Source organism: Ruminococcus sp. MCC718, assembly GCF_018783905.1.
GTDB classification, from domain to species: domain Bacteria; phylum Bacillota; class Clostridia; order Lachnospirales; family Lachnospiraceae; genus Hominisplanchenecus; species Hominisplanchenecus faecis.
In genome coordinates, this window is record NZ_WQNP01000047.1 from 5,411 (window position 1) to 63,081 (window position 57,671).

The window sequence follows — 57,671 nt, forward strand, 5'->3', positions numbered from 1 at the left end:
GAAGCACGGAACAATCCGTAGGCATCATATTGACGAAATCCACCAGAACTCGGATTTGAGACTGGTGGATTTTTTTGTTGCTTTTTTCAAAAAAAATACTCTTGACAGATACCGTATGTGGGTGTACTATCAACATATGAACAATCGTTCAAATGTTTGCAGAAAGAGGGTGGAAACTTGGCAACGGAAGAACTGGAATGCTGTGAGGACTGCCAGATTCATCCGGATCGGCTGGATATTGTGAACAGCGGTATGCCGGAGGAAGAGGAATTATACGATCTTGCGGAATTATTTAAGGTATTTGGAGATTCGACGAGAATCCGTATTCTGTTTGTGCTGTTTGAAGCAGAAGTTTGTGTCTGTGATCTCGCAGAGACGCTTCATATGACACAGTCGGCGATCTCACATCAGCTTCGGATTTTAAAGCAATCCAAGCTGGTCAAAAGCAGAAGGGAAGGAAAGTCGGTTTTTTATTCTCTGGCAGACGGGCATGTGCGTACGATCATCGCACAGGGCCGCGAACATATTGAAGAAAAATAAAGAAGAAATATTATAAAAGGAGTGTTTTATCATGAAGAAAAAATTTAAATTACAGGATCTGGATTGTGCAAACTGTGCAGCAAAAATGGAAGATGCGATCAAAAAAATCCCGGGAGTCAACGATGCAAATGTCAGCTTTATGATGCAGAAAATGACCATTGATGCAGAGGATGACAAATTCGATGCGATCATGGAAGAAGTCGTACGTGTATGTGCAAAAGTAGAGCCGGACTGCAAGATCCTGATGAAATAGCATTGTGAGAGTTACTTTGTAACGGAGCAATTCGCAGGCATCAATTTTGATCCCAATATGAAAATAAGGTGAAAGAAAAGGGGGCAGCAGGGTGGATAGCGATATCCGACTGCTGCTTTCAAAAACGGAGGATTTTGGTATGACGGAAAAACAGAAAAAAATGCTGGGCCGCATTATTGCTGCATTTGTCCTGTTTGTTGCCCTGCTGATCGCAGAGCACACAGGAATGTTGGAGAACGTGAATGTGTGGATTCAGTTTGTGGTTTATCTGGTACCGTATCTGATCATCGGGTATGATATCGTGTACAAAGCAGTTCGAAATATCAGCCACGGACAGGTTTTCGATGAAAACTTTCTGATGATGGTTGCAACCGTCGGAGCCTTTGGCGTACAGGAGTTTTCAGAAGCAGTAGCCGTTATGTTGTTCTATCAGGTCGGTGAACTGTTCCAGAGCTATGCGGTCGGCAAATCCAGACAGTCCATCTCCGCGATGATGGATATCTGTCCGGAATATGCCAACATTGAGCAGAACGGCGTGCTGACACAGGTCGATCCGGATGACGTGGAGGTTGGCGATATCATCGTAATCAAACCGGGCGAGCGTATCCCTCTGGACGGCGTGGTGATCGAAGGAGAATCGCTTGTTGATACCGCAGCATTGACCGGCGAGTCGGTTCCGAGAAGTGCAAAGGCCGGTGATGAGATCATCAGCGGATGTGTGAACGGAAGCGGTACACTGAAAGTAAAAGTTACGAAAGAATTTGATGATTCTACGGTTGCGAAGATCCTGGAGCTGGTAGAGAATGCAAGCAGCAAGAAAGCAAAAGTAGAGAACTTTATCACAAAATTTGCAAAATATTATACTCCGGTTGTCACGATCGGAGCTGTGGTTCTGGCACTGGTTCCTCCACTGGTTCTTGGGGGCGGATTTGCAGAATGGATCCAGAGAGCATGTATTTTTCTGGTTATCTCCTGCCCATGTGCACTGGTCATCTCGGTTCCGATGGGATTCTTCGGCGGAATCGGAGCAGCATCCAAAGTCGGTGTGCTGGTAAAAGGAAGCAACTATCTGGAAGCCGTTGCTGAGATGACAACGATCGTATTTGATAAGACCGGAACACTTACAAAAGGCGAATTTAAGGTTGCACAGATCCAGCCGCAGGGCATGACAGAGACAGAACTTCTGGAGATTGCGGCTTTGGGAGAAGGTTACTCTACACATCCGATCGCAAATTCGATCCGGGAAGCTTACGGCAAAACTCCGGATATGAAGCGTACAGAAAATGCAAATGAGATCGCCGGACATGGTATTTCCATCACGGTTGACAATAAAGCAATGCTGATCGGAAACGAAAAACTGATGAAAAAGGAAGGCATCGCTTACACCCCTTGCCAGAGCGGCGGAACCGTTGTCTATGTGGCATGTGACGGAAAATTTGCCGGAACTCTGGTGATTTCTGATACAGTAAAAGACGGTGCAAAAGAAGCCATAAGTGCTATGAAACAGGTTGGTGTCAAAAAATGCGTCATGCTGACCGGTGACCGCAAAGAGGCGGCTATGGAAGTGGCAAAAGAGCTTGGTATTGATGAAGTACATGCAGAACTGCTGCCGGCAGATAAGGTGGCACAGGTAGAACGCCTCCTGAGGGAAAAACCGAAGAAAGAAAAACTGGCATTTGTCGGAGACGGCATCAATGATGCTCCGGTACTGACAAGAGCGGATATCGGCATTGCCATGGGAAGCATGGGATCGGATGCAGCAATCGAGGCAGCCGATGTTGTGCTGATGGATGATGATGTCCGCAAGATCGCATCGATCGTAAGGATTTCCAGAAAAACACTGTTGATCGTAAAACAGAACATCGTTTTTGCACTCGGCGTAAAAGCAATCGTATTGCTGCTCGGAGCTTTTGGTGCAGCCAATATGTGGGAAGCTGTTTTCGCAGATGTCGGAGTTTCTGTCATTGCGATCCTGAACTCCATGCGTGCACTGAAAGAGAAGTAAGAAAAGGCAGACAGAAGAGAACGGTATAAAAAGAAAGAGACAAATCCAAAATCGGGTTTGTCTCATTTCTTCACTGTTCTTTTTGCATTTTTTTTATGTGGTTTTTCAAAGCGTCAAAGCTCTCTTTGCTGATTACGTGCTCGATGCGGCAGGCATCTTCCACGGCAGTTTTTTCGGAAACTCCCAGTTTCATCAGACAAGAGGAGATGAGCTGATGGCGTTCGTAGATCATTTCGGCGATTGCTCTGCCGGAATCGGTCAGATAAATAAATCCGGCCTTTGTCACTGTGATATGATTTTTCTCACGGAGATTTTTCATAGCGACGCTGACACTTGATTTTTTAAATCCAAGCTCATTGGCAACATCCACGGAACGGACCACCGGAAGCTGCTTGCTGAGCACTAATATGGTTTCCAGGTAATTTTCTGCTGATTCATTTACTATCATAAGTTGCTCCACCTCACGTTCTTTCCTATCGCAATAAGAAAAGTAAGTTTAGTATAGCATAGAAACAGAGTCTGGTCAAAGATATTTTTGTGAGAAATTGACAAAACTGTAACAAAGTTTATACTTTTTTCTTGACAGCTGCAAACATTTTTTATATGATATGCAATGTAGCGGAAGGCAAGGGGGCTTTGGGATACAGGCAATCGGCTTTTCGCTTCTTGCTATTCTAAAAACATTTTGATCATATGGAGGAATTAGAAATGAAAAAAGCAATGGCATTCTTACTTTGTACTGTAATGACAGCAGGTATGCTGGCAGGATGTGGCTCAAAAACAGCAGAGACAACTGCTTCTACAGAGACAGCAGCTTCTACAGAGACAGCAGCTTCCACAGAAGGCAGCGGTTCAGAAGCAGCAGAAAAGACTTCTGACAAAAAATGGGTTGTTGCAACCGACACGGTTTTCAAACCATTTGAGTATACCAATGATCAGAACGAATTCGTGGGAATCGACGTAGACCTTCTGGCAGCGATCGCAGAAGATCAGGGATTTGAGTATGAACTGCAGAGCCTTGGATGGGATGCAGGTGTTGCAGCTGTTCAGGCAGGACAGGCAGATGCTCTGATCGCAGGAGCAACGATCAAACAGGAACGTATCGATTCCGGATGGATCTTTTCTGATGGATATTATAACGCAACACAGACTTTCGTAGTATCTGAAGACAGCGACATCGCAAGCTACGAAGATCTGAAAGGCAAAAATGTGGCAGTAAAGAACGGTACTGCAGGTGCTGACTTTGCAAACAGCCTGAAAGATGAGTATGGATTTACCGTTACGGTATTTGAAGATTCACCGACGATGTATCAGGATGTTATCCTTGGCAACAGTGCAGCATGCGTAGAAGACACGCCGATCATGGCAGCTTCTATCAAAGAAGGTAATCTGGCACTGAAGATTCCGGAAGGTATGGAGAGCGACGGTGCACCTTACGGACTGGCAATCATGGACGAGAAAAACCAGGAACTGCTGGATATGTTCAACAAAGGACTGGAAGACATCAAAGCAAACGGTACTTACGATGAGATCATCGCAAAATATCTGGGCGAATAATCAGAAGAATAAAAAGGGCAACTCTTAGAGGATACCCTATGCATGGAAGCACGGGACCGGTTTTGGATTCCGTGCTTCTTACGCTATCACAAAATACCTTTTGACCAGGCAATAGATGTTATGATACAATAAATAACAGCAGAATCAAAAGCCGGAAAATGCACAGCAGTGTTTTAAGGTATTTTGAATCTCAATCTTATAAAAATACAAAGGAAGGAGAAAGAACATGATTGCAATTTTACAGTCTTACAGCTCCATGCTTCTTGGAGCACTCGGAAAGACTTTGCTTCTTACACTGCTGTCATTGCTTTTTGCCATGATCATCGGTATGATCTTTGCATTGATGAATGTAGGAAGAAACCGTGTACTGAACTGTATCGGTACCATTTATGTTGATGCGGTGCGAGGCGTTCCGCTGATCGTTCTGGCATATTTTATTTACTTCGGTGTGCCGTCCGGAATGAAAATGATGGGGGCGACCGATTTCAGGCTCAGTGCACTTCAGGCAGGTACGATCGCTCTTGCGATGAACTGCGGTGCCTATATGGCGGAGATCATCCGTGCAGGTATTCAGAGTGTGGACAAAGGACAGATGGAGGCGAGTCGAAGCCTCGGACTTTCCTATGCAAAAAGTATGCGGCTGGTTATCCTGCCACAGGCAATCCGTACGATGGTTCCGTCCATCATCAACCAGTTCATCATCACACTGAAAGATACCTCGATCCTGTCCGTTATCGGATTCCCGGAACTTACCAACATGGGTAAGACGATCGCCGGAAATACGTTCAAGAGTCTTCAGACCTGGGCGATTGTCGGTATCATGTACATGATCGTTATCGTAGCTTTGAGTAAGCTTGCGAAGAGAATCGAGAGGAGGATCGACCGTGGCAGATAAGACAGTAAAAGTACATGTTTCCAATTTAAAGAAAAGCTTTGGAAAACTGGAAGTATTGAAAGATATCAGCATGGATATCCATGAAGGTGAAGTGGTCGTACTGCTCGGACCTTCCGGAAGCGGTAAATCTACCTTTCTTCGATGCCTGAATCAGCTGGAAATTGCGACCGAAGGCGAGATCATTGTGGATGGAAACAATATCACAGACAAGCACACCGACATCAACAAAGTGCGTGAGAACATCGGGATGGTATTCCAGCATTTTAACCTGTTCCCGCACAAGACCGTTCTGGAAAATATCATGCTGGCTCCGGTAGAACTGAAAAAAATGACAAAAGAGCAGGCAAAGGAAAAAGGACTTCAGCTGTTAAAGCGTGTTGGCATGTTTGACAAGGCAGATGTTTATCCGAATATGCTCTCCGGCGGACAGAAACAGCGTGTTGCGATCGCAAGAGCACTGGCGATGAGCCCGGATATCATGCTGTTTGACGAGCCGACCTCTGCACTGGACCCGGAGATGGTAGGAGAAGTTCTGAATGTTATGAAAGAACTGGCATCCGATGGCATGACTATGGTCATCGTCACACACGAGATCGGTTTTGCAAGAGAAGTGGCAGACCGTGTTGTGTTCATGGACGGAGGCTACATCGTAGAGCAGGGCACGCCGGAGGAAGTAATCCGCAATCCAAAAGAAGCACGTACCATTGACTTCCTGAATAAAGTTCTGTAAGTAGCATTCTTGAATGTTTATGCATAAAAATGCAGATAATATAATGATCTGGAAGGAGGAACAATATGAAAAAAATTATTACGATCAGCCGCGAATTTGGTGCCGGCGGCGGCGAAATCGGTCGAAAAGTGGCAGAGCGTCTTGGATATCATTATTATGATAAAGAGCTGATCCTGAGAAGTGCCGACACATCCAAGGTAGATGTGGAGAGTATGCGTCGCTGGGACGAGAAAGTTCCGGCCAATTTCGGATTTGCCCAGAGCCTGTTTAACTTTTACAACAAGCCGCTTAACGAGACCCTGTTTGAAGCACAGACAAAGGTGATCCGCGAAATCGGCGAGAAAGGCAACTGTGTGATTGTCGGCAGAAATGCCAATACAATCCTTAAAGAATTTGACGGCGGTCTGCATATTTTTGTCCATGCATCACCATACTGGCGTATGATGCGTATGAAAGACAAAATGCCGGATGCAACGGAGGCAAAGATCAGCGATGAGATCCGTTCCATTGACAAGACGCGTAAGAAGTATTGTTCTTACTATACCAATACCGAATTTGGTGTGGCAGATTATTATGATCTCTGCCTGAGCACTTCAACACTTGGCATTGATACTTGCGTCGATTTGATCTGCGACCTTGCACAAAAGTAAAGAATATCATCACAAGAAAGAGTATCTTCTGAAAAGGCAGCAAACAGCAGATAAACAGCAGAATGGTACATAAAAAGAGCATTTTCATCGAATCCACAAAGGGTGGTTTTCGTTGGAAATGCTCTTTTTTATGATCCTGAAAAATCAAGAATTTGATATCAGATCAAGTTTACAGATCATATTCTCCGATCACGCTGATACCGACACCGTAACCACCAGGTCCGATGTGGCAGGAAATGCTGAAAGAAAGCGAATCATAGTAGACATCCATTTCAGGGAAGGACGCAGAAAGCATATCTGTCCATTCTTTTTCCTGCTCTGCACTAAGACCGGCACCTGCAGCACCGAGACGCAGACGTTCTTTCGGGATACCCTGGAAACGGGTTTCAAAATCATTTTTCAGAGCTTCGATCATGCGAAGTTTGGCCTTTTTCATGCCACGCACTTTTGCAAATGCATCCAGACGTTCGCCCTGGATCGTCAGAACCGGTTTGATGTTGAGGACAGAACCAAGGGCAGCACCGGCAGCAGTCACCCGGCCGCCTCTTTTGAGAAATTCCAGTGTATCGACGGCAATGTAAATGCTGGAGTTGAAAGCATTTGTTTCCAGAAGTTCCTTGATCTTTGCAGCCGAAGCTCCAAGATCTGCGTAATGTTTGGCTTCCATTACGGAAATCCGCATGGTAACAGAGATGCGGTGGTTATTGGCTACCTGAACTTTGCCGTCATAATCCAGGGCAAGTCCCATAGCAGCTTCACAGGAAGCACTCAGCCCACTGGACATGGGAATATAGATAATTTCATCGTAACCGGAGTTTAAGATCTCATCCCACATATCCATGACATCGCCGGGGGATGGCTGTGAAGTAGATACGTTCTGATTGCCGGTCAGTGCGGCAAAAAAAGAATCGTGGGTAAGGTCAAGCCCTTCATAGTGTGTTTCTCCGTCGATGATCACCGGCATCTGCATCAGAAAAATGCCAAGGGCATCGGCCTCCTGTTTTGTGATACCACTGTTGGTGTCCGTCATAACGGCTGTTTTCATAGGTATGATCCTCCTTGTTTTTATCTATTAGGGTGCCGGAACGATTCCGGCTTATATCGGCTGCTCAATGTGTCCGCGTGCTGCCCCAGAAAAACAGAGCTACTGTTCCAGGACCGGTGTGACTTCCAATCGCAGTGCCGATAGAATGAATTTCTACTTTTCCATTTAAATTTGGAAAACGTGCCTCTACGAGATCTGCAACAGCTCTGGCATTGTCCATGCAGGCAGACTGCGAAATATAACATTTTCCATTGTATTCCAAACCATTATCCGCAAATTCTTCCATTTTGTCAACAATCGCACGGATAACTTTCTTTTTTGTGCGGATCTTCTGGCGTGGAATCAGCTTCCCTTCGTCATTCATGTTCAAAAGTGGGCAGATGCCGAGCAGACCACCGATGGTACCGGCTGTCTTGGAAATACGTCCACCTTTGATGTAAAAGGTAAGATCCGTAGAAAAAAACCAGTGATGCAGATTCAGGCGATGCTGCATTGCCCAGTCGTACAACTGTTCAAGTGTGTACCCGTTATCGCGAAGATCTGCGAGACGATTCATAAACAGACCATATCCGGAAGAAGCTCCGAGAGAATCTACAATATAAATCTTACGCTCCGGGTAGCGTTCTTCCAATGTCTCCTTTGCAATCATGGCGGAATTGATAACGCCGGAAATGCCGGATGAGAGCGTTACATGCAAAATATCTTTGCCCTCTTTCAGAAAAGACTCAAAATAATGTTCAAATTCATCGGCATTTACCTGCGAAGTCTTTGCGGAAGCACCGTTTTGCAGGGCAAGATAGAACTGATCAAACGGTACGGATTTTCCAAGATCATCTTCATATTCTTTGCCGTTCAGTTCATAATGAAAACATATATAAGAAATATTACGGCTGTTAAAATGTTCTTCTGTAAGATCTGCTGTAGAGCAGCAACTGAGAATAAAATCATTCATATGCATGAACCTCTCTGTTTTGTGGAATTTTATTTGCTGTTTATTGTAACACTTTTCAGTTAGGGATTCAATCTCAGAAATATTGAAAATATGGAACCTGAAAAACAGATGACTTGAAAATAGTTTTAAGACAGCTTGACAAATGTCGGTAAGGTTGGTAAGATACCGATAGAATATCAGAACACGTCGAAGAGACGAGTAGGATGCGGAAAGCTTCAGAGAGAAGTGCGTATGGTGTGAACACTTCAGCGGGAAACATCTGAAAACTACCTCTGAGTGGCCCCAATCCGGTCCGGTGACTCCGTTATCGTCAAATAAGTGGTTTTACAGTCTGCCTGAAATATTTTTAAATCAAGAGACAGACGGGACAAACAGGGTGGAACCGCGGGTAAGAAAACTCGCCCCTTGCATTGCGGATGTGCATTGCAGGGGGCTTTCGTTTTAAATAAAAGAAAGGAAGATAAAACGATGATTATTACATTAAAAGACGGATCAACAAAAGAATATGATCAGGCAATGAGTGTACTGGATATCGCAAAAGATATCAGCGAAGGTCTGGCAAGAGTGGCATGTGCCGGTGAAGTAGACGGCGAATTAGTCGATCTGCGTACCGTTGTAGACAAGGACTGCAATTTAAACATTCTGACTTTTGAAAGCGAAGGCGGTGCATGGGCATTCCATCACACCACTTCTCACATCATGGCACAGGCGATCAAGAGACTGTACCCGGGTGTAAAGCTTGCAATCGGACCTTCCGTGGCAGACGGATTCTACTATGATGTGGACAGTGAAACACCGCTGACAGCAGAAGATCTGGTGAAGATCGAAGCAGAAATGAAAAAGATTGTAAAAGAAGCTCTGCCGATCACACGTTTCACAAAGTCCAGAGAAGAAGCAATCGCATATTTCAAAGAAAAAGAAGAACCATATAAAGTAGAACTGATCGAAGACCTTCCGAAAGATGCCGAAATCAGCTTCTATCAGCAGGGTGAGTTCGTAGACCTCTGTGCAGGACCTCATCTGATGAGCACCAAACCGGTAAAAGCATTTAAGCTGACCAGCCTTGCAGGTGCATACTGGAGAGGCAGTGAGAAAAACAAGATGCTGACCAGAATTTACGGTACTTCTTTCACAAAGAAAGCAGATCTGGAAGAATATCTGAACCGTATGGAAGAAGCAAAGAAACGTGACCACAGAAAACTGGGCAAAGAGCTTGGACTGTTTATGATGCGTGAAGAAGGTCCTGGATTCCCATTCTTCCTGCCAAAAGGAATGGTTCTGAAAAATACACTGCTGGATTACTGGAGAGAGATCCACAGAAAGAACGGTTATGTGGAAATTTCCACTCCGATCATGCTTAGCCGCCATCTGTGGGAGACATCCGGTCACTGGGATCATTATAAGGAAAATATGTACACAACCGTCATCGATGACACGGATTTCGCAATCAAACCGATGAACTGCCCTGGCGGAATCCTGGTATACCAGTCAGAACCGCGTTCTTACCGTGATCTGCCGCTGCGTATGGGAGAGCTTGGACTGGTTCATCGTCATGAGAAATCCGGTCAGCTGCACGGACTGATGCGTGTACGCTGCTTCACACAGGACGATGCTCATATCTTTATGATGCCGGAGCAGATCCGTGACGAGATCAAAGGTGTAGCAAGACTGATCGATGAAGTATATCAGCTGTTTGGATTTAAATATCATGTAGAACTGTCCACCCGTCCGGAAGATTCCATGGGAAGTGACGAAGACTGGGAGATGGCTACGGAAGCACTGAGAGGTGCACTGGATGATCTGGGACTGCCGTATGTAGTAAATGAAGGAGACGGAGCATTCTACGGACCGAAGATCGACTTCCATCTGGAAGACTCCATCGGAAGAACCTGGCAGTGCGGTACGATCCAGCTTGACTTCCAGCTGCCGCTGCGATTCAACTGCGAATACATTGGTGCAGACGGCGAGAAACATCGTCCGATCATGATCCATCGTGTAGCATTCGGTTCCATCGAACGTTTCATCGGAATCCTGATCGAGCATTTTGCAGGTGCATTCCCGACCTGGTTATCCCCGGTACAGGTAAAAGTACTGCCGATCTCCGATAAATACATGGAATACGGTGAGAAAGTAAAAGCAGCACTGGAAGCAGCAAATATCCGTACTGAGATCGACACCAGAGCAGAAAAGATCGGATACAAGATCCGTGAAGCAAGACTTCAGAAGATTCCTTATATGCTGGTAGTAGGGGCAAAAGAGGAAGAAGAAAATACCGTTTCTGTCAGAAGCCGTTTCGCAGGAGATGAAGGTGCAAAGAGTCTGGATGACTTTATCGCAGCGATCACAGAAGAGATCAAAAACCGCGAAAACCGTAAAGTAGAGGTTGAAGAGCAGAAATAAAGAAATTGATTATACGTAAACAGGAAGCCTTGCTACCGTCAGATCGATCAGTTTTGCAGTGATACGGCTCTTCTGTTTAGCGTTCAGTTTCTTTCGTTGCCATCAGATTTTCGCTTCGGAGACATCTGGCAAGCCAAGAACTTTTGATAATGTGCAAAATGAACAATTCCCAAGAAGGCACTTTTACGTGCCCTTCGGGGAATTCGTTCATTTGCACATTCAAAAATTCTTCGCTTTCTCAGCGTAAATAATTCCGCATCGCCTTCAACGCCCCTTTCTCCAGGCGGCTGACCTGTGCCTGGGAGATGCCGACTTCATTTGCCACTTCCATCTGGGTTTTGCCTTCATAGAAGCGAAGCTTAATGATATGGCGTTCCCGCTCACCAAGCCGTTCTACGGCTTCCCTAAGAGAGATTGATTCAACCCAGTTTTCTTCTTTATTCTTTTTATCACTGATTTGATCCATCACGTAGAGAGAATCTCCGCCTTCGGTATAGACCGGGTCAAATAAGCTGACCGGCGTCTGGATGGCATCCATGGCGTAGACGATTTCTTCTTTTGCAATTCCGATTTCTGAGGCGATCTCGTTGATCGTCGGTTCTCGCAGATTCTTTTTCATATACCCCTCCCGGGCATAGATCGCTTTGTAGGCGGTATCCCGAAGCGAACGGCTGACACGCATGGCACTGTTGTCCCGCAGGTATCTTCGGATCTCCCCAACGATCATCGGTACTGCATAGGTGGAGAATTTTACCATGAGAGAAGGATCAAAATTATCTATGGATTTGATCAGACCGATACAGCCGATCTGAAATAAATCATCTGCATTTTCATTGCTTGCACCGAAACGTTTGATCACGCTGAGCACAAGACGCAGGTTTCCTTTGATAAAGGTTTCTCTTGCTGCCTGATCACCCGCTTTGATTTTAATAAAAAGAGCATCTTTTTCTTCTTGCGTAAGCATAGGAAGCTTCGCTGTGTTCACACCACATATCTCAACTTTATTAAGTGCCATATTCGAAATCCTCCTGATTTATATTCCTGATAAAAGAATTCTCCGTTTCGAATAGAAATATGCGATTTTGCAGAAAATATAAAAAATATCAGACCTTGACATGATAATCGCTGAAGGAAGAATGTCGCTGCAATCCACCGGAGATAGCAGCAGATGGAAAGCAGAATCTCGCTGCAGCACCCAGATTTGCAATTTGCAGGTAAAAGTGCTATAATGAAAAAACTATGGGGAGAAAAGGAGTACCGATGTTAAATAACAGAAAGAGCATGCTTGCATTGCTTCTCGGGATGTCCCTTGCAGTGACATTTCCGGTCGGCGTAGATGCCTCGGATAAGGGAGCGGACACCGCACAGGAGACGATGCAGGATTCTGAAAATACAACAGATTCTGTACAGGATACAGAGAACACGGAGAGCACGGAGAGTGAACCGCCGCAGCCGGAGACCAGAGCTACGGAAGCCGAGAGTGAGACGACGGCAGATACAAAGGCGGAAGAGACACAGGAGTCCGAAGAGATACAGACCGAAACGCAGCAGTCTGAGCCAGATGAGACAGATCCGGAGGATACAAAAGAGAAAGATCAGGACCTGGATGAAAAGGCAGCACAGCGTGAAAAGGAGAAAGAAAAGGCGAAAGACAAAAAGGATTCTTCCAAGAGTGAGAAGGATGCCATGTCGGAGCAGAAGTTCGATGAACGTTTTGAAAAGCTGGTGATCGATCCGGAAGAACTGGAAAAGTCGTTCCGTTTTGAGACGGTAGCAAAGGAATACGCTCTCGCAAAAGCGGATCTTAAGATCTATACAGCGAAAAACAGCCATGCAGACGTTGCCGGAACCCTTGCAAAGGACGGACTCTGTTATATACTCTGGAAAGGAAAAAACTGGTCTTATGTTGAGTCCGGGAATGTTCGTGGTTATGTAAAAAATAAAAACGTTCTGACCGGTGAGGTCGTAAGAGTCAAAGTGGCACTCAAAAAAGAAGGTTTTATGACACTTGCGAAAGCAAAAATCGATCCGAAGGAGAATCCGGCTTATGCCAGCGTGAAAAAGACCATTCAGGAGACGGTTGTAAAACGTGTCAATGCGGTCGCAAAGGAGAATGAGCTGAATGTGCGGGAAGAGAAGTCAACCGACGCACGCGTGGTTGGTGTGATCCCGCAGGGCGGACTTTGTTATATTCTTGCAGATCAGGGTCAGGAATGGTGCTATGTGGAGTCTGGTGATGTGCGTGGATTTGTAAAAAGCGAGCTGCTTCTGACCGGTAAAGAGGCAGATGCCATCGTAAAGGCGACAAAACGCAAAAATATGACTCTGGCAACGGAAGAGATCAGACCGGAGGAGAACAGAGCCCTTTATTATACGTTCACTTCCACACAGAAAGCACATTCGGAAAAGGTAAAGTATCTGGGCAAATTTAAGCTGACAGCATACTGTGCATGCCAGATCTGCTGCGGTGAGTTTGCGAATGGCATCACAGCAAGCGGTACCGTTCCGATTCAGGGACAGACGGTTGCCATGTACGGTGTTCCGTTTGGGACAAAGTTGATCGTAGATGATGTGGTTTATACGGTAGAAGACCGCGGCACACCGTATGGGCATATTGATATTTATATGGTAGATCACGAGGCAGCAGCGGCTTTTGGTACAAGAGAAGCAGATGTCTACCTTGGCAAATGATCAGGTTGCAGGTTGCTGTATCTTAAAGCAAAGCGGAAGAGGACAGATGTGCAGGAGGAAATCATTCGCATTTCTTCCTGCATTTTTCTTCTTCAATCTCGACCAGGATGATATCGGCACCGATCTGGCAGATACATTCCCAGGGAATGATGTATTCGGTATCGCGGCCGAGAAAACAGCAGATCTTTGCCGGACCGGGAACAATGATTGCTTTCACAAATCCGGTACAGATATCGATATCCACATCGCATACACAGCCAAGAGAACGGCAGGTACAGGTGTTGATCACTTCTTTCTGCCGCAGTTCACAGATTCGCATAAAATCCCCACACCTTCCTTTGAAATAGAACGAACCGATCGATGTACACAAGATAGCAGATGCTTTCGAAAAGTGTTTTTTCTATAGTTTATGCGATCCGGGCAGAAGAGGTTCCGCTTTTTGCGGGTATGCACAGTTTGGAAAGATGTATTGACAGTAAAAACAGGATTCGTTATACTTCACATTAGATGATTTATCTTAGTCGGAGAAGACTCCCACTTCTATAAGTGGCGAGCAACAAATTTGTCTTAGTGGGAGTGCAATCTCCGACTAAGATAAACGCTCCGCGAGAATGCACAGCGATTCTGTTGGGTAAATGTCAGCAAAGCTGACCAGAATCGCGTGCCAAGTCTCACGTGCGTTCGACTTGAAACGAAAAGTACACCAGGCACAGTCAGGAGGAAAAAGATGAAATGTCCGTTTTGTAATCAGGATAATACCAGGGTAGTAGATTCAAGGCCTGCAGATGATAACTGTTCCATCCGCAGAAGGAGACTTTGCGATGCCTGCGGAAAGCGTTTTACCACTTACGAAAAGGTGGAAACGATCCCGCTCACCGTGATCAAGAAAGATCTGACAAGGGAACAGTATGACAGGTCCAAGATTGAAGCAGGAGTCGTAAGGGCATGTTATAAACGTCCGATCTCTGTACAGAGGATCAACGGGATGATCGATGAGATTGAAACGGAGATTTTCAATCGCGAAGAAAAAGAGATTGACAGCAAGACCATAGGGGAGATCGTTATGGATAAGCTCAAAAGCCTGGATGCGGTGGCGTATGTGAGATTCGCGTCAGTCTATCGCGAATTTAAAGATGTCAATACTTTTATGGATGAATTAAAGAAAATATTAGAGTAAACAGATGTCAGACCTGAAAGTACGGAATGTGAAACGATCTGTATGGCATTTGGCAGAAATAAACGATCATGTGTGAGATTCACACAGAGAAATGGAGAAAGCATGAAGCGAAGAATAGAAGAGCTGATGAATGGAATATATGAATATAAGACTCCAGATCTTCTTTTTTCCTGTGATGAGATTCGTGCGGTGGTGAAACCAGGAGAAAAGTTTTTCGGCAGTTTTACAATAAAAAATAAAGAGCAGAAAAGGATCCGGGGATTTTTGTATTCTTCGGATGCACGCGTGGCATGTGAGCCGAGAGAATTTTCCGGGATTGAACCGAAGCTGTCTTTTGATGTGGATTTTACGGGAATGAAAGCCGGAGATGTGCTGGAAGGAAGTCTTACCGTCTGCACGAACATGGGAGAAAAAGCACTTCCTTTTTCTTTTGCGATCATGCAGAAAAAGGTGCAGCTTCCGGCAGGAGAGGCATTTACGCTGGATTCTTTTGCACAGCTGGCAAAGGAGCATTACGAGAAAGCGTATGCGATGTTCTGCTCCAGGAGTTTTACAAGGACGATCGAAAAGCAGTATCCGCAGTTTGAGGCTCTCAACCGCGGACTGAGGAGCAAGACCATGAGCATGGAACTTATGGAGGAGTTTCTGATCAGCACCGGGAAAAAGAGTGCCATAAAATATGAACTGAAAAAAGAAAGGCAGGAGTTTTCACAGATCGCTTCGGTCATTCAGGAACAGATTGAGATCGTAAAGAACGGATGGGGCTATTCGCAGATCGAAGTCTTTTCGGATGCGGCATTTCTGCAGCCGGAGCAGAGCCTGATCCGCCCGGATGATTTTCTTGGAAGCAGTTTTACTCTGGATTATCTGATCGATCCGGCACGGATGCATGCCGGGCACAATTTTGGCCGGATCATCTTAAAAAGCGGAAACTGGAAGAAAACCTTTGAAGTGACTGCACGCAAATTTACCGCAAAAGAGAACGATCACAGAGCGCATATCCAGAAAAAGGAGATCGAGCGTCTCTACCGGGATTATCTGGATTTTCGCTTAAAGAAGATCAGCTTAAATACCTGGATCGCCAGAGCGGAAGATTCTTTTGCACGCTATGAACAGGCAGGCGGAGAGGATATCATGATGAAGCTGTATCAGGTACAGATCTATTTTGCGGCAGATCAGCCGGAGATCGCCTGTACTTTGCTTGAAAAGCTGGAGCAGAAACGGAGGATCTCAGACCGTCCGGCCGTGCAGGGCTATTATCAGTATCTGACGACTCTTTATGATAAAGATGAGAAATATATTGATTATATCGAAAGCAAGATCCAGGATCTGTACCTGAAAAATCAGGAAGAATGGCTGCTTCAGTGGGTGCTGTTATATCTGAAGGAGAATCTTCTGCAGCATCCGTCACAGAAACTGGAAGCAATCCGAAGACAGTATAAAATGGGCTGCCGCAGCAGACTGATGTATCTGGAGGCGTTCACGCTGTTTCGGAAGTCACCGCTTCTGTTAAAGAAGCTGGATGATTTTGAGATTCAGGTGCTGCGTTTTATCTGCCGCAACGATCTTCTGGATAAAGAACTCGTGATGCAGGTGGCAGATATTGCCGGACGGCAGAGACGTTATGATGTGACCATGTATCAGATCCTGTGCCAGTGCTATACCAAGTATCCGTCAAAGAGTGTGGTCAGTGCGATCTGCAGTCTGCTGATCAAAGGACATAAAGTGGGTGCTGCTTATTTTAACTGGTATGAAAAGGGTGTTGCCGAAGGACTGCGTCTGACCGGATTGTATGAATATTATGTGGAGTCCATGGGAAAAGAACGGACAGGACTCCTGCCGCAGATGGTGCGGATGTATTTTTCCTATGAGAACAGCAGCCTTGATTATGTAAAAAAGGCAGTTTTATATAAAAATATTATAGACAATAAAGGACAGGATCCAAAGACCTACGACAGCTATCGTGCGGCGATCGAGAAATATATGGTGGATCAGCTGATGGCAGGACGCATGAACCGCGAGCTGGCGTGTATTTATCAGGAGTTTCTCACAAAATCCATGTTAAATACAAGGATGACGGAGAATCTTTCCCATGCACTTTTCACCTGTGAGATCTGCTGTAAAGATCCAAATGCATCCGCAGTTGCCGTTGTCCACAGACAGCTCGAAGAGATCCAGACGGTGATCTTCTCCAAACATACGGCAAACGTGCAGATCTATACGGAAGATGCCTGTATTTTTATCATCGACCGCGAAGGAAGATGGCATACAAAAGGATTTGATTATACCATTACCAGACTGCTTAAGGGCAGTGATATGTTTTCTATGTGCCGCAGGATCGCACCGGACAGTCCGGGATTTCTGCTGTATTCCTGTACAGAAGCACAGAGATCAAGGGATATCACACAGGAGAAGATCCGAGACTTTTTCGGCATGCTGGAGTTCGTGGATGTAAAAGAAGACTACAAGCAGCAGCTAAGAAAAGAAATCCTGGAGTATTATTATGATAATCTGCAGGATGATACGCTCTATGAGCACCTGCACGATATGGATCTTGAGGTTTTTGCGGCGGTGGATAAGGCAAAGACGGTGGAACTCCTGGTCAGAGAAGGCATGTGCAAAGAAGCATTCCTTCTGGTATCCAGGTTCGGACCGGAAGAGATCCCGCTTGGCGTTCTGGTGCGTCTGTGCAGCCGCAGGATCTTGGAGCAGGGACCGGAAGAGGACGAAATGCTGCTCTATCTGTGCCATTACTGTTTCTGCCACGGAAAATACGATGAGGCCATTCTTTCTTATCTGCTCTCAGGTTACGACGGACCGATGGAGACGATGAAGACCCTGTGGAAAGCCGGCAAGAATTTTGACCTGGATACCATGGCACTGGAAGAAAAGATCCTGATCATGCTGGCATTTGAGCGGACGGGCATGGAAGAAACGGAACCGATCTTTGAATCCTACCGCCGGAAGTATGGCAAGAAGATGTTGCTTGCGGCTTATCTGAATCTGATGTCTTACCAGTATTTTGTGAAAGAGATGGACGTGCAGAAGCCGGTTTTTGATGAGATTGAGCGAAGGATGAATGCATCCGAATCCGTTGATCCGGCATGCAGACTGGCTTATCTCAGGTACCGTACCGAATGTGGGGAAGCTTCCGAAAAGCAGCTGACCCTGATGTCACAGATTCTTCAGGAGTGCGGCGATAAGCATATGTGCTTTGGATTCTTTGAAAAGCTGCCGATATCTCTGATGCGTACCCTTCAGCTTATGGACCGCAGCATCATCGAGTACCGCACCGATCCAAAGGCGATCGTGATGCTGACGTACACGCTGGAAAATCAGGAAGAAGGCACTTCCGTGGAGCATACGGAAATGCTGCATAATGTATACGAAGGTATTTTTGAGAAAGATTTTACCCTGTTTTACGGTGAAAAAATGGTCTGCATGATTCATGAGGAAAAGGACGGGAAGAAAACGCAGTCCGGTCCGTTTACACTGCTGCCAAGGACAGAAGTGCCGGAAGATAACGACATGCAGAGCCGTTACGGTATGTTAAATGAGATGTGCAGAGCATTTGTACAGAAAAAGGGAACGGAGTTTAAGGCACAGGCAGAAGAATATCTGAAAAAAGAAAGTCTGGCAGAGCATTTTCTGCCGGTCAGATAAAAGCGGACAGAGAAAGGAACGACAAGTATGTTGGCAGAACATGGCAATATTTCAGTGGGAATTGATCTCGGACGGGATTATTCTCAGATTGCATTTTGCAGTAAATCTGACCGTGCACCGCTGATGGTCATGCAGTCAGAGGAGGAAAAAGAAGAAAACGATTACCTGATCAGGACACCGGTCGATCTGTTCTCTTTGGTCGAACGGAAAGATGCCAGAGGCGTGGAAGTACTGTATCAGTTTTTGAAAGAATGTTTTGCATTGTTAAAAGGTGCAGGGTCTGTGGAACATATGACGGTTATGGTGACGATGCACGAGATGAAAGGGATCTGGGCAGATGTGATCCGCACGGCACTTTTAAAGCTTGGCATACCGTCCTCAGCCATTTTTTTGCAGGGACATCTGGAGAGCTTTTATGCCTATTTAATGAACCAGAAAAAAGAGCTTCTGACGTATCATGTCGCATTACTGGAATACGAAAGAGACTGCATCACGGCATGGCATTTCTGGCTGGAACGAAAGACAAAACCGGTGCTTGCAAAGACGGAAAAATGTTTCCGGCTGTATCTGGACAACAAAGCAAGAAAAGGACGCGGGGACGAAGAGTGGGGGATCCTCAGGGATTCGCTTCTGCATAAAAATCTGGAGAAAATGTTTGAAAACACGCCGTTTTCTGCCGTTTATCTGGTCGGCAGAGAGTTCGAAGGGGAATGGATGGACAAGTCTTTTCGTTTCCTGTGCAGAAAACGGAGAAGTTTTCGCGGAGACAATCTCTACACCATGGGAGCCTGCTATGCGGCAATGGAAGAAAACGGGGCGACGGCCTGCAAAGATACGCTCTATCTGAGCGATGACATGATACAGCACAATCTCGGAATATGGATGGAGATCCGCGGTCAGGAAGGCTATTATCCGCTGGTGAATGCCGGGATCAACTGGTATATGGCGAGACATACCTGTGAATTTTTGCTTGGCGATGAAAAGGAAGTCGTGATCTACTCCAGAACGGTCCGGGGAGAAGAAATGGAACACACCCTGGCTCTTAGCCAGCTTCCGGATCGACCGAGACGGGCAACCAGACTGCGGCTCGACATTTCCTTTACCGCACCGGACAGATGCAGGGTGCGGGCGGAGGATCTTGGACTTGGTGAACTGTATCCGTCTTCCGGTAAAATCTGGGAAGCAAATATCAGCCTTTCCTGAAAAGGGGAGGAAAGGGAGGAATGATGGCAATGTATCAGTTGTGTCGTGCGAAAGCGGCGAAACATCCGTTTTATATCGAGAGTATTGATATCAATATTTATACAATAGAAGAATTGTGTTTTTATCTCTGGAAGAATGTAAGTCTTTTGGATGAGAGCATTCTGAATGAAAAACTGTGTGACTGGCTGGAAGGAGAGCTGGGCATGCAAAGGCTGGCGTTCCATCTTCGTGAGAAACTGAAAGACGCAGAGAGTATTGCGGAGCTGGTACTGCCGGTTTTCCGGGAAGTACGTTATCTGAATGCGGCTGAGATGTATGCGGTAAAGGAGCAAATTGGCAAGCTGGAGGTACAGACGGAGGATATCCGCAGGAAGATCCGTGCGGATCTGCTGGTCAATTACGGCATGTATTCCGGGGCGGTCAGCCTTTACCGTCAGATCCTGCAAAACCGCAATCAGGGGAAAACAGGGCTTCAGTTTTATGCAGGCGTACTGAGCAATATGGCGGGGGCGTACGGAAGGATGTTCCTGTTCCGCGAGGCCGCAGACTGTCTGTGGCAGTCTTATGAGATGGTACGCTCCAATGCGGTGTACCGCAGTTATCTGGCAATTTTGCCGCTGTATCTGTCGGAAGAAGACTATAAAAAGCGTCTCGAAGAGCTGAAAGTGCCAAAAGAACAGCTCGACAAGATCGAAGAAGAGAAGCAGGAAGTACTGGCAAAGGCAGAAAAAATGCAGAAGATCGAAAACGCCGGTCAGGAAACACTGGCAAGGTTTTTACAGGAAGAAAAAAGAAAATATCATAAAAGCAGAAGATAAGTTGACATCGCCCTGATAATGTGATAGTATTTGATTACTTTACCACGGTAGAGTGGTCACATACAGCAGTAAAACAGGGGAAGACCCCTTGAAATACAAAAAGAGAGAGGATGGCAATATTATGAAAAAAAGAGCAGTCAGCGTTATGTTAACAGCAGCAATGGTATCGGCAATGTTGGCAGGATGTGGTTCCAAGAATGCAGAGACGCAGTCCGCAGCAGATACAACAGCAGAAAGTGCTGTTTCCGGAGACGAAACATCAGCCGATACACAGGCAGCAGATGCAGAAACTACCGATGCCAGCAAGACAGATGGCACGTTCACCGTTGGATTTGACCAGGATTTCCCACCGATGGGATTTGTCGGAGATGACGGAGAGTTTACCGGGTTTGACTTGGAGATGGCAGCAGAAGTTGCAAAACGTCTGAACCTTACGATTGCATATCAGCCGATTGCCTGGGATGCAAAAGACATGGAGCTGGATGCCGGAACGATTGACTGTATATGGAATGGCTTCACCATGAATGGCCGTGAAGACGACTATGAGTGGAGCAAGCCTTATATGAAAAACAATCAGGTCTTCGTTGTACGTGGAGATTCGGACATCAATTCTGAGGCAGATCTGGCCGGAAAGAACGTAGAAGTCCAGACGGATTCCAGTGCGGAAGCAGCACTGAACGACAACAGTGAGCTGACTTCCACGTTTGGAAGCCTGACACCGGTTGCAGATTACAACACGGCATTTATGGATTTGGAATCCGGGGCAGTGGATGCGATCGCAATGGATGACGTTGTGGCAAGTTATCAGATCACAAGCCGTAAGGCAGATTTCAAAGTCCTGGATGATGTGATCGCAGCAGAAGAATATGGCATTGGCTTCAAAAAAGGTAATACCGGGCTGCGTGATAAAGTTCAGGCAACACTGGAAGAGATGGCGGCAGACGGAACGGCTGCAAAGATTTCCGAGAAGTGGTTCGGAAAAGACATCACAACGATCCAGTAAATCAGACAGAGAACAAAAGGCGGGCTGTTGCATCTGCGGCAGCCCTTTTTATGCGGACAACGAACCAAAGTGTATTTCTCATGGTTTTACGCAAAGAAAGGAGAAGTTATTATGGGTATCAGCCAGATGCTTATGAAGCTGGCAGAGGGTATGGCGACGTCCTGCTGGATTTTCGGGATCACACTGCTTTTTTCCCTGCCACTTGGTATGGTCATAGCGTTTGGACGAATGTCAAAAAAACGTATTGTTCAGGGGATTACAAAAATTTATATTTCAATCATGCGAGGCACACCGCTGATGCTGCAGCTGATGGTTGTCTATTTCGGACCGTATTATCTGTTCGGGATCAAAATTTCACCGTTTTACCGAAACATTGCGGTGGTGATCGGTTTTGTGCTTAATTATGCAGCTTATTTTGCGGAAATCTATCGAAGCGGAATCGAATCCATGCCGGTTGGACAGTATGAGGCGGCAGAGATTTTAGGATACAGCAAAAGTCAGACATTTTTACATATCATTCTTCCGCAGGTGATCAAACGCATCCTTCCGTCGGTGACAAACGAAGTCATCACACTGGTCAAGGATACTTCTCTTGCCTTTGTGATTGCCGTATCGGAGATGTTTACGATCGCAAAGGCACTGGCATCTTCACAGACCAGTATGGTTCCGTATGTGGCAGCCGGTATTTTCTACTATGTATTTAATTTTCTGGTTGCATGGATCATGGAGAAGATCGAGAAGCATCTGAGCTATTATCGTTAGGAGGGAATCTATGAATTATCTGGAAATGAAGCATATAAAAAAGCATTTCGATGAACTGGAAGTGCTCAAAGATATTTCCCTGAATGTCAAAGAGGGACAGGTCGTAGCAATCATCGGTCCGTCCGGATCGGGCAAATCAACGCTGCTTCGCTGTGCGACCATGCTTGAAAAGATCGATGATGGAGAGCTTTCTTATCTTGGGGAGCGTGCCGCTTACAGTCAGAACGGTGAGGCGGTCTATGAAGCACCGGGCAAACTGAAACAGCTGAAAAGTTACTACGGGCTGGTTTTTCAGAACTTTAACCTTTTCCCACATTACAGCGTGATGAAGAATATCTGTGATGCACCGATTCGTGTGCAGAAAAGAGAGAAAAAAGAAGTGCAGGAGCAGGCGAAAGTGCTGCTGAAAAAAATGGGACTGGAAGATAAGGCAGATGCCTATCCGTATCAGTTATCCGGCGGACAGCAGCAGAGAGTTTCGATCGCAAGGGCACTGTGCATGAATCCGAAGATCCTGTTCTTTGATGAGCCGACTTCAGCTCTCGATCCACAGCTGACCGGGGAGATTTTAAAGGTCATCAAAGATCTGGCGGCAGAACATATGACGATGGTCATCGTAACCCACGAGATGAATTTCGCAAGAAATGTGGCAGATCATATCGTATTTATGGAAAATGGCGTGATCGTGAAAGAAGGAGCACCGGAAGAACTGTTTACATCGGACAATCAGCGAATCAAAGAATTTCTTGGAAAGTTCCAGGATTAAAGAGGATATTGACGCAAAAACAGGCAGAGAGAAAAAGAAATTTCTCTGTCTGTTTTTTGCAGTAGATTTTTGTGCGGTTGTCATGTATAATAAAACGAGGCATGGGACAAGTGGACACAAAACGGATGTCTGCATGCGAATTTGTGTCTGCAAGGACCACGTAGGTCTCCGGCCGTACAGCAGTCGGAGACGGAAACAGGATGTACGTAAGAAAACAAAACGACAGGAGAAGCATATGAGTAAAAGAAATGATATTCACAAGGTACTGATTATTGGTTCCGGCCCGATCATCATCGGACAGGCATGCGAATTTGATTACTCCGGTACACAGGCTTGTAAAGCACTGCGTCAGCTTGGATACCAGATCATTCTGGTAAACTCCAATCCGGCAACGATCATGACGGATCCGGAGATTGCGGATGTCACTTACATCGAGCCGCTGAATGTGGAACGACTGGAGCAGATCATTGCAAAAGAGCGTCCGGATGCCCTTTTGCCGAACCTTGGCGGACAGTCCGGACTGAACCTCTGTTCTGAGCTGGCAGCAGCCGGTGTTCTGGACCGTTACAATGTGAAAGTAATCGGTGTACAGGTAGATGCCATTGAACGTGGAGAAGACCGCATTGAGTTTAAAAAGACCATGAACAAGCTCGGTATTGAGATGGCACGCAGTGAAGTTGCCTATAGCGTGGAAGATGCTCTGGCGATCGCAGACAAACTGGGTTATCCGGTGGTACTGCGTCCGGCTTATACCATGGGCGGAGCCGGCGGCGGTCTGGTATACAACGTAGAAGAGTTAAAGACGGTCTGCGAACGCGGTCTGCAGGCGAGCCTTGTGGGACAGGTTCTGGTCGAAGAGTCCATTCTCGGATGGGAAGAGCTGGAGCTGGAAGTCGTCCGTGATGCAAAGAATAACATGATTACCGTATGCTTCATTGAAAATATTGACCCGCTTGGCGTGCATACCGGAGATTCTTTCTGTTCTGCACCGATGCTGACGATCTCAGAAGATGTTCAGAAAGAGCTGCAGAGACAGGCTTATAAAATCGTAGAAGAAGTAGAAGTGATCGGCGGTACGAACGTACAGTTTGCACACGATCCGAAGAGCGGACGTATCATCGTCATCGAGATCAATCCGAGAACTTCCCGTTCTTCCGCACTTGCAAGTAAAGCAACCGGATTCCCGATCGCCTTGGTTTCCGCAATGCTGGCTTCCGGTCTGACACTGGATGAGATCCCGTGCGGCAAATACGGCACACTGGACAAATACGTGCCGGACGGCGACTATGTGGTAATCAAATTTGCAAGATGGGCATTTGAGAAATTCAAAGGCGTTCAGGACAAACTCGGCACACAGATGCGTGCAGTGGGCGAAGTCATGAGTATCGGCAAGACTTACAAAGAAGCATTCCAGAAAGCAATCCGCAGCCTGGAGATCGGACGTTACGGCCTTGGATTTGCCAAAGATTTCCATGAAAAGTCAAAGGAAGAACTGCTGAAAATGCTGTCTGTTCCGACCAGCGAACGTCAGTTCATCATGTATGAGGCACTGCGTAAACATGCAACCGTGGATGAGCTGTTTGAGCTGACCAAGATCAAACATTATTTTATCGAGCAGATGAAAGAGCTGGTGGAGGAAGAAGAAGCTCTGCTTGCAGACAAAGGCAGTGTTCCTTCAGAAGAAGCTCTGCGTCAGGCAAAACTGGATGGATTCTCTGATAAATATTTAAGCCAGATCCTGGAAGTGACCGAAGAAGAAATCCGCAATGCACGTATCGGCTACGGCATCGAAGAGGCATGGGAAGGTGTTCACGTAAGCGGAACCAAAGGCAGTGCTTATTACTATTCTTCTTATCATATCAAGGATGAGAGCAAAGCAAGTGACAATAAGAACAAGATCATGATCCTCGGCGGCGGTCCGAACCGAATCGGACAGGGTATCGAATTTGACTACTGCTGTGTACATGCAGCAATGGCTCTGAAAAAGGCCGGATTTGAGACGATCATCGTAAACTGCAATCCGGAAACGGTATCAACAGACTACGATACATCTGATAAACTGTATTTTGAACCGCTGACATTGGAAGATGTTCTGAGCATTTACAAGAAAGAGAAGCCGCTTGGTGTGATCGCACAGTTTGGCGGACAGACACCGCTGAACCTTTCCGCAGAGCTGGAAAAATACGGCGTGAAGATCCTTGGTACTTCACCGGCTGTCATTGATATGGCAGAAGACCGTGACCTGTTCCGTGCAATGATGGACAAACTTCAGATCCCGATGCCGGAAGCAGGCATGGCAGTAGATGTAGATGAGGCACTGGCGATCGCAGAACGCATCGGCTATCCGGTTATGGTACGTCCTTCCTATGTACTTGGCGGACGCGGCATGGAAGTTGTATATGATCCGGAAAATCTGAAAATTTACATGGAAGCAGCAGAAGGTGTGACACCGGACCGTCCGATCCTGATCGACCGTTTCCTGCGTCATGCAATGGAGTGCGAGGCAGATGCGATCAGTGACGGCGAACATGCTTACGTACCGGCTGTTATGGAGCATATCGAGCTTGCCGGTGTACATTCCGGAGACTCCGCATGCATCATTCCGTCCAGACACATTTCCGAAGAAAACTTAAAGACGATCAAAGAGTACACGAAGAAAATTGCAGAAGAGATGCATGTCAAAGGTCTGATGAATATGCAGTATGCGATCGAGGACGGCGTTGTCTATGTGCTTGAGGCAAATCCGCGTGCATCCAGAACGGTGCCGCTGGTTTCCAAAGTATGTGCAATCTCTATGGTACCGCTGGCAACCGAGATCATCACTTCTGAGTTTACCGGGAAAGAGTCACCGATCAAAGATCAGAAAGACCGCGAGATTCCGTATTACGGTGTCAAAGAAGCAGTCTTTCCATTCAATATGTTCCAGGAAGTAGATCCGCTGTTAGGACCGGAAATGCGTTCGACAGGTGAAGTGCTCGGACTGGCACAGAGCGTCGGCGAAGCTTACTTCAAAGCACAGGAAGCAACCAAGAGTCCGCTTCCGCTCTCAGGAACCGTTCTGATCAGTGTCGGCGACCGTGAGAAAGCAGAAGTTGCAGAAGTGGCAAAACGTTTCCACGAAGCAGGTTTTGCGATCATTGCAACCAGGCATACAAAAGAGATCATTGAAGAAGCAGGCATTCCGGCAGAGTTTGTATACAAGATGTCAGAGGGTCGCCCGAATATCTATGATATCATCACTAACGGCAAAGTCGATCTTGTTGTAAATACACCGAAGGGTGAAGAAGAGGGACCGGATGACAGCTATGTGAGAAGAGCCTGCATCAAGAGCCGTGTTCCGTATATTACGACCATGGCAGCAGCTCTTGCAAGTGCAGAAGGTATCCTGACGGTCCAGAAACAGAGCAGCAGAGAAGTTGTTTCCCTGCAGGATCTGCATGCAAGGATCAAATAAGAGCCTGTGTTATAAAAATAACAGGAGAAAGAAAAAATGGAGAAAAAAATCATTCAGGTGGACGAGAAAGTACCTGTAAAGATGCTGATCCCGCTGAGTCTTCAGCATATGTTTGCTATGTTCGGAGCATCGGTGCTGGTACCGTTTCTGTTTGGAATCAGTCCGGCGATCGTGCTTCTGATGAACGGTGTCGGCACACTGGTCTTTATCGTTGTAACAAAAGGAAAAGCACCGGCGTACCTGGGTTCCAGTTTTGCATTTCTGGTTCCGGCGGGGCTGGTCATTGAGAAATTCGGTTACCAGTATGCACTGGGAAGCTTTGTTGCCATCGGATTTGGCGGTATCATTGTTGCACTGATTATTCGAAAATTCGGCACAAAATGGATTCATATCGTGCTGCCGACAGCAGCCATGGGACCGGTTGTAGCCCTCATCGGGCTGGAGCTTGCGGGAAATGCCGCAAGCAATGCCGGCCTGCTGGATGAAGTGATTGATCCGAAAAACGTGATCGTTTTTCTGGTGACACTTGGCGTTGCCGTGTTTGGACAGATCCTTTTTCGCGGGTTCCTCGGTGTGATCCCGATCCTGATTGCGATTATTTCCGGCTATGTGGCAGCTGCGGCGTGTGGTATCCTTGATTTCACGGAAGTTGTACAGGCATCCTTCTTCGCACTGCCGAATTTCCAGTATCCGAAGTTTAACCTGGAAGCGATCATGACGGTATTTCCGGCACTGCTTCTGGTCGTGTCGGAGCATATCGGACATCAGGTTGTGACAAGTGAGATCATCGGAAGAGATCTTTTAAAAGAACCGGGACTGCACAGGACTCTGTTCGGTGACTTCTTTTCCACCATGCTTTCCGGTCTGGTAGGATCGGTGCCGACCACGACATACGGTGAAAACATCGGTGTCATGGCGATGACCGGTGTCTACAGCGTGCAGGTGATCGGCGGGGCGGCCGTTTTATCCATCTGCTGTTCCTTCCTTGGTAAGCTCTCCGCACTGATCAGCACGATCCCGGGTCCGGTTATCGGAGGGGTATCCTTCCTGCTTTACGGTATGATCGGTACATCCGGTATCCGTCTGCTGGTAGACGGAAAAGTAGATTACAGCCGTTCCAGAAATCTGGTGCTCACATCGGTAGTATTTGTAACAGGGCTTTCCGGCATTGCACTGAAGATCGGCAATGTGGAAATGACAGGAATGGTACTGGCATGCGTTGTTGCTATGGCAATGAGCTTGGTATTTTATATTCTTGATAAATTCGGACTGACAAACGATCAGTCGCAGAAATAAAAATGAACACAGCGGCAGGCTTTTCTTGCGGGAGCCTGCCACAAACAGGAGGTAAGAAAGATGAATCAGGTAATTATTCCGGAAAACTATCATTCCGTGCTCTCTATGTATGAGACACAGGATGCGATCGGGATCATCAAAGAAATGATGCAGAAGAAACTCTGTATGGCACTGCGTTTGAAAAGAGTCACAGCTCCGCTGTTTGTAGATCCGGCATCCGGACTGAACGACGATCTGAACGGAGTGGAACGACCGGTTTCTTTTGAAATCCCGGCAGCTGGCGTGGAGGCACAGGTTGTACATTCTCTGGCAAAATGGAAACGTATGGCACTTTACCGCTACGATTTTCGTGTTGGAAAGGGGATTCTGACAGACATGAATGCCATCCGCAGAGACGAGGAGCTTGATAATCTTCACTCCTGTTACGTGGATCAGTGGGACTGGGAGAAAGTCATCGACCGCAGCGACCGCAACGAGGACTACCTGAAAGCCGTTGTCAAGAGAATTGTCGGCGTGATCTGCAATACCCTGGATGAGCTGAAATACTATTATCCGCAGCTGGAGCTGGAACTGAACCGTGATGTTGCATTTGTCACAACACAGGAGCTGGAGGATCGTTATCCGGATCTGACACCGAAGCAGCGTGAAAATGTGTTTGTAAAAGAACACGGAACTGCTTTTATCATGAAGATCGGTGACAAACTGAAGTCCGGTGAGCCACATGACGGCAGAGCACCGGACTACGATGACTGGGCACTGAACGGAGATATTCTGTTCTGGCATGAGACACTGGGCTGTGCCCTGGAGGTATCTTCCATGGGAATCCGTGTCGATGCAAAATCTCTGGCAGAGCAGCTGACAAAAGCAGGATGCGAAGATCGAAGAGAACTTTTGTTCCACAAAATGCTTCTGGAAGAGAAACTGCCTCTGACGATCGGTGGTGGTATCGGACAGTCCAGAGTCTGCATGCTTCTGCTCGGTAAGGCACATGTCGGCGAAGTACAGGCATCGATCTGGGATGAAGAGACACTGAACGCATGTGAAAAGGCAGGAATCTGCTTGTTATGATCGATCAGAAATGCCGTCTCTGTCCGCGGGAATGTAAGGCAGAGAGGGAAAATGGACAGATGGGTTTCTGCGGTATGACAGGAAAAGGCATCAGGGCGGCGAGAGCTGCCCTTCATTTTTGGGAAGAACCATGTATTTCCGGGAAGGGCGGTTCCGGTGCCGTCTTTTTTGCAGGCTGTACCCTGCGTTGTGTTTACTGTCAGAACCGCGAGATCGCAGCCGGGAGGATGGGAGAGGAGATCAGCCTTTCACGCCTGGTGGACATCTTTTTTGAACTCAAAGAACAGGGAGCGGAAAATATCAATCTTGTCACACCGAGCCATTATGCGGACAAGATCATGTCCGCAATCCGTATGGCAAAAGAGAGAGGATTTGACCTTCCGTTTGTTTATAACTGCAGCGGATATGAGAAAGTTGAAGTCTTAAAACAGTTGACTGGCCTGATTGATATTTATCTTACGGATTTTAAGTATATGTCGTCGGAAAGTGCCCTGCGATATTCGCATGCCAAAGATTATCCAAAGGCTGCAAAGGCGGCACTTGCCGAGATGATGCGTCAGCAGCCGCAGACGATATACGATGAACATGGCATGATGAAGCGTGGTGTGCTGGTCCGCCATCTGCTTTTGCCGTCGCACCGTAAGGAAGCAGAACAGGTGATAAAATATGTATACGATACTTATAAAGATCAGGCGGCGATCAGCCTGATGTGTCAGTATACACCGCTTGGCGGACTTGATAACTATCCGGAACTGAATCGGAGAGTGACAAAAAGAGAGTACGAAAAGCTGCTGGATTTTGCTGTCGAACTTGGCGTGGAGAACGGCTACATGCAGGAAATGGAAAGTGCGAAAGTTTGCTATATTCCACCGTTTGACGGAGAGGGCATAAAAGCATAAAATATGCAGTAATTTGACTTTCTATGCACCAATTCCGTTGACATTACTTTGAAACAGTGTTAAACTCAGACGCAGAGCAAGGAAGCAGTCCGGATGATGGAAAAAACAGAAATTTCGGACAAGCTTATTAAAATTCAGGAGGAATAGAAATTATGAAAAAACTGATTGCAGCAGCACTGGTTGGAACAATGGTACTTACTATGGCAGGATGCGGAAGCAAGACTGCAGAAACAACAGGAAGCGAAGCTTCTTCTGATGCAGCAGGCGGCACACTGGTTATGGCTACCAATGCAGAGTTCCCGCCATATGAATATTATGAAGGCGAAAATGTCGTAGGTATCGATGCAGATATCGCAGCAGCCGTAGCAGACAAGCTGGGTATGGAGCTGAAGATCGAAGATATGGCATTTGATTCTATCATCCCGGCTGTAACATCCGGTAAGGCAGATATTGGACTGGCCGGTATGACCGTTACCGAAGACCGCCTGGAAAATGTGGATTTCTCTGATACTTACGCACATGCAACACAGGTTGTTATCGTAAAAGAAGACAGCGATATTGCAAGTCCGGATGACCTGGAAGGCAAAAAGATCGGTGTACAGCTTGGTACCACCGGTGATATTTATGCAGGTGACATCAAAGATGCAACCGTAGAACGTTACAACAAAGGTTTCGAGGCCGTACAGGCACTTACTCAGGACAAAATCGATGCCGTTGTCATCGACGGAGAACCGGCAAAAGTATTCGTGAAAGAAAACGAAGGTCTGAAGATGCTTGATGAAGCATTTACCGAAGAAGATTATGCGATCGCAGTAGCAAAAGGAAATGATGAACTGCTGGATAAGATCAACACTGCACTCGGCGAACTGAAAGATTCCGGTGAGCTGGATAAGATCGTTGACAAGTATATCACAGCGGAATAAAAGAAAGTGACAGAGGAATGCCATGTCAAGACAATTATACTTGAATTTTATTAAAGATAACAGATGGAAATACATTGTGAACGGTCTGGGAACGACACTGCAGATTACCTTTTTTGCAGTCATTCTCGGTATTGCTCTCGGATTCCTGATCGCAGTCATCCGTTCAACCTATGACAAGACAGGAAAAGGGAAAATATTGAATTTTCTGGCAAAAGTATATCTTACCGTAATACGAGGAACACCGGTACTGGTACAGCTCCTTATCATTTACTTTGTCGTATTTGCAAGCGTGGATATCAATAAAATCATCGTTGCAGTCATGGCATTCGGTATCAACTCCGGTGCGTACGTGGCAGAGATCATAAGAAGCGGTATCATGTCGATTGATGACGGACAGTTTGAGGCAGGCCGAAGCCTGGGCTTTAACTATACACAGACCATGATCTACATTATCCTGCCGCAGGCACTGAAAAACGTGCTTCCGGCACTGGCAAACGAGTTTATCGTACTTTTGAAAGAAACTTCCGTATCCGGATACATAGCCATTCAGGATCTGACGAAAGGCGGAGATATCATTCGAAGCCAGACATACAATGCTCTGTTCCCGCTTCTTATGGTGGCAGCGATCTATCTGATCATGGTGCTTTTCTTTGAAAAGCTGGTATCCATTTTAGAGAGGAGGCTGCGTAACAGTGAGCGTTGAGAAAAAAGAGACCCTGATCCAGGTTCAGAACCTGACCAAGACTTTCGGCGGCAGCGTACATGCACTGAACGGTGTCAGCACCGACATCAAAAAAGGCGAGGTTGTCTGTGTGATCGGACCTTCCGGTTCCGGTAAAAGTACATTTCTTCGCTGTCTGAATCGTCTGGAAGATCCGACGGACGGACGTATCATTTTTGCGGGGGAAGATCTGATGGATCCGAAGACGGACATTGATATGCACCGTCAGAAAATGGGAATGGTATTTCAGCATTTCAACCTGTTTCCGCATATGTCGATCCTGAAAAATATGACGATCGCCCCGATGAAACTGCAGAAACGCGGCAAAGACGAAGCAGAAGGTCAGGCTATGAAACTTCTGGAGCGAGTAGGACTTGCTGACCGTGCAAATGCTTATCCAAGCCAGCTCTCCGGCGGACAGAAACAGCGAATCGCCATCGTGCGTGCCCTGTGTATGAATCCGGAAGTGATGCTTTTTGACGAGCCGACTTCCGCACTTGACCCGGAGATGGTCGGAGAAGTGTTAAATGTTATGCGAGATCTTGCCAAAGAGCACATGACCATGGTCGTGGTAACCCATGAAATGGGATTTGCAAGAGAAGTTTCCGACCGCGTGATCTTTATGGCGGAAGGAAAGATCGTAGAAGAAGGAACGCCGGAAGAGATCTTTACGGCACCAAAGACAGAGAGACTTCAGAGTTTCCTGAGTAAAGTTCTTTAAAGAGAATTTATCGAAATACAGAAAACGGCATGGGTGTCAGAAAAGCTCCGGTGCCGTTTTTTTATGCTGACAGATGAAAAATTATGCGAAAAGAAATGCTTGCATATTAAACAGGCATCGCTATAATAATAGAAGAAACGTAATGATACAGTGTGGCAGGAGCATTTGCTGTCCGGACTGTAAAAATCTAAAAGCAAAGTGGTGGATAAAATTGAACTATACAGAAGCAGTAGAATATATACTTAATGTACCAAAATTTACGACAAAAAACAAACCGGAACATACTGTAGAGCTGTTAAAAAGACTGGGACATCCGGAGTGCGGCATGAAGGTGATCCATGTTGCAGGAACCAATGGAAAAGGTTCTGTCTGTGCCTTTCTTTCAGAGATGCTGACACTGGCAGGCAAAAAGACCGCCCTTTTTACCTCTCCGCATCTGGTTCGGATCAACGAACGTTTCCAGATCAACAATGTACCGATCAGCGACGAGCTTTTTCTGGAATCTTATCAGAAAGTACAGGCAGCCATTGACGGCATGGTAAAAGACGGACTGCCGCATGCAACTTATTTTGAGCTGCTCTATGCGGTTGCCATGGTTGCTTTTCAGAAAGAAAAGGCAGAATACGTGGTTCTGGAGACCGGTCTTGGCGGAAGACTCGATGCGACCAACACGATCGAACATCCGATCGCGACGGTGATCACTTCGATCAGCTTGGATCACACGGAGATCCTCGGAGATACGATCGAAAAGATCGCAGGGGAAAAGGCCGGGATCATCAAAGAAGGTGTGCCGGTCATCTACGACGGCAGAAACGAAGAGGCAGAAAAGGTCATCAAAAAGAGGGCCAAAGAGCTTCACGCACCGGCGTTTGCACTGAAAGAAGAAATGTATGAAATTTTGGGAAACACGGACAAAAGTATTGATTTTTGCCTGAATTGTGGGTATTATGAACATGCAAAAGTGACCGCACCTTATCTTGCACCATATCAGGTGGTGAACAGTTCTCTGGCACTGCTTGCCATGGATGTGATCGATCCGAAACAGGAGATCTCGCAAGATCTTCGTATCCGGGCGATCAAAGAGACAAAATGGCAGGGACGTATGGAGACTGTTCTGCCGGGTGTGATCGTGGATGGGGCACACAATGAGGATGGTATCGCACAGTTTGTAAAGACCGTGCAGAGCGTACAGGAGCGTTATCGGATCGTACTGCTGTTCTCCGCTGTGGTAGAGAAAAATTACGAAGAGATGATCCACACGATCTGCAGCCAGACGACACCGTCTGCGGTGGTAGTCACGGAGATCAAAGGCGACCGCATCGTGCCGGCAGGGGAGCTTTCCGAAGTGTTTGCAAAATACACAGACGCACAGATCGTAACGGAACCGGATATCGAGAAAGCGTTTGAAAGGGCATGCACCCTTCGACAGGACGGACTTTTGTTCTGTGCGGGATCTTTATATCTGGTAGGGGAGATCAAAGAAATCCTGGAAAAATGCAAGGCATGACAAAGGAGCAGATTTTATGATTAATTACGAAGAAGAATTAAAAAAATTTCATTCCAGCCTCGATGTGAATGAAGCAGAAGATGCCATCTACAATCGGGATCTGACGGATATCACCGATATTCTCAAAGAGCTGATGAAAGATGAAAAAAAGAAGATAAGAAGATAAGGGGACAGCATGAATTGTATTTACTGCGGAACTCCATTATCCGATATTGATTACTGTACCGGATGCGGAGCGGACATTACGATACTGAAACGTGTGGCACGTATTTCCAATCTGCTTTACAACGAAGGATTGGACAAAGCACGCGTCAGGGACTTGTCGGGAGCGATTAAATCACTGAAGAGAAGTCTTGAGTTCAACAAAGAAAATAAAGATGCAAGAAATCTTCTGGGACTGGTCTATTTTGAGTCAGGTGAGGTTGTATCTGCACTGACCGAATGGGTGATCAGCAAAAATATGAACCCGGATGACAATCTGGCGGAATACTACATAGACAAGCTGCAGTCCAACAAAAACAAGCTGGATACGATCAATCAGACGATCCGCAAGTACAATCAGGCACTGGTCTACTGCCGTGAAGATCATGATGATATGGCAATGATCCAGCTGAAAAAAGTACTTTCCCAGAATCCAAAACTGATCAAGGCATACCACCTTTTAGCGTTGCTTTATCTGAAACATCAGGATTACGAAAAAGCAAGAAAACTGCTCAAAAAAGCAGCATTCATTGACACAAACAATACAACGACACTCCGCTATCTCCAGGAAGTGGAGCTGGCGACCGGTATCAGCACCAGTCTGGATGTCAAACGTAAGAAAAAATATGCAAAAGAAAAGGTTGATCGCTTAAGCGGCACGGTAACCTACATGAACGGCAATGAGATGATCATCCAGCCGACAACGTTCCGTGACAGCTCGGCGGTTGCCACGTTTATCAATATTTTCCTCGGCATTGTACTCGGGGCAGCTGTGGTGTGGTTCCTTGTTGTACCATCGACACGTCAGAGCATCTATGAAAAGGCAAATGCACAGGTAACGGATGCCAACTCCCAGATGGCGGCTCAGGTTTCCAGGGTGCAGGGACTGCAGGAAGAGATCGACGGCTATCAGAGCAAGGTCGATGCAGCGAACAAGGCAAAAGAAGAAGCGGATAAAAAGGCAGATTCTTATGATGAGATCCTGCAGGCAGCCAATTATTATCTGGCAAACGATATGACAAAAGCAGCGGATGCGTTCAATCAGATCGAGGAGAGCAGCATGACCGGAAAAGGTCAGGAGCTGTATGCGACACTGAAAACGGCTCTTGCGGACTATGTGTTTACGGAGGCCTATAATGCAGGGGCAACGGCGTTTGCATCCGGAGATTATAAAACAGCGATCACACAGCTGAAAAAGGCGACCGAAGCCAAGACAGATGATTTCAATGCCTGGTATTATCTGGCATTTTCTTACCGTAACAACAACGATACGAAAAAGGCGAACAAGATCTTCCGGCAGATCGTACAGCAGTTCCCGACACAGGCGGCAGCTTATAATATTTCCAGCTACATCACAAGCGATACTTCATCGGGCAGCAGTACGACAAATGCCACACAGGGTACGACGACCGGAGGAACGGACACCACAAATACAGCCGGAACAACCGATACCACAAATGCAGCCGGGACAACGGATAACACCACCGGGGCGGCTGATACGACCGGAAATGATACGACCGGCAACGATACCGCAGGCGATAACGGTACTGCGGATATCAACAACATGTTTGGCATCGAATAAGAAAATATGAAATACAAAAGAGAAGCTTACACAGATCGAAAAAGATCGGTGAGGGCTTCTTTTTTTATCTTAGTCGGAGAAGACTTCCTATAAGTGGCGAGCAACAAATTTGTCTTAGTGGAAGTGCAATCTCCGACTAAGATAAACGCTCCGCGAGGATGCACAGCGATTCTGTTGGGTAAATGTCAGCAAAGCTGACCAAAATCGCGTGCCAAGTCTCACGTGCGTTCGACTTGAAGCAACAGTATACGGAAAAGATTGGGGGATATCAGAAAGATGCAGGATTTTGTGAAAATGAGAGGGAGCGACATGATCATTTTTGTTCCGGAAGAGCTGGATCATCACGGTGCAGAGAAAATACGCCGGGAGGCAGATCAGCTGATGGGAAGCCGGAGAGTCAAACAGGTGATCTTTGATTTTAGGGAGACGGTGTTTATGGACAGTGCCGGGATCGGCATGATCATGGGTCGCTATAAATTGATGCAGTCGCTTGGAGGAAAGGTGACGGCAATTCATGTAAACCAGAGGGTACGCAGGATCCTGCTGCTTTCCGGAATCTATAAAATTGTCGGGATTTACGAGGATACCCCACAGACAACCGGGGCGATGTATGGAGGGAACAGACATGGGGTATGAAAACGAAATGAAGATAGAGTTTGACAGTCGCTCCTGCAACGAAGGGTTTATCCGCGTGGCAGTTTCCGCTTTTATGACACAGCTCAATCCGACGCTGGAAGAGGTGGCGGATGTAAAGACAGCAGTTTCAGAAGCAGTCACAAACTGTATCGTACATGCATATGACGGAAAGGTGGAGAAAATAACGGTATCCTGTCATATCGAAGGAAATGCCCTCTGCCTGTCGGTCAAAGATACCGGATGCGGCATCCCGGACATTGAAAAAGCCATGGAACCACTGTTTACGACCAGACCGGAGATGGAACGTTCCGGTATGGGATTTGCCTTTATGGAAGCTTTTATGGATGAAGTGCATGTCGAATCCACACCTGGACATGGAACCACGGTTTCCATGCGAAAGGAGATCGGATGGAACAAACCCTTGCATTGATCGAACGTTCTCACAAGGGGGACAAAGATGCAAGGAATATACTCGCACAGCAGAATATGGGACTTGTCTATACCGTCGCGAGGCGTTTTAACGGCAGAGGATGTGAGATGGAAGATCTGATACAGATTGGAAGCATTGGACTGTTAAAAGCAATCGATAAATTTGACCTTTCCTATGATGTCAGATTTTCGACGTATGCAGTTCCGATGATCGCAGGAGAGATCAAACGGTTTCTGCGGGACGACGGGATGATCAAGGTCAGCCGCTCTTTAAAAGAGATGGCGGTAAAAGTGTGCATGACAAGAGAAAAGCTGGAAAAGGATTACGGGAGGGAACCAACCCTGGAAGAAGTTTCAGAAGAGATCGGGGCGACAAGAGAAGAGATCGTGATGGCGATGGAGTCTGCAAGCGAGGTAGAATCGCTGCACAAGACCATTTACCAGGGGGACGGAAATGCCATTTCTCTGATGGACGGTATAAAAGAAGAAAAAGATGCCTCAGAAGAACTTCTGGATCATATGCTTTTAAACAGTCTTCTTGGTACGCTGGAAGAAAAAGAACGTGATCTTCTGCGGCTTCGCTATTTTGAAGACCTGACGCAGGTGCAGGTCGCAAAACAACTGGATATGACACAGGTGCAGGTTTCCAGGATGGAAAAGAAGATTCTGGGGAAACTGAGGGAACGGCTGTAAAGGCGGATTCTGGGAAAAAGAAAGGGATGATAACCGGGAATAAAAAACAAAACAAAGGAGATACTACAGAAGAAAGAAAAATACAGCTGGAGGCTACGATATGAAGCAGGCAGGCGGTGAGACACTTTATCTGAAAGTGGATCGAAATGTGCAGGTACATGACAAAAAAGTAACGATTGGTGATCTAGCACAGATTCTCTGTACAGATAAACAGACAGAAAATCTTGTGAAAACCATCAAAGTGCCGCAGGCGACAAACGGGAAACCGGGGCGGCATACGATGTCGGTCATGGAGCTGATTGAACGGATCCAGGAAGAAGTTTCCGGGCTTGAGATTAACAACATCGGAGAGTATGATTTCCTTGTGACGTATGAAGCGGAAAAACAGCCGGGGCGTGTGCTCAGTTACGCAAAAACCATATTTGTCGCGGCACTGTCGTTTTTTGGGGCGGCTTTTACGATCATGACGTTTAACAACGATGTGGACATTCCAAAGCTGTTTGCTCAGATCTATCAGCAGTTTACGGGCACACCGTCCAGTGGTTTTACGGTTATGGAGTTCTCGTACTCGATTGGGCTGGGGCTTGGGATACTGCTCTTTTTCAACCATTTTGGCGGCAGAAAGATCACGGCAGATCCGACACCTCTAGAAGTGGAGATGCGTACTTACGAAGATGAGATCGACACGACGCTGATCGAGCGAAGCACCCGTGACCCGAAAAAACAGAAAAACACAAATCAGCAGAAAAAGGCGGGTGGATGATATGGCGGAAAAACAGATCATTCCGGCAGTCGTGGGACTCTCCGGAGGTTTTGTCATAGCAGGCGGTGTGATCGCCCTGATGGTGGGACTTGGGATCATCACGCGGTTTGTCGGGATCACACATACGGCAAAGCATGTGAAAGGATATGAGACAGCGATACTTGCAGGAGCCATTTTCGGAAATCTTCTGACGGTGCATCAGATCCGGATTCCACTGGGAATTTTTGGTCTTGTGCTGATGGGTGTGCTGTTTGGGATTTTTGTTGGTGGATGGATCCTGGCACTGGCAGAAATTGTCAATATTTTTCCCATCTTTGCCAGAAGGATCGGCATTACAAAAGGTTACAGTCTGATTGTGATCGCGATCGCAGCCGGAAAAACGGCGGGCAGTCTGTACCATTTTTACAGGCGTTGGGGCATGTAGAAAGCAGACGGCAGGAAGGAATGTTAAGAACATGAAAGATGTGTTAAAAGAACAGAGAAATCAGAAATACAATGATTATGTCAAACAGGTGACACCGGTGCACAGTCTGCCGTTGAATATGCTCAAAGCGTTTGTGACAGGCGGCGTGATCTGCGTGATCGGACAGGCAATCTTAAATTATGGGGATATGCTCGGACTGGAAAAAGACATTGCAGCGAGCTGGTGTTCCCTGATCCTGATTTTTGTCAGTGTGATACTTACCGGTCTGAATATTTATCCGAAACTTGCAAAGTTCGGCGGAGCAGGAACGCTGGTGCCAATCACTGGATTTGCCAATTCGGTGGCAGCTTCTGCGATCGAATATCAGAAAGAAGGGCAGGTTTTCGGGATCGGATGCAAGATCTTTACGATTGCAGGACCTGTGATCCTGTATGGGATCTTCTCGAGCTGGGTGCTGGGACTGATCTACTGGATCTTTCAGGTGACTGTATATCAAATGTGAGATGAATCCCGTCTTAGCAGGCGGTGCACTACAGGCTTGTATCAGTGGCAGATCCGATTAAAAAAAGTCCTGAATGTTCTTCAGGACTTTTTTCATGCCGGTGGCCGGACTCGAACCGGCACGGCTGTTAAACCGCTTGATTTTGAGTCAAGTGCGTCTGCCAATTCCGCCACACCGGCAAAATCTCAAAACCGATATTTAGTTTACCATAAATATTCTGGTATTGCAAGCGTTTTTTGCGTGTTTTCTTTTACTTTACACCCGAACGGAGATAGGATATACTGAGGGGGAACGAAAAACAAAGGAAAAGACAGCGGGGGATCACGATGGATTGTAAAAAAGCCCAGTCATTGGTAACAGCTTATATTATGAGAAAACTCAATGACAAAGATCTGGAAGACTTTCTGGAACATGTGGATAGCTGTGAGGAATGTTATGAGGAGCTGGAAATATACTATACCGTACATTATACTATAGCCCGTCTGGATGAAGATGAGGCGGATCAGGTGTATAATGTCAAAAAGGCACTGCAGAACCGTCTGGAAGAAAGCCGTTTTTATATATGGAGGACAAAAGTTTCCAGGATCTACCGCATTGGGCTCATGGTACTGGCGGAGCTGCTTCTGGTTGTGATTCTAATGACACAGGCAGATCTGTGGCAGAACGGAACCATGGAACACAATCCGATCTGTCAGTTTTTATCCATACACAGAGAAGACAGAAGGCAGGCAGAGACAGAGTATAAGCCGGGTGAAACAGAAAGCGAAACAAAGAATCCTCTGATAAAAACAGACACTGCTTCGACAGAAAATGAAACAACAACGCAGAAACAGACAGAAAAGAAGCAGTCGAAAAACAGGAAAAAGAAGAAAAACAAGAAAAAATCAAAGAAATCAAAAAAGAAGAAAAAGAAGCAGACTGAAAAAACGACAGAAAAGTGAAAGAACAGAAAAGAGGACTGGAACATTGAGAGAGAAACTCGTTTTGATCGACGGACACAGTATTTTGAACCGGGCATTTTACGGAGTGCCGGAGCTGACCAACTCGGAAGGGCTGCATACAAATGCGGTCTATGGTTTTTTAAATATTTTATTTAAAATCCTTGCGGAAGAACAGCCGCAGTATCTGGCGGTTGCTTTTGACCTGAAAGCACCGACCTTTCGCCATAAAATGTATGATGCTTACAAAGGGACGAGAAAGCCGCAGCCGCCGCAGCTCCACGAGCAGGTGCCGGTCATGAAAGAAGTGCTGACGGCGATGGGTGTACCGCTTCTGATGAAAGAAGGCTATGAGGCGGATGACCTGCTTGGAACGGTGGCAAAGCGGATGGAAAAGAAAGGTCTGGATGTTTCTGTGGTCTCCGGTGACCGGGATCTTTTGCAGCTTGCAACAGAGCACATCATGATCCGCATACCAAAGACGAAGCGGACTGGCACGGAGATCGAGGATTACCATGCAAAAGAAGTGCTGGAGAAGTATCAGGTGACACCGCCGCAGATCATTGAGCTGAAGGCGATGATGGGTGATGCCTCGGACAATATTCCGGGACTTCCGGGAGTCGGTGAAAAGACGGCGACCAAACTGGTCGTGGCGTATGGCACGATCGAGAATGCCTGTGCCCATGTGGAGGAGATCAAGCCGACCAAGGCGAAAAATGCTTTTCTGGAGCACTATGATCTGGCAGTCCTCAGCAAAAAACTGGCGACAATTGATACCGACAGCCCGATTGATTTTGTGCTGGAGGATGCGAGACTTACCGATCTGTACACGCCGGAAGCCTTTGCCCTGTTCAAAAAGCTGGAGTTTAAGAATCTGCTGGGAAGATTTCAGTGTGATGCACCGGATCAGAAGATAGAACAGTATTTTTACGCAGTGGAAGATTTTGGTGAGGCGGAAGACGTGTTTGCACAGGCAGCAGGGGCAGCACTCGTGAGCTTTTCTGTCATTTCTCACAAAGGAGAAGTAAAAGGTATTTCTCTTGGCTGGGAGAAAGAAAAGATTTATTATATACCGGCACAGGGTTTTGTGACCGGTCAGTATCTCTGTGAAAAAATGACGGAAGTGCTGGAAAAAGCGGATGCGGCTGTCACGATGAACGTCAAAGAGCAGCTTTCGTATCTGCACGTGGAGAAGAAAAATCTCTTTGATGCAGCGATCGCCATGTATCTTTTAAATCCACTCAAAGATACCTATGCGTACGAGGACATTGCAAAAGAATGTCTGGATCTTCTGGTTCCGTCCGTGCAGGAGCTGCTTGGAAAAGAAGATTTTGGATCGGAAGATGAGAAAGGAGTGAAAAATGCAGCCTGCTACGGCACGTACACCTGCTTGGAAGGAAAAGCAAAACTGGAAGAAAAGTTAAAAGAGAACGGTATGTGGGATCTGTTTAAGGAGATTGAGATGCCGCTGGTCTATACGCTTTACGACATGGAAAAAGCCGGTATAAAGGCAGATGGAGAGGCGTTAAAGCAGTATGGGGAGCAGTTGTCCGGACGGATCAAAGAACTGGAAACGACGATCTACGATCTGGCTGGAGAGACCTTCAATATCAATTCTCCGAAGCAGCTAGGTGTGATTTTGTTTGAAAAACTGCAACTTCCATATGGAAAGAAAACGAAGACCGGCTACTCGACCGCGGCCGACGTGCTGGAGAAACTGGCACCGGAGGCACCGATCGTGTCCCATATTCTGGAGTACCGTCAGCTTGCAAAGCTCAAATCCACCTACGCGGACGGACTGGCAGGTTACATTGCGGCAGACGGAAGGATTCACAGCAAGTTCCATCAGACGATCACGGCAACGGGACGCATCAGCAGCACGGAGCCGAACCTTCAGAACATCCCGATCCGTATGGAACTTGGCAGAATGATCCGCAAAGTCTTTATTCCGGAAGATGGATTTGTCTTTGTGGATGCCGACTACTCCCAGATCGAGCTGCGTGTGCTGGCACACATTTCCGGGGATGAAAGGCTGATTGAAGCTTACCGGGAAGCTCAGGACATCCACCGGATCACGGCCTCACAGGTGTTCCATGTGCCGTTTGATGAAGTGACACCTTTGCAGAGAAGAAATGCCAAGGCAGTTAATTTCGGCATTGTCTACGGCATCAGCTCCTTTGGCTTAAGTCAGGACTTGAGCATCTCCAGAAAAGAAGCCGCAGAATATATTGAGAAATATTTTGAGACGTATCCGGGCATCAAACAGTTTCTGGATCAGAGTGTGGCGGATGCAAAAGAAAAAGGCTATGTCACGACACTGTTTGGCAGAAGAAGACCGGTTCCGGAGCTTTCTTCTTCAAATTTTATGCAGCGTTCTTTCGGGGAGCGTGTGGCGATGAATTCACCGATCCAGGGTACGGCGGCAGATATCATCAAGATTGCCATGATCCGTGTCAATGAGCGGCTGAAAGCAGAACATTTCAGATCCAGACTGATCCTTCAGGTGCACGATGAACTGCTTGTGGAGGCGGCAAAAGAGGAGCTGGATATGGTAAAACAGATCCTTGCAGAGGAGATGCACGGTGCGGCGAATTTAAAGGTTTGCCTGGAGATCGATATGCATACCGGAGAGAACTGGTACGAGGCAAAATAGACCGGAGATTGCAAAAAGTGCAGAAAGCAGGTTATAAATATATGAAAGTACTTGGGATTACCGGACAGGTAGGGGCAGGGAAAAGTACGATCCTTGCCTATCTGGAGGAGAAATACAGGGCAAAAGTCATCCAGGCTGATCAGGTCGGCCATCTGGTGATGGAGCCGGATACTTCCTGCTATAAGCAGATCTGTTCTTTGTTTGGAGAGCAGATCCTGGCGGCAGATCAGAAGATCGACCGGAAAAAACTGGGTGCGATCGTGTTTGCAGATCAGGAAAAGCTTGCCATGTTAAATGCGATCGTTCATCCGGCAGTGAAAGAATACATTCGAACTGCCGTTTATCTGGAAAAACAAAAGGCATGTGTGCCGTTTGTGGTCGTGGAGGCAGCTCTTTTGCTGGAAGAACATTACGACGAGATCTGTGATGAGATCTGGTATATTTATGTGGACGATGCGGCACGTCGCGTACGTCTGAAACAGAGCCGTGGTTACAGTGACCGCAAAATAGATGATATTTTGAAAAATCAGCAAAAAGACAGCGTATTTCGAAAGTCCTGTCAATTTGTGGTTGACAACAGCAGCGATTTTGTAGAAAATACATTTGAACAAATGGACAGGGGATTAAAAGAACATGGATTTTTGTAGTATAGCAAGCGGAAGCAGCGGAAACTGCATTTATGTGGGTTCTGATCAGACTTCTGTGCTGATCGATACCGGGATCAGCAGAAAAAGGATCGTGGACGGACTGCATGAGATCGACCGGAAGCCGGAAGAGCTGAAGGGGATCCTGATCACACACGAACATTCGGATCACATCAAAGGGCTGGGCGTGATGTCCAGAAAGTATCATATCCCAATCTATGCGACAGCAGGTACGATCGACGGGATCAGAAACAGTACCAGCCTTGGTCAGATTGATGAAGATTTGTTCCATACGATCCGGGCAGATGGGAAATTTCAGATCGAAGATCTGGAGGTGGAACCGTTTGCCATATCGCACGATGCCGCCGAGCCGGTTGCCTATCGTCTGGACAATGGGGAGAAATCGGTTGCCGTTGTGACGGATCTTGGTTATTACGATGAGAAGATTGTTTCTCATCTGAAAGATCTTGACGGCGTGCTGCTCGAATCCAACCACGATATACATATGCTGCAGGTTGGCAGCTATCCCTACTATCTGAAACAGAGGATCCTCGGGAACAGAGGGCACCTGTCAAATGAAAATGCAGGCCGTCTGCTCTGTGAGATTTTAAATGACAGGATCAAAACCATTCTGCTTGGACATTTAAGCAGGGAGAATAATTACGAGGCACTGGCTTACGAGACCGTATGTGCGGAAGTTACATTGGGTGATAATCCTTACAAGGCCGGCGATTTTCCAATCGCAGTGGCAGCGAGGGATCATATATCACCGCTCTATGCCCTTTAAAGGGCGGGCGGAGTCTGCATATCAGACAGAAAGGAAGATAAAATGAAACGTACCGTTATAACCGTAGTAGGAAAAGACACCGTAGGTATCATCGCAAAAGTCTGCACGTATCTGGCAGAGAATAACGTAAATATCCTGGATATTTCACAGACGATCGTGCAGGGATTTTTCAATATGATGATGATCACCGATGCAAACCAGTCAGAAAAACCATTTGCAGATCTGGCAAAAGGGCTGGAAGAGCTTGGAAATGAGATGGGACTGACCATCCGCTGCCAGCACGAAGATATTTTTAACAAGATGCATCGTATTTAAACCGTGACGGAAAGAGGACAGCGATTATGATTAATATGTTTGAAGTAAACGAGACAAATAAGATGATCACTCAGGAAAATCTGGATGTTCGTACCATTACGCTCGGTATCAGCCTGCTGGATTGTGTCGATGCAGACCTGGAAGTATTAAATGAAAATATTTACCGTAAGATCACAACCGTTGCGAAGGATCTGGTAGCAACCGGTCAGCAGATTGAAAGAGAATATGGGATCCCGATCGTCAACAAGCGAATCTCCATCACACCGATCGCTTTCGTTGGCGGTAAGGCATGCAAATGTCCCGAAGATTATGTGAGCATTGCAAAAACACTGGACCGTGCCGCAAAAGAGGTTGGCGTCAACTTTATCGGCGGCTACTCCGCACTGGTATCAAAGGGCATGACAAAGAGCGATGAGAATCTGATTCGCTCCATTCCGGAAGCACTCTCTGTTACAGAGCGTGTCTGCAGTTCCGTCAACGTCGGCTCCACAAAATGCGGTATCAACATGGATGCGGTACGCCTGATGGGCAAGATCGTAAAACAGGCAGCAGAATATACAAGAGAGCAGGATTCTCTTGGCTGTGCAAAGCTGGTTGTATTCTGCAATGCACCGGATGACAACCCGTTTATGGCAGGAGCATTCCACGGCGTGACCGAGGCAGATGCGATCATCAACGTCGGTGTCAGCGGTCCTGGCGTTGTAAAGACTGCCCTGGAGCAGGTACGCGGTGAGAGTTTTGAAGTATTGTGCGAGACGATCAAAAAAACGGCGTTCAAGGTTACGCGAGTAGGCCAGCTGGTTGCACAGGAAGCGTCCAGAAGACTTGGTATTCCGTTTGGCATCATCGATCTTTCTCTGGCACCGACTCCGGCGATCGGAGACAGCGTTGCAGATATTCTCTGCGAGATCGGTCTGGAACATGCAGGAGCACCTGGCACGACGGCAGCACTGGCACTTCTGAACGATCAGGTGAAAAAGGGTGGTGTCATGGCATCTTCTTATGTCGGCGGCTTAAGCGGAGCCTTTATTCCGGTCAGCGAAGACCAGGGTATGATCAATGCGGTAGAAGCCGGTGCACTGACACTGGAAAAACTGGAAGCAATGACTTGTGTATGCTCCGTTGGTCTTGACATGATCGCCATTCCGGGCAAGACAAGCGAAGCGACCATCTCCGGTATTATCGCTGATGAGATGGCGATCGGTATGGTCAACCAGAAAACAACGGCAGTGCGTGTGATTCCGGTCATCGGAAAAGATGTTGGAGATATGGTAGAATTTGGCGGACTGCTCGGATATGCTCCGGTTATGCCGGTCAATTCCTTCTCCTGTGAAGCATTTGTATCCCGCAAGGGACGTATCCCGGCACCGATCCACAGCTTCAAGAACTAAACCGGAAAGCACAAGGTGGAGTTATGGCAAAGGATATGACAAAAGGAAATCCGGGGAAGACACTGTTTTTCTTTGCAGTGCCGATGGTACTCGGAAATCTTTTTCAGCAGCTTTATAATATTATTGATTCTATCATTGTGGGAAATTATGTGGGAGCAGATGCACTGGCAGCCGTCGGTGCATCTTCTTCGATTACGTTTCTCTTTGTGGCGATCGCCACGGGACTGAGCATCGGCTCTTCGGTCGTGATCTCCCAGTATTTTGGGGCAAAACGGTATGGAGAAATGAAAACAGCGATCCAGACGGTGCTTTTGGCCTCTTTTGTGATCGCACTGTGCCTGATGCTGGTCGGGATTTTCGGGACGGACGCGATCCTGCGGTTTATGCAGACTCCGCAGAAAATCTTTTCAGATGCATCTCTTTATCTGAAAATTTATTTCTGCGGCCTTGTCTTTCTTTTCCTCTACAACATGCTGACGGCATCGTTCAATGCGATCGGGGATTCAAAGTCCCCCTTGGTATTTCTGGCATTGTCATCCGTCTGCAACATCGTATTGGATCTGTATTTTGTGACAAAACTGAAGATGGGCGTAGCCGGAGCTGCACTGGCCACTGATATTTCTCAGGCAATTTCAGTTGTTGTTTCGTTTCTGTGGCTTTGTACCCGCATGAAGAAAATGAAAACACAGCAAAAGAGCAGAATTTTTGATCTGCATATCCTGGAGATTGTCTGCAATGTGGCAGTTCCGTCCATGCTCCAGCAGTCGATGGTGTCAATCGGGATTTTTCTGGTACAGCGACTGGTCAATGGTTACGGGGAAGCCGTGATGGCAGGCTATGCAGCGGCAACGAAGATTGACAGCATTGCAATCCTGCCGATGGTAAACGTGGGCAATGCCGTCTCAACGTTTACCGCTCAGAACATCGGCGGTAAGAAACCGGAGCGGGTAAAAGAAGGATTTCGTGCCGGACTTCTGATGAGTGCCGTGATCGGTGTGATCGTGACAGGGATCCTTCTTGTATATGCAAAGGTGTTTGTCGGGCTGTTCATGGACAGCAGTTCCAATCAGGCGGCGATTGCCACCGGCATCGAATACCTGCGTGTGGTCGGCCTGTTCTATGCACTGATGGGTATCATGAATACCTGTACCGGCGTACTGCGGGGAGCAGGAGACATCCTCTGGTTTTTGATGGTAACGCTGATCAACTTAAGCTCCCGTGTGATCCTTGCTTACAGCATGTCCGGGATGCTCGGCGCAAAGGCTATCTGGTGGTCGATCCCGATTGGCTGGGGCATCGGCTTTGCAATCGGTTTTGTACGCTACTTAAGCGGAAAATGGCAGAAAAGTAGCCTGATCGAGTGAGCAAAAAGCAGAATATCATATGATTCGTGATACTGCACAGTTAAAAAGTACATGATAAATGCAAGAATATATCGCGTTTAAATACGGATGATCTGCGTGCGGTATTCATTGTAGCCGCCGCCGGGGTCGGTGATGTGATAGAGGTCGCTGGCACGCACATTTAACAGAAATTCATCCAGTTCGGATGGTAAAAGAAGCTTTTTCGCATCTGCGGCTTTTGTCAGCAGTGGGATGGAGCTTCTTTTTTTGATCTCCCTGAAAAGCGGCAATGCACTCTGGCGAAAGCCGAGAACTCTTGCATAAGAAAGACCGGCAAAACGATCTTCCGGCCGTTCTTTTTTTCGAATACCAAGCAGAATATGCAGCAGACTGCGGCGGATGCGTGCCTCGGTGACCTGTTTTGTTTTTAACAGGCTTACAAACGAAGAAAAAGACTTGTACTGTGGCAGCAGCTTGCGGATGCGGTCCGAGAGGTCTGCATTTACGTCCAGAAAAGCAGTATAATCCTTCTGCATCAGAAGAGCATAGTGTAGAAGGTCTGAGTAATCATCAATAGAATGAAGCATCTGACCTGAAACAGCATGTTCATATAATTCCCGGCAGACATCCGGCATATATCCGCAGGCAAGAGCCGGATTTTTGCGGATCGCTGTGGCGGAAGCAAAATTTCCCTGGGGCAGAGAACTGTGATACGAAGCCCCCTGACGTTTGACCGGCAGAAAATCAAAGGAAGCCTTCAGACGTCTGCAGGCAATCAGGTATTCGAGCCCGAGCGTATTATTCGGGAAAGAAAGAAGCTCGGTGGCTGTTTTGAAAGAGAAAGGATTGCCCGGAGGACTCAAAGGATCAGCGTCAGAAGCAAAATGTGAGTCGTATCCGGGAGAGCTTTGAGAAGAGTCCGGAAAGAAACAGGATTCAAGGGCCAGAAGCCGTGCCTTCGGATATGAATTTCCGGCGGCAAGATACGATCTGAGATATCGCCTGAAAGCTTCCGGTTCGTCTGCAAGAAGAGAAGAAAGAGCCGAAAAAGCAGCCGGATCTTCCGTTTCACATCCAAAACAGAGTGTATCGGTTACATTCAGGGAGGCAAGAAGTGAGCAGGCACCCCTCGCAAAATATTCGGCACTGCCGGCTGCATAGCGGACCGGAAGCTCGAGTACGAGGTCTGCTCCGCCAAGCAGAGCCATCCTGGTGCGGGAAAATTTATCAAGAACGGCAGGTTCGCCTCTCTGGACAAAATCTCCGGACATCACGATCAGGGCAAAGTCTGCACTGGTACGGCGTTTCGCCTCCGCGATCTGCCAGGCATGGCCGTTGTGGAAAGGGTTGTATTCGGCAATAATGCTGATGGTTTTCATGGTAACATCGCTCCTTGGACTTATGATTGCTAACTATAGCATGAAGCAGTACAGAGGTAAAGAGATAAAAAAACAATGGTAAGACAATATTTGTGAAAATTTTATGGCAAAGAGGGGGAGGATCAGGGTTTGTTTGTAAAAAGATACATATTTCTGGTTGAAAATACCACAATCAGGCGATATAATGAAAGCAAACGCAGTCTGTAACGAAACGGACAGTCAGGCACAGTGAAATTACAGACTGTGAATGGAAATGAATTATACTGAAAGGAGTCAGAAATCATGGGATTTATTGACGTAATCAAAGAAAGAGCAAAAGCAGCAAACAAAACGATCGTATTACCGGAAACCGAGGATCGCAGAACATATGAAGCAGCAGCACAGATCCTGAAAGAGGGAATCGCAAAGATCATTCTGGTCGGAAGCGAAGAAGCAGTGAAAAAAGGAAGTGAAGGACTGGATCTGACAGGAGCCGTAGTTGTTGACCCGGCTACTTCCGACAGAACACAGGCTTACATCGACAAGCTGGTTGAGCTGCGTCAGAAAAAAGGCATGACACCGGAACAGGCAAAAGAAATCCTGTTAAACCAGTATCTGTACTATGGCGTAATGATGGTAAAAATGGGCGATGCAGACGGTATGGTATCCGGAGCATGCCATTCTACCGCTGATACACTGCGTCCATGTCTGCAGATCCTGAAAACAAAACCAGGTACAAAACTGGTATCCGCATTCTTCCTGATGGTCGTTCCGAATTGCGAATACGGTGCAGACGGTACCTTTATCTTTGCAGATTCCGGTCTGAACCAGAACCCGAATCCGGAAGAACTGGCTGCAATCGCAGGATCTTCTGCAGATTCTTTCGAACTGCTGGTAGAGAAAGAGCCGATCGTAGCAATGCTTTCTCATTCTACAAAAGGCAGTGCAAAACATGCAGATGTTGATAAAGTCGTAGAAGCTACCAGACTTGCAAAAGAGCAGTATCCGGATCTGAAACTGGACGGAGAGTTCCAGCTGGATGCAGCAATCGTTCCGAGCGTAGGAGCTTCCAAAGCACCGGGCAGCGACATCGCAGGTAAAGCAAACGTACTGATCTTCCCGGATCTGGATGCAGGAAACATCGGATACAAACTGACACAGAGACTGGCAAAAGCAGAAGCTTACGGACCAATCACACAGGGTATCGCAGCACCGGTCAATGACCTGTCCAGAGGATGTTCTGCAGAAGACATCGTAGGTGTTGTAGCGATCACAGCCGTACAGTGTCTGGCTAAATAATAAGATTTACATATCAGGAGGATGTTAAAATGAACGTATTAGTTATCAACTGCGGAAGTTCATCTCTGAAGTATCAGCTGATCAATTCGGATACAGAAGATGTTCTGGCAAAAGGTCTCTGCGAGAGAATCGGTATTGACGGAAGACTGGTTTACCAGAAAGCCGGATGCGACAAGGAGATCACAGAGGCAGCCATGCCAACACATAAAGAAGCGATCCAGATGGTGCTGGATGCACTGGTAAACGACAAAACAGGTGCGATCAAGAGCCTGTCAGAAGTAAATGCAGTCGGTCACCGTATCGTACACGGCGGCGAGAAATTTGCTTCTTCCGTTGTGATCACAGACGAGGTTCTGGAAGCAGTTGCACAGTGTAACGACCTTGCACCGCTGCACAACCCGGCAAACCTGATCGGTATCAATGCATGTAAAGAGCTGATGCCGGGCGTACCGATGGTAGCTGTATTTGATACCGCTTTCCATCAGACTATGCCGGAAAAAGCATATCTGTATGGTCTGCCATATGAATATTATGAGAACTACAAAGTGAGAAGATATGGTTTCCACGGAACCTCTCACAGCTTTGTATCCAAAGAAACAGCAAGATTCCTCGGTATGGATCTGGAAAACTCCAAGATCATCGTATGCCACCTTGGAAACGGTGCATCCATCAGTGCCGTAAAAGACGGCAAGTGCGTAGATACTTCCATGGGTCTGACTCCGCTGGAAGGTCTGGTAATGGGTACACGTTCCGGTGATATCGATCCGGCGATCATGGAATACATTGCAAAGAAAGAAGACCTGGACATCGCAGGCGTTATGAACGTTCTGAATAAAAAATCCGGTCTGGAAGGTATTTCCGGACTGTCAAGTGATTTCCGTGACCTGACAGCAGGTGCAAAAGAAGGCAACAAACGTGCGATCGCAGCAATCGAAGTATTCTGCTATCGCGTGGCAAAATATGTTGGTTCTTATGTAGCAGCTATGAATGGTGTAGATGCGATCGCATTTACAGCAGGTATCGGAGAGAACGTAGGTCTTGTACGTGAAAAAATCTGCAGCTATCTGGGTTACCTTGGCATCACTCTGGATGCAGAAGCAAATGCAAAGAGCGGTGACAACTGCGTGATCTCTGCTGCTGACTCCAAAGTAAAAGTAGCAGTTATCCCGACAAACGAAGAGCTGGCTATCTGCCGCGAGACCGTTGCTCTGGTATAATTGTGGGAGTACGGAATAATTCGTATACATCAATGAGTGGCAAAATTTATTTTTGACACCCACATCATCTTATATTTTTAATAGAAGAAACTGCTGCAAAGAGATTTGCGGCAGTTTCTTATTGCCTGGACTGACAGGATCGCGTGCCGGGTCTTACATGCGTTCGACCTGAAACAAAAAAATGGGTTGACAAATGCCAGATGCACGGATATAATAGTTTAGGCGTGGATAGGAGGATATTATGCAGATCGCTTTAAACGATGTACTGAAAGACGATGGAAAGATACTGCGGGTAGATGCAGACTTCGGTCCGGATACATTTGAGATGAAGCTCGGCAAGTATCCGATTACCCGAAAGACTCCGGTTTCACTGGTTCTTACGAACAAAGGAAAGCGGAATCTGTTAATACAGGGCAGGATGGATCTTACGATTCTGATTCCCTGCGGACGTTGCCTGGAGGAAGTTCCGGTAGAGTTTGAGCTTGATTTTGAGAAGAAAATTGACATGAACCTTACCGAAGAAGAACGACGGGAAGCGCTCGATGAATGCGCGTATATACATGGATATGACCTGGATGTGGATGAGCTGGTCTACAGCGAGATTCTGGTGAACTGGCCGCTTCGTGTGCTGTGCAAAGAGGACTGTAAAGGAATCTGCAGTATATGCGGTAAGAATCTGAATCATGGGACCTGCGACTGTGATCATACAGATTTAGATCCCAGAATGGCACAGATCCGTGATATCTTCAATAAATTTAAGGAGGTGTAAGCCATGTCAATCTGTCCAAAGAATAAATCTTCCAAAGGAAGAAGAGACAAGAGAAGAGCAAACTGGAAAATGACTGCTCCGAATCTGGTAAAATGCAGCAAATGTGGTGAACTGATGATGTCTCACAGAGTTTGCAAAAACTGCGGAACATATAACAAAAAAGAAATCGTTGCAGTTGAAGACTAATTGCATAAATGCTATAGAATCAGGGATTGAACAATTTGATGTTGTTTGGTCCCTGATTTTTTATGAAAGGATCTGCAAAAATTTTAGGTTGATTTTTATATCGCACTCTAGTATATTAGGAATTGCAACAGGAGGAAAAACTATGCAGGATATGGTCAGGGTGGTTGTAGATGCCATGGGCGGAGACAACGCACCCGGAGAAATCGTCAAAGGTGCCGTAGAAGCACTGAACGCCAGAGAAGATATTTTTATCTACCTGACGGGAAGAAAGCCGGTGATCGAAGCCGAGCTTTCAAAATACACCTTTCCAAAAGAAAGGCTGGAGATCGTGCATACCGAAGAAGTGATCGAAACGGCCGAACCGCCTGTCATGGCAATTCGCAGGAAAAAAGATTCTTCGATCGTAAAAGGTATGAATATGGTCAAGCAGAAAGAAGCAGATGCGTTTGTTTCTGCAGGAAGCAGCGGAGCAATCCTTGTAGGAGGTCAGGTGATCGTTGGCAGGATCAAAGGAATTGAAAGACCGCCGCTGGCACCGCTTATTCCGACAAAGAACGGAGTTTCTCTCCTGATCGACTGTGGGGCAAACGTGGATGCCAGACCTTCCCATCTGGTGCAGTTTGCAAAGATCGGTTCCATCTACATGGAAAATGTTATGGGAGTCAAAAATCCGAGAGTCGGGCTGGTCAACATCGGTGCGGAAGAGGAAAAGGGCAATGCACTTGTAAAAGAGACGTTTCCATTGCTCAAAGAATGCAAAGAGCTCAATTTTATCGGAAGTGTGGAGGCACGCGACATTCCGCAGGGAGTGTGCGATGTGATCGTCTGTGAGGCGTTCGTGGGAAACGTGATCCTGAAACTTTACGAAGGTGTCGGTGCAACTCTGATCAGTAAAGTCAAGCAGGGCATGATGACAAGCCTGCGTTCCAAAATCGGTGCATTACTGGTAAAACCTGCATTGAAAGAAACGCTCAAATCTTTTGATGCCAGCCAGTATGGCGGAGCACCGCTTTTAGGTTTGAACGGACTGGTCGTAAAGACACACGGAAGTTCAAAGGCAGTGGAAGTGAAAAATTCCATCCTTCAGTGTGTCCAGTTCACAAAACAGGAGATCAATCAGAAAATCAGAGAAAATATTATAAAAGAAGACCAAAAAGGATAAGAGAGGTATTTTATTATGGAATTTGAAAAGTTAGCAAAAATCATCGCAGAAGTGTTAAACGTAGATGCAAACGAAATTACGCTGGATACCACCTTTGTAGATGAACTTGGTGCAGATTCCCTGGATGTTTTCCAGATTATCATGGGGATTGAAGAAGAATTCGATATCGAGATTCCAAATGAAGAAGCAGAAAAGATCGTTTCTGTCGGTGATGCAGTAGAAGCAATCAAAAGTGCATTAAATTAAAAGGGGTCTGACGATAACGACAGATGGGAAGGTGCTGCAAGTCAGCACCTTCTGTATATCCGACTGAAACAGAAAGCGAGGAACAAGATGAAACAGACAAAAGATTTAAAAGAGCTGGAAGGAAAGATTGGCTATACCTTCAAAGATAAGACCTTGTTTAAGCAGGCTCTCACACACAGTTCTTATGCAAACGAACACAGGCACGAAGGACTCAAAGACAATGAACGTCTGGAGTTTCTTGGCGATGCGGTTCTGGAGATCATCAGCAGTGAGTATTTATTTTACAATTACCCGGATATGGCTGAGGGCGAAATGACAAAACTCCGTGCCAGCATTGTATGTGAACCGACGCTGGCACTGTGTACGCACGAGATCAGCCTCGGAAGCTATCTTTTCCTTGGCAAGGGAGAAGAGCGGACAGGCGGAAGAAACCGGGATTCTATCGTATCTGATGCTATGGAGAGTGTAATAGGAGCTATCTATCTGGATGGTGGTTTTGCTAGTGCAAAGGAGTTTATCCATAAATTTATTCTAAAGGATATCGAACATAAAAAACTCTTTTATGATAGCAAGACTATTCTGCAGGAGATCGTGCAGAGTGACTATAAAGGCAAAGAGATCGAGTATGTGCTGACAGGAGAGATCGGACCGGATCATGACAAGAAATTTGTGGTAAGTCTGGTAGTGGGAGACAAGACACTGGGCGAAGGAACGGGAAGGACCAAGAAAGCCGCAGAGCAGGAAGCCGCTTACCGTGCCATTATCAAACTGAAAGGAAATGCCTGAGACATGTATTTAAAGAGTCTTGAGATCCAGGGATTCAAATCATTTGCAAACAAGATTGATTTTAAATTTCATAATGGTATTACCGGGATCGTAGGACCAAACGGAAGCGGAAAGAGCAACGTAGGAGATGCGGTTCGCTGGGTACTTGGTGAGCAGAGTGCCAGACAGCTGCGAGGAAGCAACATGCAGGATGTGATTTTTTCCGGTACGGAAAATCGAAAACCGCTCGGCTTTGCGTCGGTTTCGATTACACTGGACAACGCCGACCACAAACTGCCGGTGGATTATGAGGAAGTGACGGTCAGCCGCCGCGTCTACCGCTCCGGCGAGAGCGAATATCGTTTAAACGGAACTTCCTGCCGTCTGAAAGATATTCAGGAGATTTTCTACGACACCGGTATCGGAAAAGAGGGTTACTCCATCATCGGCCAGGGACAGATTGAAAAGATCTTAAGCGGCAGACCGGAAGATCGAAGAGAATTGTTTGATGAGGCAGCCGGGATTGTCAAGTTCAAACGAAGAAAAGCGGCAGCCGTGAAAAAGCTGGAGGATGAAAGAGCGAACCTTGTCCGCGTAAACGATATTCTCTCGGAACTTCAGCGTCAGCTGGTTCCGCTTCAGCATCAGGCAGAACAGGCAAAGATCTACCTGAAGAAAAAAGAAGAATTAAAAAAGATCGATCTGCATCTATTTCTGCTGGAAATGGAGCAGCGGAAAGCAGAACTTGCGAATCTGGATGAAAAACGAAAGATTGCAGAAGAACAGCTTTCTGATATAAAGAAAGAATACGAGACGATCCGCATCCATTATGAAACAGAAGAAAAAGCGATCGAGGAGCTGGAAGAGCGGATCGAGCAGATCCGGGAACAGGAGCGGCAAAGTCAGTTGCTCCACCAGCAGCTCACCGGTCAGATCGAAGTCCTGAAAGAGCAGATCCGGGCACAGGAGGATCAGGAAGTCCGCTTAAAAGAGCGAAAGAGCGTGATCGAGAGCGAACTTTCCAGAAAAGAAAAACAGAGAAAAGCGGAAGAACAGGCGTTTTTGCTTGCAAAGGAAAAACAGGAGCAGGTTTCTTTAACGGAAGCGGACTATCGCCTGGAAGCGGATGCGACGACGGCGATGCTCTCCCATCTGGAAATGCAGATCGAGGACGGGAAAAATGAAATCATTTCACTTTTGAATCAGCGTGCTTCGGTGAAAGGAAATGTTCAGCGATACGATACCATGCAGGAACAGATGCAGATCCGAAAAGCAGAAGTAACCGGAAAGCTCCTTCGGATCGGCAGCGAAGATGCCAGATGGCAGGAGACGCTTCAGGAATATCAGACTGCCTACGAAACGGTGTCGGAAGAGATTGAAAAACAGCTTCGGAAGAGCAAAGAGCAGGAAGATAAGATTGAACAGCTCCAGCAGAAACTGGCAGAGCAGAACCGGGAACTGGAACAGAAACAGTCTTTCTATCACCGGGAGAAATCAAGGCTTGAGACACTGAGCAATTTAACAGAACGCTATGATGGATACGGAAACAGTATCCGGAAGGTGATGGAGCAGAAAGACAAAAATCCGGGGATCCTCGGCGTTGTAGCCGATCTGATCAAAGTAGAATCTTCTTATGAGACGGCAATCGAGACGGCACTTGGCGGCAGTATACAGAATATTGTGACGGACAGGGAAGAGACCGCAAAACGCATGATCGAATTTCTGAAACGTGGCAAATATGGCCGGGCTACCTTCCTTCCGCTGACTGCCATCGGAAGAAAAGGAAATGCAGGAAACAAAGATGCCGTGAAAGAGCCGGGGATTTTGGGCGTTGCGAGCACTCTGGTCCGGACAGAAGAGAAATACCGTGCACTGGTGGAATACCTTCTTGGCAGGACACTTGTCGCAGACAATATGGATCATGCGATCGCAGCTGCCAGGAAATATCACCATTCTCTGCGGATCGTTACGCTGGAAGGAGAGTCTTTAAGTCCGGGCGGTTCCATGACAGGTGGTGCCTACCGCAACAGCAGCAATCTTCTGGGACGCAGAAGAGAAGTTGAAGAGCTGCAAAAGAAAGTACAGGCACTGGAAAAAGAATGGAAAGAATTGCAGCTGGAAGTCGATGAAAACCGAAAAAAAAGGAATGAACATCGCGAAACAGTTGTAATTCTGAATGAAAAGCTTCAGAAAGCCTATGTTTCTCAGAATACGGCACGCATGAAGATCCGCCAGATGGAAGAAAAACGGGAAGAATCCAAAGAAGAGCTGACAAGGCTTCAGGAAGAATCTGCCCAGTTAGACGGCGAATTAAAGCAGATCAGCCGGGAAAAAGAACAGATCGAAGAAGCTGTGAAAGAGTCTGAAAAAAGAGAAGCACAGCTGCAGGAACAGATCCTGGGATGGCAGAAAGAACAGGAAGTCCAGAGGGCGGAACTGGAGCAGCAGAACGCCCGTATTGAAAAGCTGCATCTGGAGCTTGCAAATGCCGGACAGAAAGAAGAATTTGCAGGGCAGAATCTCAAACGTATCGAAAAAGAAATCCGAAATCTAAGGGAAGAAGAAAAAGAGATCGGGCAGAAAAAGCGGGAAAGTCTGGATGTCATTGCAGAAAAAGAAGCACAGATCCGGCAGATTGAAAGCCGCATTGCAGGTACGAAAGACCATGGACGCGATCATGGCAGGCAGCTGCAGAAGCTTCAGGCACAAAAAGAAGAGAAAAGTGCGGCACAGAAAACCTTTTTTACAAGGCGGGAGGAGCTTTCCGGGCAGATCGCAGATCTGGACAAAGAAAACTTCCGGCTTGCATCCATGCAGGAAAAGCTTGAAAATCAAAAAGAAGAGCGGATCAGTCAGATCTGGGATGAATATCAGGTGACACCTTCGGAAGCTGCTGCGTTCCGGAACAAAAACGGCATGGATCAGAAGCAGACCAGAAAACGGATCGAGGAGATCAAAGCAGCGATCCGCCAGATGGGCAACATCAACGTCAATGCGATCGAAGATTACAAAGAGATGTCACAGCGGCATGGATTTCTTCAGAATCAGCACGATGATCTCATCAAAGCAGAGAAAGCTTTAGAAGAGATCATTCTGGAGCTGGATGAAGGGATGCGGAAGCAGTTCCGGGAGAATTTTGCCAGGATCCAGGTGGAATTTGACAAAGCTTTTTGTGAATTGTTCGGAGGCGGCAAAGGAACGCTGGAGCTTGTGGATGATGAAGATATTCTGGAGGCAGGCATCCGGATCATCTCTCAGCCGCCGGGCAAAAAACTGCAGAATATGATGCAGCTCTCCGGAGGCGAGAAGGCCTTAACGGCGATCGCCCTGCTTTTTGCTATCCAGCACCTCAAACCGTCCCCGTTCTGTCTTTTGGATGAGATTGAGGCGGCACTGGATGAGGCGAATGTCAGCCGCTATGCAAATTATCTGCACAAGTTGACAAAAAATACACAATTTATTATTATTACACACAGACGCGGAACGATGGCAGCGGCCGACCGGCTGTATGGCATCACGATGCAGGAAAAAGGAATCTCTGCACTGGTATCGGTAAATCTGATCGAAGAGGCACTGGATCAGTGAGAAAGGAAAGAAGATGGGTGAGAAAAAAGGATTTTTTAAGCGCCTGGTAGAAGGACTGACCAAGACAAGAAACAATATCGTTTC

General features: G+C 46.8%; 54 protein-coding genes and 1 tRNA gene (1 of these 55 cut by a window edge). 48 read left to right on the top strand and 7 right to left on the bottom strand.

The annotated features are described in order from the left end of the window. Positions 1-177: 177 nt before the first annotated feature. The 3 genes from GPK60_RS06110 to GPK60_RS06120 all read left to right on the top strand — a co-directional run bounded on the left by GPK60_RS06110 (position 178) and on the right by GPK60_RS06120 (position 2,798). Positions 178-540, top strand: a complete 363-nt coding sequence (locus GPK60_RS06110) for a metalloregulator ArsR/SmtB family transcription factor (RefSeq protein WP_022119283.1) — start codon at positions 178-180, stop codon at positions 538-540. 31 nt (positions 541-571) lie between these two features. After that, positions 572-793 carry a cation transporter gene (locus GPK60_RS06115; RefSeq protein ID WP_173866992.1) on the top strand — a complete coding sequence of 74 codons (222 nt, stop codon included), beginning with the start codon at positions 572-574 and terminating at the stop codon, positions 791-793. Between the two features lie 139 nt (positions 794-932). Then, positions 933-2,798 (top strand): heavy metal translocating P-type ATPase, encoded by a 1,866-nt coding sequence (locus GPK60_RS06120; protein ID WP_215659098.1) that lies wholly within the window; start codon positions 933-935, stop codon positions 2,796-2,798. Between the two features lie 70 nt (positions 2,799-2,868). On the opposite strand, the gene GPK60_RS06125 is transcribed toward GPK60_RS06120, so the two are convergent. After that, positions 2,869-3,246, bottom strand: a complete 378-nt coding sequence (locus GPK60_RS06125; RefSeq protein WP_022119287.1) for a metal-dependent transcriptional regulator — start codon at positions 3,244-3,246, stop codon at positions 2,869-2,871. 260 nt (positions 3,247-3,506) lie between these two features. Here GPK60_RS06125 and GPK60_RS06130 point away from each other — a divergent pair, with 260 nt between their 5' ends. From GPK60_RS06130 to GPK60_RS06145, 4 genes are all read left to right on the top strand, one after another. Then, the gene (locus tag GPK60_RS06130) at positions 3,507-4,355 is read left to right on the top strand and encodes a transporter substrate-binding domain-containing protein (RefSeq protein WP_022119288.1); all 849 of its coding nucleotides are present in this window, start codon (positions 3,507-3,509) and stop codon (positions 4,353-4,355) included. Between the two features lie 226 nt (positions 4,356-4,581). After that, positions 4,582-5,250, top strand: a complete 669-nt coding sequence (locus GPK60_RS06135; protein WP_022119289.1) for an amino acid ABC transporter permease — start codon at positions 4,582-4,584, stop codon at positions 5,248-5,250. After that, positions 5,240-5,980 carry an amino acid ABC transporter ATP-binding protein gene (locus GPK60_RS06140; RefSeq protein ID WP_346727729.1) on the top strand — a complete coding sequence of 247 codons (741 nt, stop codon included), beginning with the start codon at positions 5,240-5,242 and terminating at the stop codon, positions 5,978-5,980. Before GPK60_RS06135 ends, GPK60_RS06140 begins: the two co-directional genes overlap by 11 nt. Before the next feature lie 65 nt (positions 5,981-6,045). Continuing rightward, positions 6,046-6,630, top strand: coding sequence for a cytidylate kinase-like family protein (locus GPK60_RS06145; protein ID WP_022119291.1), 585 nt, complete (start codon positions 6,046-6,048; stop codon positions 6,628-6,630). Between the two features lie 169 nt (positions 6,631-6,799). On the opposite strand, the gene GPK60_RS06150 is transcribed toward GPK60_RS06145, so the two are convergent. Together GPK60_RS06150 and GPK60_RS06155 are read right to left on the bottom strand one after the other, a co-directional pair. After that, positions 6,800-7,675 (bottom strand): DegV family protein, encoded by an 876-nt coding sequence (locus GPK60_RS06150; protein WP_173866991.1) that lies wholly within the window; start codon positions 7,673-7,675, stop codon positions 6,800-6,802. A 64-nt stretch (positions 7,676-7,739) separates the two neighbouring features. Then, positions 7,740-8,627: a DegV family protein gene (locus tag GPK60_RS06155; RefSeq protein ID WP_022119293.1), complete on the bottom strand. Its 888-nt coding sequence runs from the start codon at positions 8,625-8,627 to the stop codon at positions 7,740-7,742. A 468-nt stretch (positions 8,628-9,095) separates the two neighbouring features. On the opposite strand from GPK60_RS06155, the gene thrS reads away from it, so the two are divergent. Further along, positions 9,096-11,027 (top strand): threonine--tRNA ligase, encoded by a 1,932-nt coding sequence (gene thrS / locus GPK60_RS06160; protein WP_215659085.1) that lies wholly within the window; start codon positions 9,096-9,098, stop codon positions 11,025-11,027. A 238-nt stretch (positions 11,028-11,265) separates the two neighbouring features. Here thrS and sigG read toward each other — a convergent pair whose 3' ends face one another. Continuing rightward, the gene (gene sigG, locus GPK60_RS06165) at positions 11,266-12,042 is read right to left on the bottom strand and encodes an RNA polymerase sporulation sigma factor SigG (protein ID WP_022119295.1); all 777 of its coding nucleotides are present in this window, start codon (positions 12,040-12,042) and stop codon (positions 11,266-11,268) included. Between the two features lie 245 nt (positions 12,043-12,287). On the opposite strand from sigG, the gene GPK60_RS06170 reads away from it, so the two are divergent. Further along, on the top strand, positions 12,288-13,718 hold the full coding sequence (locus tag GPK60_RS06170; protein ID WP_022119296.1) for an SH3 domain-containing protein: 1,431 nt from the start codon (positions 12,288-12,290) through the stop codon (positions 13,716-13,718). A 61-nt stretch (positions 13,719-13,779) separates the two neighbouring features. On the opposite strand, the gene GPK60_RS06175 is transcribed toward GPK60_RS06170, so the two are convergent. Further along, positions 13,780-14,037 (bottom strand): YlmC/YmxH family sporulation protein, encoded by a 258-nt coding sequence (locus tag GPK60_RS06175; protein ID WP_022119297.1) that lies wholly within the window; start codon positions 14,035-14,037, stop codon positions 13,780-13,782. Positions 14,038-14,445: 408 nt separating this feature from the next. Here GPK60_RS06175 and nrdR point away from each other — a divergent pair, with 408 nt between their 5' ends. The 23 genes from nrdR (at position 14,446) to GPK60_RS06290 (ending at position 38,929) form a co-directional block, all read left to right on the top strand. Then, positions 14,446-14,895 (top strand): transcriptional regulator NrdR, encoded by a 450-nt coding sequence (gene nrdR, locus GPK60_RS06180; protein WP_022119298.1) that lies wholly within the window; start codon positions 14,446-14,448, stop codon positions 14,893-14,895. A gap of 102 nt (positions 14,896-14,997) precedes the next feature. After that, positions 14,998-18,558, top strand: coding sequence for a DUF5717 family protein (locus GPK60_RS06185; RefSeq protein ID WP_215659086.1), 3,561 nt, complete (start codon positions 14,998-15,000; stop codon positions 18,556-18,558). Positions 18,559-18,585: 27 nt separating this feature from the next. Continuing rightward, positions 18,586-19,761: a DUF5716 family protein gene (locus tag GPK60_RS06190; RefSeq protein WP_173866400.1), complete on the top strand. Its 1,176-nt coding sequence runs from the start codon at positions 18,586-18,588 to the stop codon at positions 19,759-19,761. Positions 19,762-19,781: 20 nt separating this feature from the next. Then, positions 19,782-20,579 carry a hypothetical protein gene (locus GPK60_RS06195; RefSeq protein WP_022119300.1) on the top strand — a complete coding sequence of 266 codons (798 nt, stop codon included), beginning with the start codon at positions 19,782-19,784 and terminating at the stop codon, positions 20,577-20,579. A 121-nt stretch (positions 20,580-20,700) separates the two neighbouring features. Beyond that, on the top strand, positions 20,701-21,582 hold the full coding sequence (locus GPK60_RS06200; protein ID WP_147631265.1) for an amino acid ABC transporter substrate-binding protein: 882 nt from the start codon (positions 20,701-20,703) through the stop codon (positions 21,580-21,582). Positions 21,583-21,693: 111 nt separating this feature from the next. Further along, on the top strand, positions 21,694-22,344 hold the full coding sequence (locus GPK60_RS06205; protein ID WP_022119302.1) for an amino acid ABC transporter permease: 651 nt from the start codon (positions 21,694-21,696) through the stop codon (positions 22,342-22,344). 10 nt (positions 22,345-22,354) lie between these two features. Beyond that, on the top strand, positions 22,355-23,110 hold the full coding sequence (locus tag GPK60_RS06210) for an amino acid ABC transporter ATP-binding protein (RefSeq protein WP_215659087.1): 756 nt from the start codon (positions 22,355-22,357) through the stop codon (positions 23,108-23,110). 235 nt (positions 23,111-23,345) lie between these two features. After that, a complete protein-coding gene (carB, locus tag GPK60_RS06215) occupies positions 23,346-26,564 on the top strand; it encodes a carbamoyl-phosphate synthase large subunit (protein ID WP_215659088.1) in 3,219 nt (1,072 codons plus the stop codon). A gap of 36 nt (positions 26,565-26,600) precedes the next feature. After that, a complete protein-coding gene (gene uraA, locus GPK60_RS06220) occupies positions 26,601-27,860 on the top strand; it encodes a uracil permease (RefSeq protein WP_215659089.1) in 1,260 nt (419 codons plus the stop codon). Between the two features lie 60 nt (positions 27,861-27,920). Then, the gene (gene asnA / locus GPK60_RS06225; RefSeq protein WP_022119306.1) at positions 27,921-28,928 is read left to right on the top strand and encodes an aspartate--ammonia ligase; all 1,008 of its coding nucleotides are present in this window, start codon (positions 27,921-27,923) and stop codon (positions 28,926-28,928) included. Beyond that, a complete protein-coding gene (locus GPK60_RS06230; protein ID WP_215659090.1) occupies positions 28,925-29,827 on the top strand; it encodes a radical SAM protein in 903 nt (300 codons plus the stop codon). The genes asnA and GPK60_RS06230 overlap by 4 nt, the downstream gene beginning before the upstream one ends. A 152-nt stretch (positions 29,828-29,979) precedes the next feature. Continuing rightward, a complete protein-coding gene (locus GPK60_RS06235) occupies positions 29,980-30,750 on the top strand; it encodes a basic amino acid ABC transporter substrate-binding protein (protein ID WP_022119308.1) in 771 nt (256 codons plus the stop codon). A 22-nt stretch (positions 30,751-30,772) separates the two neighbouring features. Next, positions 30,773-31,453, top strand: a complete 681-nt coding sequence (locus GPK60_RS06240; RefSeq protein ID WP_022119309.1) for an amino acid ABC transporter permease — start codon at positions 30,773-30,775, stop codon at positions 31,451-31,453. Positions 31,454-31,466: 13 nt separating this feature from the next. Next, a complete protein-coding gene (locus GPK60_RS06245; RefSeq protein WP_173866411.1) occupies positions 31,467-32,192 on the top strand; it encodes an amino acid ABC transporter ATP-binding protein in 726 nt (241 codons plus the stop codon). Positions 32,193-32,403: 211 nt separating this feature from the next. Then, complete coding sequence (locus GPK60_RS06250) at positions 32,404-33,699, top strand: folylpolyglutamate synthase/dihydrofolate synthase family protein (RefSeq protein ID WP_252191314.1); 1,296 nt, start codon at positions 32,404-32,406, stop codon at positions 33,697-33,699. Positions 33,700-33,715: 16 nt separating this feature from the next. After that, the gene (locus GPK60_RS06255; RefSeq protein WP_022119312.1) at positions 33,716-33,865 is read left to right on the top strand and encodes a hypothetical protein; all 150 of its coding nucleotides are present in this window, start codon (positions 33,716-33,718) and stop codon (positions 33,863-33,865) included. Between the two features lie 9 nt (positions 33,866-33,874). Beyond that, positions 33,875-35,482: a tetratricopeptide repeat protein gene (locus tag GPK60_RS06260; RefSeq protein WP_173895856.1), complete on the top strand. Its 1,608-nt coding sequence runs from the start codon at positions 33,875-33,877 to the stop codon at positions 35,480-35,482. A gap of 294 nt (positions 35,483-35,776) precedes the next feature. Beyond that, on the top strand, positions 35,777-36,118 hold the full coding sequence (locus GPK60_RS06265) for an anti-sigma factor antagonist (RefSeq protein WP_243872539.1): 342 nt from the start codon (positions 35,777-35,779) through the stop codon (positions 36,116-36,118). Then, positions 36,108-36,548 (top strand): anti-sigma F factor, encoded by a 441-nt coding sequence (gene spoIIAB, locus GPK60_RS06270; RefSeq protein ID WP_022119315.1) that lies wholly within the window; start codon positions 36,108-36,110, stop codon positions 36,546-36,548. The genes GPK60_RS06265 and spoIIAB overlap by 11 nt, the downstream gene beginning before the upstream one ends. After that, on the top strand, positions 36,527-37,240 hold the full coding sequence (locus GPK60_RS06275) for a SigF/SigG family RNA polymerase sporulation sigma factor (protein WP_022119316.1): 714 nt from the start codon (positions 36,527-36,529) through the stop codon (positions 37,238-37,240). The genes spoIIAB and GPK60_RS06275 overlap by 22 nt, the downstream gene beginning before the upstream one ends. A 100-nt stretch (positions 37,241-37,340) precedes the next feature. Next, positions 37,341-38,003 (top strand): stage V sporulation protein AA, encoded by a 663-nt coding sequence (locus GPK60_RS06280; RefSeq protein ID WP_173866405.1) that lies wholly within the window; start codon positions 37,341-37,343, stop codon positions 38,001-38,003. Position 38,004: 1 nt separating this feature from the next. Continuing rightward, on the top strand, positions 38,005-38,427 hold the full coding sequence (locus GPK60_RS06285; protein ID WP_173895853.1) for a stage V sporulation protein AB: 423 nt from the start codon (positions 38,005-38,007) through the stop codon (positions 38,425-38,427). A 31-nt stretch (positions 38,428-38,458) separates the two neighbouring features. After that, entirely contained in the window at positions 38,459-38,929 is a 471-nt protein-coding gene (locus GPK60_RS06290) for a SpoVA/SpoVAEb family sporulation membrane protein (RefSeq protein WP_147631274.1), read from the top strand. A 95-nt stretch (positions 38,930-39,024) separates the two neighbouring features. On the opposite strand, the gene GPK60_RS06295 is transcribed toward GPK60_RS06290, so the two are convergent. Continuing rightward, positions 39,025-39,108 (bottom strand) — tRNA-Leu (locus tag GPK60_RS06295). Positions 39,109-39,255: 147 nt separating this feature from the next. Between GPK60_RS06295 and GPK60_RS06300 the strand changes: the two genes are divergently transcribed. From GPK60_RS06300 to GPK60_RS06330, 7 genes are read left to right on the top strand one after another with little or no spacing between them, the layout of a single operon-like run. After that, a complete protein-coding gene (locus tag GPK60_RS06300; RefSeq protein ID WP_173895850.1) occupies positions 39,256-39,870 on the top strand; it encodes a zf-HC2 domain-containing protein in 615 nt (204 codons plus the stop codon). 25 nt (positions 39,871-39,895) lie between these two features. Next, positions 39,896-42,520 (top strand): DNA polymerase I, encoded by a 2,625-nt coding sequence (gene polA, locus GPK60_RS06305; RefSeq protein WP_215659092.1) that lies wholly within the window; start codon positions 39,896-39,898, stop codon positions 42,518-42,520. A gap of 17 nt (positions 42,521-42,537) precedes the next feature. Further along, positions 42,538-43,167 carry a dephospho-CoA kinase gene (coaE, locus tag GPK60_RS06310; protein ID WP_226911809.1) on the top strand — a complete coding sequence of 210 codons (630 nt, stop codon included), beginning with the start codon at positions 42,538-42,540 and terminating at the stop codon, positions 43,165-43,167. Further along, the gene (locus tag GPK60_RS06315) at positions 43,154-43,951 is read left to right on the top strand and encodes an MBL fold metallo-hydrolase (protein ID WP_147631277.1); all 798 of its coding nucleotides are present in this window, start codon (positions 43,154-43,156) and stop codon (positions 43,949-43,951) included. Before coaE ends, GPK60_RS06315 begins: the two co-directional genes overlap by 14 nt. A gap of 42 nt (positions 43,952-43,993) precedes the next feature. Then, complete coding sequence (locus GPK60_RS06320; RefSeq protein ID WP_022119324.1) at positions 43,994-44,266, top strand: ACT domain-containing protein; 273 nt, start codon at positions 43,994-43,996, stop codon at positions 44,264-44,266. 26 nt (positions 44,267-44,292) lie between these two features. Beyond that, on the top strand, positions 44,293-45,657 hold the full coding sequence (locus GPK60_RS06325) for a PFL family protein (RefSeq protein ID WP_147631278.1): 1,365 nt from the start codon (positions 44,293-44,295) through the stop codon (positions 45,655-45,657). A 23-nt stretch (positions 45,658-45,680) separates the two neighbouring features. After that, positions 45,681-47,021 (top strand): MATE family efflux transporter, encoded by a 1,341-nt coding sequence (locus GPK60_RS06330; RefSeq protein WP_173897836.1) that lies wholly within the window; start codon positions 45,681-45,683, stop codon positions 47,019-47,021. Between the two features lie 77 nt (positions 47,022-47,098). On the opposite strand, the gene GPK60_RS06335 is transcribed toward GPK60_RS06330, so the two are convergent. After that, complete coding sequence (locus tag GPK60_RS06335; RefSeq protein ID WP_173866409.1) at positions 47,099-48,379, bottom strand: nucleotidyltransferase family protein; 1,281 nt, start codon at positions 48,377-48,379, stop codon at positions 47,099-47,101. A 282-nt stretch (positions 48,380-48,661) separates the two neighbouring features. Here GPK60_RS06335 and pta point away from each other — a divergent pair, with 282 nt between their 5' ends. The 9 genes from pta to ftsY all read left to right on the top strand — a co-directional run. After that, positions 48,662-49,657: a phosphate acetyltransferase gene (gene pta, locus GPK60_RS06340; RefSeq protein WP_022119328.1), complete on the top strand. Its 996-nt coding sequence runs from the start codon at positions 48,662-48,664 to the stop codon at positions 49,655-49,657. Positions 49,658-49,686: 29 nt separating this feature from the next. Then, complete coding sequence (locus GPK60_RS06345) at positions 49,687-50,874, top strand: acetate kinase (protein WP_173866410.1); 1,188 nt, start codon at positions 49,687-49,689, stop codon at positions 50,872-50,874. Between the two features lie 241 nt (positions 50,875-51,115). Then, the gene (locus GPK60_RS06350) at positions 51,116-51,643 is read left to right on the top strand and encodes a DUF177 domain-containing protein (RefSeq protein WP_022119330.1); all 528 of its coding nucleotides are present in this window, start codon (positions 51,116-51,118) and stop codon (positions 51,641-51,643) included. Positions 51,644-51,646: 3 nt separating this feature from the next. After that, entirely contained in the window at positions 51,647-51,829 is a 183-nt protein-coding gene (gene rpmF / locus GPK60_RS06355; RefSeq protein ID WP_022119331.1) for a 50S ribosomal protein L32, read from the top strand. 151 nt (positions 51,830-51,980) lie between these two features. Beyond that, positions 51,981-52,991, top strand: a complete 1,011-nt coding sequence (plsX, locus tag GPK60_RS06360; protein ID WP_346727731.1) for a phosphate acyltransferase PlsX — start codon at positions 51,981-51,983, stop codon at positions 52,989-52,991. 15 nt (positions 52,992-53,006) lie between these two features. Further along, positions 53,007-53,237 carry an acyl carrier protein gene (gene acpP / locus GPK60_RS06365; RefSeq protein WP_022119333.1) on the top strand — a complete coding sequence of 77 codons (231 nt, stop codon included), beginning with the start codon at positions 53,007-53,009 and terminating at the stop codon, positions 53,235-53,237. Positions 53,238-53,324: 87 nt separating this feature from the next. Continuing rightward, positions 53,325-54,023 (top strand): ribonuclease III, encoded by a 699-nt coding sequence (rnc, locus tag GPK60_RS06370; protein ID WP_022119334.1) that lies wholly within the window; start codon positions 53,325-53,327, stop codon positions 54,021-54,023. A gap of 3 nt (positions 54,024-54,026) precedes the next feature. Beyond that, positions 54,027-57,587 carry a chromosome segregation protein SMC gene (gene smc, locus GPK60_RS06375; RefSeq protein ID WP_215659093.1) on the top strand — a complete coding sequence of 1,187 codons (3,561 nt, stop codon included), beginning with the start codon at positions 54,027-54,029 and terminating at the stop codon, positions 57,585-57,587. A gap of 13 nt (positions 57,588-57,600) precedes the next feature. Continuing rightward, positions 57,601-57,671, top strand: partial view of a signal recognition particle-docking protein FtsY gene (ftsY, locus tag GPK60_RS06380; protein WP_147631284.1) — the 5' portion only. 874 nt of this gene lie beyond the right edge of the window; the window shows 71 of its 945 coding nt (coding positions 1-71); its start codon is at positions 57,601-57,603; the stop codon falls past the right edge of the window.

Bases quoted from the DNA above. Each gene is read 5' to 3' on its own strand.
- GPK60_RS06115 (WP_173866992.1), top strand. From the start codon at position 572: ATGAAGAAAAAATTTAAATTACAGGATCTGGATTGTGCAAACTGTGCA.
- GPK60_RS06120 (WP_215659098.1), top strand. From the start codon at position 933: ATGACGGAAAAACAGAAAAAAATGCTGGGCCGCATTATTGCTGCATTT.
- GPK60_RS06125 (WP_022119287.1), bottom strand. From the start codon at position 3,246: ATGATAGTAAATGAATCAGCAGAAAATTACCTGGAAACCATATTAGTG.
- GPK60_RS06130 (WP_022119288.1), top strand. From the start codon at position 3,507: ATGAAAAAAGCAATGGCATTCTTACTTTGTACTGTAATGACAGCAGGT.
- GPK60_RS06135 (WP_022119289.1), top strand. From the start codon at position 4,582: ATGATTGCAATTTTACAGTCTTACAGCTCCATGCTTCTTGGAGCACTC.
- GPK60_RS06145 (WP_022119291.1), top strand. From the start codon at position 6,046: ATGAAAAAAATTATTACGATCAGCCGCGAATTTGGTGCCGGCGGCGGC.
- GPK60_RS06150 (WP_173866991.1), bottom strand. From the start codon at position 7,675: ATGAAAACAGCCGTTATGACGGACACCAACAGTGGTATCACAAAACAG.
- GPK60_RS06155 (WP_022119293.1), bottom strand. From the start codon at position 8,627: ATGAATGATTTTATTCTCAGTTGCTGCTCTACAGCAGATCTTACAGAA.
- thrS (WP_215659085.1), top strand. From the start codon at position 9,096: ATGATTATTACATTAAAAGACGGATCAACAAAAGAATATGATCAGGCA.
- sigG (WP_022119295.1), bottom strand. From the start codon at position 12,042: ATGGCACTTAATAAAGTTGAGATATGTGGTGTGAACACAGCGAAGCTT.
- GPK60_RS06170 (WP_022119296.1), top strand. From the start codon at position 12,288: ATGTTAAATAACAGAAAGAGCATGCTTGCATTGCTTCTCGGGATGTCC.
- GPK60_RS06175 (WP_022119297.1), bottom strand. From the start codon at position 14,037: ATGCGAATCTGTGAACTGCGGCAGAAAGAAGTGATCAACACCTGTACC.
- nrdR (WP_022119298.1), top strand. From the start codon at position 14,446: ATGAAATGTCCGTTTTGTAATCAGGATAATACCAGGGTAGTAGATTCA.
- GPK60_RS06185 (WP_215659086.1), top strand. From the start codon at position 14,998: ATGAAGCGAAGAATAGAAGAGCTGATGAATGGAATATATGAATATAAG.
- GPK60_RS06190 (WP_173866400.1), top strand. From the start codon at position 18,586: ATGTTGGCAGAACATGGCAATATTTCAGTGGGAATTGATCTCGGACGG.
- GPK60_RS06195 (WP_022119300.1), top strand. From the start codon at position 19,782: ATGATGGCAATGTATCAGTTGTGTCGTGCGAAAGCGGCGAAACATCCG.
- GPK60_RS06200 (WP_147631265.1), top strand. From the start codon at position 20,701: ATGAAAAAAAGAGCAGTCAGCGTTATGTTAACAGCAGCAATGGTATCG.
- GPK60_RS06205 (WP_022119302.1), top strand. From the start codon at position 21,694: ATGGGTATCAGCCAGATGCTTATGAAGCTGGCAGAGGGTATGGCGACG.
- GPK60_RS06210 (WP_215659087.1), top strand. From the start codon at position 22,355: ATGAATTATCTGGAAATGAAGCATATAAAAAAGCATTTCGATGAACTG.
- carB (WP_215659088.1), top strand. From the start codon at position 23,346: ATGAGTAAAAGAAATGATATTCACAAGGTACTGATTATTGGTTCCGGC.
- uraA (WP_215659089.1), top strand. From the start codon at position 26,601: ATGGAGAAAAAAATCATTCAGGTGGACGAGAAAGTACCTGTAAAGATG.
- asnA (WP_022119306.1), top strand. From the start codon at position 27,921: ATGAATCAGGTAATTATTCCGGAAAACTATCATTCCGTGCTCTCTATG.
- GPK60_RS06230 (WP_215659090.1), top strand. From the start codon at position 28,925: ATGATCGATCAGAAATGCCGTCTCTGTCCGCGGGAATGTAAGGCAGAG.
- GPK60_RS06235 (WP_022119308.1), top strand. From the start codon at position 29,980: ATGAAAAAACTGATTGCAGCAGCACTGGTTGGAACAATGGTACTTACT.
- GPK60_RS06240 (WP_022119309.1), top strand. From the start codon at position 30,773: ATGTCAAGACAATTATACTTGAATTTTATTAAAGATAACAGATGGAAA.
- GPK60_RS06255 (WP_022119312.1), top strand. From the start codon at position 33,716: ATGATTAATTACGAAGAAGAATTAAAAAAATTTCATTCCAGCCTCGAT.
- GPK60_RS06260 (WP_173895856.1), top strand. From the start codon at position 33,875: ATGAATTGTATTTACTGCGGAACTCCATTATCCGATATTGATTACTGT.
- GPK60_RS06265 (WP_243872539.1), top strand. From the start codon at position 35,777: ATGAGAGGGAGCGACATGATCATTTTTGTTCCGGAAGAGCTGGATCAT.
- spoIIAB (WP_022119315.1), top strand. From the start codon at position 36,108: ATGGGGTATGAAAACGAAATGAAGATAGAGTTTGACAGTCGCTCCTGC.
- GPK60_RS06275 (WP_022119316.1), top strand. From the start codon at position 36,527: ATGGAACAAACCCTTGCATTGATCGAACGTTCTCACAAGGGGGACAAA.
- GPK60_RS06280 (WP_173866405.1), top strand. From the start codon at position 37,341: ATGAAGCAGGCAGGCGGTGAGACACTTTATCTGAAAGTGGATCGAAAT.
- GPK60_RS06285 (WP_173895853.1), top strand. From the start codon at position 38,005: ATGGCGGAAAAACAGATCATTCCGGCAGTCGTGGGACTCTCCGGAGGT.
- GPK60_RS06290 (WP_147631274.1), top strand. From the start codon at position 38,459: ATGAAAGATGTGTTAAAAGAACAGAGAAATCAGAAATACAATGATTAT.
- GPK60_RS06300 (WP_173895850.1), top strand. From the start codon at position 39,256: ATGGATTGTAAAAAAGCCCAGTCATTGGTAACAGCTTATATTATGAGA.
- GPK60_RS06315 (WP_147631277.1), top strand. From the start codon at position 43,154: ATGGATTTTTGTAGTATAGCAAGCGGAAGCAGCGGAAACTGCATTTAT.
- GPK60_RS06320 (WP_022119324.1), top strand. From the start codon at position 43,994: ATGAAACGTACCGTTATAACCGTAGTAGGAAAAGACACCGTAGGTATC.
- GPK60_RS06325 (WP_147631278.1), top strand. From the start codon at position 44,293: ATGATTAATATGTTTGAAGTAAACGAGACAAATAAGATGATCACTCAG.
- GPK60_RS06330 (WP_173897836.1), top strand. From the start codon at position 45,681: ATGGCAAAGGATATGACAAAAGGAAATCCGGGGAAGACACTGTTTTTC.
- GPK60_RS06335 (WP_173866409.1), bottom strand. From the start codon at position 48,379: ATGAAAACCATCAGCATTATTGCCGAATACAACCCTTTCCACAACGGC.
- pta (WP_022119328.1), top strand. From the start codon at position 48,662: ATGGGATTTATTGACGTAATCAAAGAAAGAGCAAAAGCAGCAAACAAA.
- GPK60_RS06345 (WP_173866410.1), top strand. From the start codon at position 49,687: ATGAACGTATTAGTTATCAACTGCGGAAGTTCATCTCTGAAGTATCAG.
- GPK60_RS06350 (WP_022119330.1), top strand. From the start codon at position 51,116: ATGCAGATCGCTTTAAACGATGTACTGAAAGACGATGGAAAGATACTG.
- rpmF (WP_022119331.1), top strand. From the start codon at position 51,647: ATGTCAATCTGTCCAAAGAATAAATCTTCCAAAGGAAGAAGAGACAAG.
- plsX (WP_346727731.1), top strand. From the start codon at position 51,981: ATGGTCAGGGTGGTTGTAGATGCCATGGGCGGAGACAACGCACCCGGA.
- acpP (WP_022119333.1), top strand. From the start codon at position 53,007: ATGGAATTTGAAAAGTTAGCAAAAATCATCGCAGAAGTGTTAAACGTA.
- rnc (WP_022119334.1), top strand. From the start codon at position 53,325: ATGAAACAGACAAAAGATTTAAAAGAGCTGGAAGGAAAGATTGGCTAT.
- smc (WP_215659093.1), top strand. From the start codon at position 54,027: ATGTATTTAAAGAGTCTTGAGATCCAGGGATTCAAATCATTTGCAAAC.